Consider the following 54050-nt stretch of genomic DNA (forward strand, 5'->3'; position numbering starts at 1 on the left):
GACGGTCGCGGAGGTCGCCGGCACCGCGACGCTGGAGGAGCGCTTCCTCGAGCTCGCGGGCGGCAAGCAGATCGCCGAGGGGCTGCAGTGGCTGCACGACTTCTCCGGCTGAGGGTCGACGTCCTCCTGGGCGCGTTCCGCTCCGGGCCCGCGCGCTCGGCCGGCGCCGTCCTGGGCGTGCTCGTGGTCGTCGCGGTGACGGCCCTGCTGATCGCGGCGATCGGCGCTCTGCGCTCCTCGGACGCGGCGGCGGGCGCTCTCGTGACCGCCGGCGGCCTCGTCTCCGTCGGCTTCCTGGTGCTGCCCTTCCTGCTCGGCCCGCTCGACCCGATGGATCCGCGCGCGTTCCGCCTCTTCGGCCTTCCGCCGCTCCGCCTCGCCGGGGCGCTCGCCCTGGCCGGCCTCGTCTCGGTCCCCACGCTCGCCCTGCTGGTGGTCGGGCTCGCGAGCGCGCCGCTCGTCCCGGGCGCAGGCGCCTTCGCCGTGGTCGGCCCGCTCCTCGCGGTGGCGACGGCCTCGCTGTTCGCGCGGATCGGCCTCGCCGCCTCCGCCGCCCTCGTCCCCTCCCGGACCGCCCGCGAGCTGCTGGCCGTCCTCGGCCTGGTGCTGATGCTCGGCGGTCCCGCAGCCCTCGGCGCCGCCGCGCTGGTCGACACGGGGGACACCCCGGTGCTCGAGCGCTGGGGCGCGGCGATGGGGGCCACTCCGTTCGGCGCGGCGTGGATGATCGCCCCGGCCGCCCGGACCGGCGACGCGCTCGGGCCGCTCCTGCTGGCCCTGGCGACGCTCGTCGCGGCGGGCGCGCTCTGGTGGCTCGTCGTCCGCCTGCTGACCGGGCGCCCCGAGCGCACGCACCGGCCGCCGCGCGGCCTCCGGCTGGGCTGGTTCGACGTCCTCGGCTCGACCCGGACCGGCGCGATCGCGGCGCGCAGCATCACCTACTGGCTCCGGGATCCGCGCTACCAGGCGTCGCTCGTCGCCGTGCCGGTGCTGCCGGTCGCGGCCCTGCTGCTGCTCGCGGTCGTCGGCGTCCCCTTCCCGCTGCTCTCGCTGCTCCCGGTCCCGCTGATCGCGCTGTTCCTCGGCTGGTTCCTCCACAACGACGTCGCCTACGACGGATCGGCGTTCTGGCTCCACGTGGCCGCGGGCGTCCGCGGCTGGTCGGACCGGCTCGGCCGCGCCTTCCCGACCCTCCTGCTCGGCGTGCCGGTCGTCGTGCTCGGCTCGCTGATCAGCAGCGCGACCTCGGGTCTCCCCGGTGCGCTGCCCGTCGTGCTCGCGGTGAACACCTGCCTCCTGCTCGTCCCCGCCGGCGTCGCCAGCGCCGTCTCGGCACGGCTCGCCTATCCGGCTCCGCGCCCGGGCGACAGCGCGTTCACGCAGCCCCAGGCCCCCGGAGCCAGTGGCGCCGGTCCGCAGTCCCTCGCGTTCGGCCTGGGGCTGCTCCTCTCGGCTCCGGCCGTGGTGCTCGGCGTCCGGGCCCTGTTCGTCGACCCGGAGGCGGCGGGCGACGCCGTGCTCGTCGGCTTCGGCAGCGCCGTGGTCGTCTTCGCCCTCGGCGTGCTCCTCGGCGGCCGGCTGTTCGAGCGCCGCGCGACCGAGCTGGTCGCGTTCACCAGCCGCTACTAGCGCCGCCCGATCCGGAGCGCACGGCCGCGGGCCCGGGCTCCGCGCGTAGGATCGTCGGCATGATTCCGCGCGTCCAGAACAGCAGCACCGACCCCCTCGAGGGAGGCGGAGGAACCGCCACGCTCGACCGCGAGCTCGAGGAGCTCCTCAACCAGGAGTCCATCGAGCCGGGCGACCACGAGCGCTTCTCCCACTACGTGCCGAAGGACAAGATCCTCGAGAGCGCCATCACCGGCAAGCCGGTCCGCGCGCTCTGCGGCAAGAAGTGGCTCCCGGGCCGCGACCCGGAGAAGTTCCCGGTGTGCCCGGCCTGCAAGGAGATCTACGCGAAGATGAAGTGAGCTCCTGCCCCGCTCACTCGTAGCGGGTCGGGAGGACGGGCTCGCCGCGGCCGAGCCGGAGCGCGTCGATCGGCAGCTCGAGGACCGCGTTCGCGTGGTGCGCGCGGGCTGCCGCCACTCCCTCGATGCCGAGGTGCTCGGGACGGATCGTCCCGTCCTCGATCAGGGGGACGAGCAGCGCCCGCTCGCCCTCGCCGACGGCGCCCTCGGGGCCGGCGCCCACGTGCACGACCTCGGCCTCGGCGATCCCGTCGTCGGAGAGCAGACGGCCGGCGGCCTTCCGTCCGCCGATCGACGCCTTCGAGACCGACTTCTTCGCCACCGCGACCCACTCGCCCGCGTCGTCCTCGTGCGCGACCAGCTTGTAGACCATGCCCGCCGTCGGGTGGCCCGAGCCCGTCGCCACCGAGGTGCCGACGCCGTAGGAGTCGACCGGTGAGGCCGCGAGCGCGGCGATCCCGTACTCGTCGAGGTCGTTGGTGACGGTGATGCGCGTGCCGGTCGCGCCGAGCGCGTCCAGCTGCTGCCGGACGGCGGCCACCTGCTGGGGGAGGTCGCCGGAGTCGATGCGCACAGCGCCGAGGCCGGTGCCGGCGACGCGGACCGCCAGGTCGACGGCGGCTGTCACGTCGTAGGTGTCCACCAGGAGGGTCGTGCCGGGGCCGAGCGCGGCGACCTGCGCGCGGAACGCCTCCTCCTCCGAGTCGTGGAGGAGGGTGAAGGAGTGCGCGGAGGTGCCCATCGTGGGCACGCCGAAGCTGCGGCCCGCCTCCAGGTTCGAGGAGGCGCCGAATCCGGCGATGTAGGCGGCGCGAGCCGCGGCGACGGCGGACCGCTCGCCGGCGCGGCGCGAGCCCATCTCGGCGAGCGGTCGCCCGTCGGCGGCCGAGACCATCCGCGCGGCGGCGCTCGCCACGGCGCTGTCGTGGTTGAGGACGCTGAGCACCAGGGTCTCCAGCAGCACGCCGTCGGCGAAGGGCGCCTCGACGATGAGCACGGGGGAGCCCGGGAGGTAGACCTCGCCCTCGCGGTAGCCCCAGACGTCGCCCCGGAAGCGGTAGTCGGCGAGCCAGTCCAGCGTGCGGGAGTCGACGACGCGGTTCTCGCGGAGCCAGGACAGCTCGTCGTCGCCGAAGCGGAAGCGCGAGATCAGCTCGAGGAGCCGGCCGGTGCCCGCGAGCACGCCGTAGCGGCGTCCGGGCGGGAGGCTCCGGGCGAACACCTCGAACATGCAACGGCGGTCGGCGGTGCCGCTGCCGAGGGCGCCCTCGACCATCGTGAGCTCGTACCGGTCGGTGAGGAAGGCCGTGGAGTCCATCCGCTCAGTGTTCCACGGCCGCCGCCGCGCGGCCCAGGCGCGGGTGCCGGGGCTTGCGCACGCCGCCGGGCCCGGGAGCGGCGTGCGGCCGGGACCGGGCCGCAGGGCGCGGGTAGGCTGTTCCTCCGTGACGGACGCACCGCTGGGCATCTTCGACTCCGGAGTCGGCGGGCTCACCGTCGCCCGCTCCGTGATCGATCAGCTGCAGAACGAGTCGATCGTCTACCTCGGCGACACCGCGCACTCGCCCTACGGCCCCAAGCCGCTCGCCGACGTCCGCGCCTACGCCCTCGACACCCTCGACACCCTGGTCGACCAGGGCGCCAAGCTGCTCGTCATCGCCTGCAACACCGCCTCGGCCGCGATGATGCGCGACGCCCGCGAGCGCTACACGCTCGGCCGCGGCATCCCGGTGATCGAGGTCATCCAGCCCGCCGTCCGCAGCGCTGTCCGCGACACCCGCAACCGCCGCGTCGGGGTGATCGGCACGGTCGGGACGATCCGCTCCCGCGCCTACGACGACGCCTTCGTCGCCGCGCCGGACCTGCAGCTGTTCACCGCCGCCTGCCCGCGCTTCGTCGAGTTCGTCGAGGCGGGCGTCACCTGGAGCGACGAGCTGCTCGCGGTGGCGGAGGAGTACCTCGCGCCGCTCAAGGCCGCGGGGGTCGACACGCTCGTCCTCGGCTGCACCCACTACCCGCTGCTGCGCGGTGCCATCGCGTACGTGATGGGGCCGGACGTCCGCCTCGTCTCGAGCGCCGAGGAGACCGCGCTCGACGTCTACCGGACCCTCGTGGCGCACGGCCTGCAGCGCACCTCCGCCGCCCCTCCGACCTACCGGTGGGAGGAGACGGGCTCGAGCGACTTTGTCCGCCTCGCCCGCCGCTTCCTCGGTCCGGAGGTCTCGAGCGTCGACCTCGTCGAGACCGGCACCATCAACCTGCGCGAGCTCGACCGGGCCGCGCTCCCGCACGATCGAGGGAGACCCGAGTGACCGACAGCACCGCATCGAAGGCCGCGCGCAAGGACGGGCGGGCGCCCGACGAGCTGCGCACCGTGACGATCGAGCGCGGCTGGAGCACCCAGGCGGAGGGCTCCGCGCTCGTCTCGTTCGGGAACACCAGGGTGCTCTGCACCGCCTCCTTCACGAACGGCGTGCCGCGCTGGCTGCAGGGCAAGGGCAAGGGCTGGGTCACCGCCGAGTACGCGATGCTGCCCCGCTCCACCAACTCCCGCATGGACCGCGAGTCGGTCAAGGGGAAGGTCGGCGGGCGCACGCACGAGATCTCGCGGCTGATCGGCCGGAGCCTCCGCGCGGTGGTCGACACGAAGGCGCTCGGCGAGAACACCCTCGTGATCGACTGCGACGTCCTCCAGGCCGACGGCGGCACCCGCACCGCGGCGATCACCGGCGCCTACGTGGCGATGGCCGACGCGATCGAGTGGGCGCGCGGCAAGAAGTACGTGGGGCAGAAGGCGCAGCCGCTGATCGACAGCCTCTCGGCCGTGTCCGTCGGCATCATCGACGGCGTGCCGATGCTCGACCTGGCCTACGTCGAGGACGTGCGCGCCGAGACTGACATGAACGTCGTCGTCACCGGACGAGGCCTGTTCGTCGAGGTGCAGGGAACCGCCGAGGGGGCCCCGTTCGACCGCCGCGAGCTCGACGCCCTGCTCGACCTCGCGGTCGCCGGTGCCTCCGACCTCGCCCGCATCCAGGCCGAAGCGCTCGCCGCGGAGCCCGGCGCGTGAGCCTGGATCTCGTCCTCGCCACGCACAACGCGGGCAAGGTGGAGGAGTTCCGCGCCATGCTGGCCGGCGCGCTCCCCGGAGTCGGCGTCCGCGCCTACGATGGACCCGAGCCCGTCGAGGACGGCGTGAGCTTCGCCGAGAACGCGCTGATCAAGGCGCGCGCGGCGGCGGCGCACACCGGCCTCGTGGCGCTCGCGGACGACTCCGGGATCTGCGTCGACGTCCTCGGCGGCGCGCCGGGCATCTTCTCGGCCCGCTGGTCGGGACGCGCGCACGACGCGACGGCCAACCTCGAGCTCCTCCTGGCCCAGCTGCACGACGTGAAGGCGGAGCACCGCGGTGCGCACTTCAGCTGCACCATCGCCCTCGTGGTGCCGGACTCCGTGCTCCCCGGCGGTCAGGAGACGGCGGTCGAGGGCCGCTGGGACGGCGCGATCGCGACGGCCCCGCGCGGTGCGAACGGCCACGGCTACGACCCGGTGTTCGTCCCCGAGGCCGGGGCGCTCACGGCGGCCGAGCTCGCTCCCGAGCAGAAGAACGCCCGGAGCCACCGCGCCCGCGCCTTCACCGCGCTGCGCGCCGAGCTCGCCGCCCTGTCCGCCCGGCTCTGACCCCGGCGGGTTCCCACCGCGGGATGTCACTCCGGTGCACGCCTGTCGGCGTGCCGCGTGCCGGAGTGGCGTCTCGCGGAGGCGGAGGTCAGGACTTCGGGTGCTTGTCGTCCAGGATGTCGGCGTCGAGCACGTAGGCGGCCGACTCGGTCGAGTCGGTCTCGGGGTCGGCGGCGAGCTTCGCCTTGCGCTGCTGCTGGAAGAAGTGGAACAGCGTCGGCACCAGCGCGAGCACGACCGCGCCGATCAGGATCACGTCGATGTAGTGCGAGACGAAGTCGGCGACCGGCGGGATGAAGGCGAGCAGCCACCCGATCAGGGTGACCCCGCTGCCCCAGATCAGGGCGCCGATGAGGTTGTAGAGGCTGTACTTGCGGTAGTTCATGTGGGCCACGCCGGCCGCGATCGGCGCGAAGGTGCGGACGATCGGCACGAAGCGCGCGAGGATCACGGCGAGGCCGCCGAAGCGCTCGAAGAACGCGTTGGTCCGCTTCACGTTCTCGATGCTGAAGAAGCCGGACTCCTTGCGCTCGAAGATGCGCGGGCCGGCCTTGTGCCCGATCAGGTAGCCGACCTCGCCGCCGACGAAGGCCGAGAACCCGACGGCCAGGCAGATGACCCAGATCGGGACGCCGAGGCCGCCGTTCGACGCGTTCTCGTGCGCCAGCAGGCCCGTGATGATCAGCAGCGTGTCGCCCGGGAAGAGGAAGCCGATCAGCAGTCCGGTCTCGGCGAACACGATGAGGCAGACCACGAGCACACCCCAGGGGCCGAACGAGGTCAGGATCGTCTCCGGATCGAGCCAGGGGACGAGGGCGGCGTGATTCAACGGATCTCCAGTCGACGGGGGCCGGTGGCCGTTCGGCGGTCACGCGAGCGCGCTCAGCGTACCGGCCGATCCCGTGCGGAAGGAGGGACTCGAACCCTCACGCCTCTCGGCACAGGAACCTAAATCCTGCGTGTCTGCCATTCCACCACTCCCGCGTGCGGGCTCCAGTGTAGGAGGAGGGCCCCGCGCCTCAGCCGCGGGAGGCCGCCCGGGGGAGGTACCGCGGGATCCAGCGGGCGAGCGCCCCCGCTCCGCCCAGACCGAGCACCCCCATCACGACGGCGGCGAAGGGGAGGGAGACCAGGGCGGTGAGCGCCGACACGACGATCGGGGCGGCGGCGTTGCCCGCGTCGCCGGTGAAGCGGAACGCGCCGAGGAACGGGGCCGGATCGGCGGGGGGCGCGAGATCGGCGCCGATGGTCATCAGGATCCCGGAGCCGATGCCGTTCGCGGCCGCGAGCACGCAGGCCACGGCGACGAACCAGGGCACCGGATCGAGGGCGAGCACCGAGGCGGCGAGGGCGAGGTGGCCGAGCCCGAGGCCGATCATCGAGGGGATCGCGGTGGCGCCCCGGCCGAAGCGGTCCATCAGCTGGCCGCCGGCGTAGAAGAGGGCGAAGTCGAGCGCGCCGGCGATGCCGATGATGATCGCGGTGTCGGTCTCGGCGAGCCCGATGCTCACCGCCCAGAGGGGGAGGATCAGCGTCCGGCTCGCCCGCAGCGCCCCGATCACGGCGGCGCCGGTCCCCATCCGAGCGAGGACCCCGCGGTGCTCGCGCAGCGTCCCGAGCAGCGACTGCGGCGACTCCGGGACGGTCGCCGACGCCTCCGCGGCGACCACGTCCTCCGGAGCGGCGCGGTCGGCCGCGGCCTGCGCCCGCCGCAGCACCGTCGCGGGGTCGGGCACGAGCAGCAGGACCACGACCGCCGCCACGCAGCAGACGATGTGCACCCAGAAGACGGACTCGACGGAGCCGGTGAGGTGCACCACCCCGGCCGCCAGGAACGGGCCGATCAGCCAGCCGGCGCGGAACGCCCCGGCGAGGGCGCTGAGCGCGCGGGCGCGGTGCGTGATCGGGACGAACGACGTCATGAACGCGTGCCGCGCCAGCGCGAAGACCGCGGTCGCGAGGCCGATCACGAAGACGCCGATCGTCAGCCCGACCCACGACGTCGAGAGCAGGCACACCACGAGCCCGAGGATCGACGCGGCCGAGGCTCCGAGCATCGCGCCGCGCTCGCCGATCCGGGAGACGATCCAGCCGCTGGGGATGTCGCCCGCTAGCTCGCCGATCATGATCATCCCCGCCACGAGGCCCGCCAGGGCCAGCGTCGCGCCGAGGTCGCCGGCCGCGGCCGGCAGGAGGGGGATGATCGCCCCCTCGCCGATGGAGAAGAGGAGGGTGGGGAGGAAGGTCGACAGCAGCAGCGGCCCGACGGGGAAGGGGCGCGGAGCGGTGCTGGTCACCGTCCCCAGGGTACGCCCGGGCCGGAGGGCGGCCCCCGCCCCCCGGTAGTCTGGACGCACCATGCTGGACAACGACTTCACCGAGCAGATCACTGCTCTCCGCTCCACCTTCGCCGACATCCGCGCCGTCATCGACGTGGAAGGTCTCCGCTCGAAGATCGCCGAGCTCAGCGAGCAGGCCGGCGCCCCCGACCTGTGGGACGACACGGCCAACGCGCAGAAGGTGACCAGCGCCCTCAGCCACCGCCAGTCCGAGCTCGCGCGGATCACCGCGATCGACCGGCGCCTGGACGACCTCGAGGTGCTCGTCGAGATGGCGAACGAGGCCGAGGACGCCGAGTCCGAGCAGGAGGCGATCGCCGAGCTCTCCTCCCTCCAGAAGGTCATGGGCGAGCTCGAGGTGCAGACCCTGCTCGACGGCGAGTACGACGACCGCCCCGCCGTGGTCACCATCCGCGCGGGCGCGGGCGGCGTCGACGCCTCCGACTTCGCCGAGATGCTCATGCGGATGTACCTCCGCTGGGCCGAGAAGCACAAGTACGCGGCGACCGTCATGGACGCCAGCTACGCGGAGGAGGCGGGCATCAAGTCGGCCACCTTCCAGATCGACGCCCCCTACGCCTTCGGCACGCTCTCGGTCGAGGCCGGCACCCACCGCCTCGTGCGGATGAGCCCCTTCGGCGCCGCGGGCAAGCGCCAGACCTCCTTCGCCGCGGTCGAGGTCATCCCGCTGATGGAGGAGGCCGGGGCGATCGAGATCCCGGACAACGACATCCGCGTCGACGTCTTCCGCTCCTCCGGCCCCGGCGGCCAGTCGGTGAACACCACCGACTCCGCGGTGCGCCTCACCCACCTGCCCACCGGCACCGTCGTGTCGATGCAGAACGAGAAGAGCCAGATCCAGAACCGCGCAGCGGCGATGCGCGTGCTCCAGTCGCGGCTCCTGCTGCTGCAGAAGGAGCAGGAGGCGGCCACCAAGAAGGAGCTCGCCGGCACCATCACCGCGAGCTGGGGCGACCAGATGCGCAGCTACGTCCTCGCTCCGTACCAGATGGTGAAGGACCTGCGCACCGACCACGAGGTCGGCAACCCCTCGCACGTGTTCGACGGCGATCTGGACGGCTTCATCGCCGCCGGGATCCGCTGGCGGAAGTCCTCCTAGCGCGGCTCGGGCGCGTCCCCACCGACGCGCCGCGCGCCCCCTCGGCGGACTCTTCGGGATCGTCGCTTACCCTCGTACCGACATGATTCGCTTCGACAACGTCTCCAAGCAGTATCGGGGCGGCACGAGACCCGCCCTCAACGCCATCGATCTCGAGATCCTCCGGGGCGAGTTCGTCTTCCTCGTCGGCGCCTCCGGCTCCGGCAAGTCGAGCTGCCTCCGCCTGATCCTCAAGGAGGAGCGTCCCTCCTCCGGGTCGATCCACGTGCTCGGGCAGAACCTCGGCAAGATCTCGAGCCGCAAGGTCCCGTACTTCCGCCGCAACATGGGCGTCGTGTTCCAGGACTTCCGGCTGCTGCCGAACAAGTCGGTCTTCGACAACGTCGCGTTCAGCCTCCAGGTGATCGGCAAGTCGAAGGGCTACATCCAGGAGGCCGTCCCGGACACGCTCAAGATGGTGGGCCTCGCGGGCAAGGCGTCGCGCCTGCCCCACGAGCTCTCCGGCGGCGAGCAGCAGCGCGTGGCGATCGCCCGCGCCGTCGTCAACAAGCCGGCCGTCCTGCTGGCCGACGAGCCCACGGGCAACCTCGACCCGACCACGAGCGCCGGCATCATGGCGCTGCTCGAGCGGATCAACGCGGGCGGCACGACCGTGATCATGGCGACCCACGAGGCCGGCATCGTCGACCAGATGAAGCGCCGCGTCATCGAGCTCTCGGCCGGCAGCATCGTCCGCGACGAGAGCCAGGGCGGCTACGGCCAGACCGAGAGCATCACCGTCGTCCACGACGGCGTCGTGGTCGTGGCGGCCGACGACCACGCGGTCGCCGAGCAGCCCGCGCCCCCGGCGATCATCGACAGCGAGCTCGCGCCCGCCGAGGTCCCCGAGATCGACCTGCGCCAGGAGGCCCCGGCCCCGCCGCCCGAGCCGGCCCGCCTCTCGCAGACCGCCGCCCAGCCCCGCGTCCCCGAGGGCCGCCGCTCCGCTGCCGTCGAGCCGGAGCGCGAGCCGGAGCCGGCCGCCGAGCCCGCCGCCGCCCCGCGCGTCGTCGAGCTGCAGAGCCAGACCGGTCCGATCTTCCTCCCCGCCGACACCGGCGCCCTGCCCGAGGAGTCGCTCGCCGCGCGCCTCGGCCTCCGCGCCCACGCGGGCGAGGGCGACGAGACCGGCGACGACCAGCAGAACGTAGGACCCGTCAAGTGAGATTCGCACTGATCTGGTCGGAGGTCGCCAGCGGCCTCCAGCGCAACGTCTCCATGGTCGTCTCGGTGATCCTGGTGACCTTCATCTCCCTCACCTTCGTCGGCACGGCGATCCTGCTCCAGATGCAGATCGGCCAGATGAAGAACTTCTGGTACGACAAGGCGCAGGTCGCGGTGTACATGTGCACCGCCACCTCCGGCGGCTCGAACTGCAGCGGCTCCGACGCCACCGCCGAGCAGATCGACGCGGTGCAGGGCCAGCTCGAGGGCGCCACGCTCGCGCCGTACATCGACCGCTCCTACTTCGAGGACCACGACCAGGCCTACGCGAACTTCCAGGAGCAGTTCGCGGGCAACCCGGTCGCCGAGTACGTCACTCCCGACCTGCTCAACCAGACCTTCTGGATCAATCTGAAGGACCCGACCCAGTCGGACGTCATCGTGGAGAGCCTGTCGAGCGTCTCGGGAGTCGAGAGCGTCACCGACCAGCGGCAGTACCTCGACCAGATCTTCTCGATCCTCAACGCGGCGAGCTACACGGCGATCGGCATCGCCGTCCTGATGCTCGTCGCGGCCGTGCTGCTCATCGCCACCACGATCCGCCTCTCGGCGTTCTCGCGGAGACGGGAGCTGGGCATCATGCGGCTCGTGGGGGCCTCGAACAGGTTCATCCAGACCCCGTTCATCCTCGAGGGGGTCTTCGCCGCGCTGGTCGGCTCGATCCTCGCGGGAGTCGCGGTGGTCGCCATCGTGCAGGTCTTCGTGCAGGGGTTCCTGGCGTACCGGATCCCGCTGACCTCCTTCGTGGGACTCGACGACGCTCTGATCGTCGTGCCGATCCTGATCGTGGTCGGCATCGTCCTGGCCGCCGTCTCGGCGAACGTCGCGATCGCGCGGTACCTGCGGGTCTGATCCCGGACCGGACGTATACTGGTGGGCTGTCCCGTTCGGGGCGGCCCACCGGTGCATCGCCCCGACGATGCCCGCCCCCTTCATCCGCTCGCGACCCGAGGAGCAGCCGTGCCCAGAGAACAGGGACAGAAGGTCGTCGCGACCAACCGCAAGGCGCGCCACGACTACCTCATCGAGGACACCTACGAGGCGGGCCTCGTGCTCACCGGCACCGAGGTGAAGTCCCTCCGGGCCGGCCGAGCCTCGCTGGTCGACGGCTACGCCTTCGTCGACGGGGGAGAGGCGTGGCTCGACGCCGTCCACATCAACGAGTGGGCGCAGGGCACCTGGACGAACCACCCGCCGCGCCGCAAGCGCAAGCTGCTGCTGCACAAGGCGCAGATCCTCAAGATCCACAACAAGGTGAAGGAGGGCGGGTACACGCTGATCCCGCTCTCGCTGTACTTCAGCGACGGCAAGGCCAAGGTCGAGCTGGCCGTGGCCAAGGGCAAGAAGGACTACGACAAGCGCCAGGTCCTCCGCGAGCGCCAGGACCGCCGCGAGGCGGACCGCGCGATGTCGACCCGCCGCCGCCTCGGCGAGTAGGCCCCGGCGGGCGATGTCCGACGGGTGCCGCGCAAGCCTCTTCTTCGCGCGCCGTGCTTTGGGAGACTGGGGCGCGTGACCTCCCCTGAGAACAGCGCCCCCGCCGCCCTGAGCGCGGCCGACGAGAAGACGCGGTGGCGCGCTTTCGCGGTGAGCGTCGGAGTCGCGGCCATCACGATCCTCGACCTCTCGAAGGTCAACGTCGGCCTGCCGTCGATCGAGCGCTCGCTCGGAGCGGACGCGAGCCAGCTGCAGCTGATCGTCGCGGGCTACGCGCTCGCCTTCGGACTGGCGCTCGTGCCGGCCGGTCGGCTGGGCGACATCCGCTCGCGCCGCCTGCTGTTCCTCATCGGGCTGACCGCGTTCACGGTGACGAGCCTGCTCTGCGCGCTCGCGCCGTCGATCGAGCTGCTCGTCGTCGCGCGCTTCCTGCAGGGCGTCGCCGCGGGCATCCAGATGCCCCAGGTCCTCGGGCTGGTGCAGCAGATGTTCACCGGCGCCGAGCGGGCCCGGGCCTTCGGGGTCTTCGGCGCGACCATCGGCCTGTCGACCGCCTTCGGCCCGACCCTCGGCGGCCTCCTGATCGCGATCGGCGGCGAGCAGGACGGCTGGCGCCTGCTGTTCTGGATGAACATCCCGCTGGGCGTCGCCGCGCTGGTCTTCGCCTGGAAGCTCATCCCGAAGAAGCGCTCGCGGCCCGAGGGAGACCGGTCCCTCGACCCGGTCGGCCTGCTCCTGCTAGCGGTCGCGATCTTCGCGTTCATGCTGCCGTTCCTGCTGACCACGGGCTCCTCCTCGGACTCGCCCTACCGCTGGTTCTGGCTGGTCCTCGCCGCGGCCGCCGCCGCCGTCTTCGTGCGCTGGGAGGCGCACTACGCCGCGTCGGGGCGGACGCCCGTCATCGACTTCCGCATCTTCCGGACCAGCTCCTACCGCAACGGCATCCTGGTCGCGACCTCCTACTTCGCCGCGATCCCGGCGACCTTCCTCCTCACCACGCTCTTCCTCCAGCAGGGGCTCGGCCTCGAGCCGGTGTTCGCCGGCATGGTGAGCATCCCGTTCGCGCTGACCTCGGCGGTGACAGCCTGGTACGGCGGCAAGCTCGTGCAGCGCTACGGCCGCGCACTGGTGGTGCTCGGCATCGTGCTCGTGGTCATCGGCTTCACGCTCGTGCTGCTCGCCGCCGAGCTCCTCCCGGCCGAGACCGCGGCCTACGGCATGGGTGCCGCGATGCTCGTCGCCGGGGCCGGCGGCGGCTTCGTCGTGTCGCCGAACCAGACGCTCACCCTCGCCGAGATCCCGCCGGCGCAGGGCGGCGTGGCGGGCTCCGTGGGCCAGCTCGGCCAGCGCGTGGGCACCGCGGTCGGCACCGCCTGCGCCTCCGCCGTCTTCTTCGCGACGCTGGCGAGCGAGCAGGGGATGGCGGAGGGGCTGGACCGCTACCACGACGCCTTCCGCAACGGCTACTTCGTCACCCTCGGGCTGATCGCGCTCGCGCTCGTGCTGGGTCTGCTCGATCTGCGCCGCCGCCGGGTGACCGCCCGCGGAGCTGAGGTAGACTAGGACTCGTAACTCCACAGTGTGCGACGAACGACCCACTCCAGCGGCCTCCGGGCCGTCGAGTGCTCGCGGGGATGATCGGTTTCGACATTGCCTGCGAAACTGCGAGAAGCGGGTCGAGGATCCAGGGTCATCTCGTCAACGATCCCTGGAAAACACAGGTGCCGAACAGAAGCGCACCGACTTCGCTCTCGCTGCCTAAGCCAGAGTAGATAGTCCGTCAGCCCGTGGGTGCGTCCTCGCCCCGGATCCTGGCGTCATCTAGAGGACTTGCTGCGTCGTTACGCCTGAGGGCGACGCGGGACTTGCACTCGGGCTGGGCCCGTCGACCGATGCGCCGATGGTAACGGTCGGGGCCGAGCAGAACGCTCTCATCGGCTACACCCGTAGAAGGCGCAGAATCACAGCGATGGACGGGGGTTCGATTCCCCCCATCTCCACCACCGGTCGTCGTCGCACACTGGGAGCTACGCTCCGCCGCCCTCACGACGGTCGCACGTCGAGCTGTCTGATCCGCCCGTAGAGGGTGAGCATCGCCAGCCGGTCGTCGTCGTCGTGCGCCGGGCCGGCGAGAGCCTGCGGCGGGGCCCAGTCCCGGTAGAGCACGCCCGGCGCCAGCACGGCGACGGCTGTGCCGGCCGGGTAGTGGGCGCTGCGGTCCACCGGCAGCTCGGCGAACGCGTCGGGCAGGAGCCGGTGCAGCACGTCCAGCAGAGGACGGAGCCGTGCTGCTCGCGCCTCGTGCACGGAGAGGGTCACGGCGTTCATCGCGGCGAGCGCGGCCACCAGGTGCTCGGCGGCGTCGTCGTCGTCGCACCGCTCGGTGACCAGCAGCGAGACCACACCGCGCGGCTTCAGCCAGCCGAGCGTGGCGGCCTCGTCGTCGCCGTCCACCGAGACGACGCGGTCGGAGGCGTGGGCGTAGTCGTGCAGGAGCCGCGACCAGACGTCGCCCGGGCCGGGCCCGTCGACCTGCGCGACCGCCTCCGCCGCGGCGAGCAGGGAGCTCTGCCGATGGAGCCTCGGGAACAGGCTGTCCGCCGGTCCCCAGTGCTGCTCGGCCGTGCGCGAGCGCTCGGGGGGTTCCTGGTCGTGCCGGTCCTGCATGTCGACTCCTGAGCCGCCGGTCTCCGCGCCCCCTCGCGCCTGCCGTTCGTCCCTTCACCCTGCGCTCCGACGGAGCGCGTGTCAATGAGCCGAACGGGGGTCGATCGGAGCCGTGGTCAGCGAGCGGAGCCGAAGAGGCTGCCGGTGGTGGAGTCGTCGGCCGGATCGAGGACCGCGCAGACGATCGTGCGGTCTCCGTGGCGCCAGCCGACCTCGGAGGGGACGAGCGAGCGGTACTCGAGGGCGGAGTCGCCGTAGGCGATCCCCATCACGGCGCCGAACTCCGGCTCGCAGCCCGCCTCGGCCTGGGCGAGCAGCGTGTTGCGGCTGGAGTAGCGGTCTCCGGGCTGCGCGAACGTGTGGAAGACCTCCAGTGCGTGCTCCTCGGCGCACGGGACGACGTCCACGTCGGCGATGCGGTCGTCGCCCGGGTCGGCCAGGCAGTCGCCGCGCCGCAGCGAGAACACGTCGGTGACGCCGGCGGTCGCCACCGTGCCGCCCTCGTCACGCGCGGCCTCCGGGCCGTCCGGCCCGACGACGGAGGAGCAGGCCGAGAGGAGCAGGAGGAGCGCCGCCGAGGCGAGCGCGGCCGTCCGGCTCCTCATCGCGGCGCCACGATCGCGAGCACCTCGTCGTGCAGCAGGCCGTTGGTGGCGACGGCGCTGCCGTGCCACGGCCCGTCCTCCCCGTCGGCGGAGGTGAAGCGGCCGCCCGCCTCCTGCACGATCGGCACCAGGGCGGCCAGGTCGTAGGGCTTCACGTCGAACTCGCCTGCACCGTCGAGGAGGCCCTCGGCGACGAGCATGTAGGGCCACGCGTCCCCGTACGCCCGGTCGCGCCAGACGGCGCCGGCGAGCTCGAGCAGCTGCGGGAGACGGCCCGCGCCCTCCCACTGCTGGATGCTGTTGTAGCTGAAGGTCGCCGAGGCGAGCGTGTCGATCCCCGAGACGCGCAGCGGTCGCGGCTCGGCCCCGGCCTCCAGCTCGACGGCCCAGGCGCCGGAGCCCTCGGCCGCCCACCAGCGCGTGCCGAGAGCGGGAGCGGAGACGACACCGACGACGGGGACGCCGTCGACCGCGAGCGCGATCAGGGTCGCCCAGATCGGGACGCCGCGGAGGAAGTGGGCGGTGCCGTCGATCGGGTCGAGGATCCACTGCCGCGAGGCCTCGCCCGAGGTGCCGAACTCCTCGCCGAGGATCGCGTCGTCCGGACGCTCGGCGGCGAGCAGCGCGCGGATCGCCTCCTCGACGGCGCGGTCGGCGTCGGTGACCGGGGTGCGGTCGAGCTTCGTGTCCACGACGAGGTCGAGCGCGCCGAACCGCTCCCGCGAGATCGCATCGGCCGCGTCCGCCAGGCGGAGGGCGAGTCGGAGGTCGTCGTCGAAGCTCTGGTCACTGCTCTGCGGGGTCACGCGACCACGATACCGGTGGGTCCCGCGGAGCCTCCGATCGCTGCCGCGGGCGGTCCGTCGCACTCGATTTGACGAGACGGGGGGAGACGCTGGTAATGTGATCCCTCGGTTCGGCACGCACGATCAGCCGGCCGGAATGCACCTCTAGCTCAATCGGCAGAGCAACTGACTCTTAATCAGTGGGTTCTCGGTTCAAGTCCGAGGGGGTGCACCACCCCGCCCTCGGGTCCGTCATCGGACTCGGGGGCGTTTCCCGTTTCCAGCCACTCCAGCGGCACGCCCGTGCGGATCGCCCAGAGCCGCAGCGTCATCCGCTTCGGGGCCTTGCGACCGTTGATCCACGCGCCGACGCTCGCCGTGCTCATGCCCAGGTACTCGGCCATCTCCGCATTCGAGACGTCAGCCACCCGCAGCGCCTTGCGCATGCGGTCGGCCTTGTCGAACTCCAGGATGCGCTCCCAGGCGCTCTGACCCTCAGTCATCGTCATGCGGCAATTATCGCACCGCGGGCGCAGTCCTGCGCAAGTTTCGTCATGGGGCTATACGACCCCTTCCCGGGGGACGGAATGACACGCCGGTAATTCGGATGCGCACAGAAAGCACGAATCGTGCTTTCATGTCGTCTCGTGACCCACCCCGAACCAACCTTCGATCCGCGCATGATCTGGCCTGGCCAGCTCATCGGCGCCAAGACCGTCGCCGACCTCCTCGGGTGCTCCGTCTCCACCGTGCAGCGCCGAGTGAAGGACGGCCGCATCCCGATCGTCGCCCAGCTCGACGGCCCCACGGGCGCCTACGTGTTCGACCGCGCCGACGTCCCGACGCGAGGTGACGCCGCGTGAGCATCGAGTCCCTGGCGATCGCGCTGCACCACTCCCGGGCCAAGGGCATGACCAAGCTCGTCCTCATCGGCATTGCCAACCACGACGGCGACGGCGGCGCCTGGCCGGCCGTCTCCACGCTGATGAAGTACTGCGGACCCGGCACGTCCCGCCGCACGGTGCAGGACGCCGTGAACCGCCTGGAGGAGCTGGGCGAGGTCAAGCGCATCGTGCAGCGCGGCGGCACCACCGACTCGCACTACTCCGACTGGCACCGCCCGAACCTCTACCGGTTCGTCCTGCGCTGCCCCATGGACTGCGACCACACGTCCTCCCACCGCACGAAGCGCGACACCTTCGTCCCCGAGTTCGTGGTCCCCGAGCTGCCGGGCGCAGAAATTGCGCCCGGGGGAGGGGGCGCAGAAATTGCGCCCCCTTCGTCGGAAAGTGCGCCCGGGGGGCTGCAAAATCTGCGCCCTAACCATCCCTCAACCCCTAACCACGTAGAAGAAGAACCTCACGTTGGTAACCGTGCGCGCGAGCGCGCGGAGAGTGAGCGGCAGAGCCGCACGCCTTCTGACGACGCCTTCGACGTCGTGGCGTCGCTGCGCTCCGTGCTCGGCCTGGACGACCTGTGCAGCGCGTTTGCCGCTCGCCGTCGCATCCAGCACCAGTACTCGCCCGCGAACGGACGATGCGTCCACTGCGGCGAACGCAACACCCGAGATGAGTTCGAGGGCGTTGCCTTCGACCAGCAGACAGGAGAAGTCCAGTGACCGACACGACCGAGCGTCCCGCACACAGCGGGGCCGACCGACCCGACTACGGCACCTTCACCCTCGCCTCCGACCTTCGCCTCACCGCCGAGGAGTACGAGAGCGAGGAGAAAGGCACCTCGACCTGGGAGGAGCGCGAGGTGTACCGCAAGACCGCCGCCAAGCTCCGCCTGGTCGCCCTCCTCGTCACCAACTGCACCTGGTCCTCCTCGGTCGGCGTCGCCTTCCTGGAGGCCGCACGTGACAACCTCCTGGCCGTGCACCTTGGCAGGGCGGTCGAGGCCAAAGCGCTGATGGATGACAGGCGGGTGGCCCGTGACTCCGCCAGCCTCCCCACGCAGGGGGTCACCCTCTGATGCTCACGCCAGCAGAGCACAACGCAGGCGTGGCCCAGACCAGCGCTATCGCCCACGGGGCTGACCCCGACCTGATCCCCTGCCCCGCGTGCGAGGGCGACCTCCGCGCAGAGGTGCGTACGGAGTGGTGGCCGCTCACCCACGTGGCGCGCCACTTCCACCGAACCGAGGAAGACCTGGCCGTGCACCCCGACGTGCAGCTCGACGCCTTCGGGCGAGTGCAGGTCGGCGTTCCCTGGGCGACGTGCATGCATTGCGGCGCGAGCTTCAACATGGCCGCGATTGATGACGTCGAGGGGATCGAACGATGAGCACCCCCGACACCATCCCCATCGCCGCCGTGCTGCCCATCGCGGCCGTGCTCTGGACCGTCGTCCTCTGGCCCCTCGTGCCCCGCTCGGTTCAGGAGCGGCTGACCCCGCACCGCTGGACCGGCAGCACCGAGCGCGTCTGCACGGCGCACGACCGGTGCCGAGGCGTGGTCCGGTACTACAACCCGCGAGGGGTCCGCCTGTGCGAGGCCTCGACCATCCGCTCGGGCCGCGGTATCGCACTCCCGCTCTACTGCGAGCTGCACCACGGCCATCGCGGCCGGCACTACAGCATCGACGCCGATCGGACGTGGACCCGATGAGCCCCGTTCTCGTCCACGCCCTCCGCCTCGCCCAGGCGCGCCGCGACCTCGCCCGCGCCGAGCTGGAGACGGACGAGGTGGACGCCCGCCGCGGGCCGGCCTGGCTCGCCCGCCTCATCCGCGCCGACCGCGCCGAGGTGCTCGCCCACCTCGACCGCCTCGAGGGGTACGCCCAGTGACAGCCCGCCCCGAGCCCGCGCGCATCGCCCGCACGATGACCGAGGACGACCTCGCCGAGTACCTCAAGGTCCCGGCGGCCAAGGTCGCCCGGATGCGACGAGACGGCCGCGGCCCCGACTTCGTGAAGGTCGGCCGCGAGGCCCGCTACCGCCTGTCCGACGTCGAGCGCTGGCTCCGCGACAACACCCACACCAGCACCGCTACGACCAGGAAGGCCAGCAAGTGAACCTCGCCGAGTGCAACGCCGCCGCCGAGCGCATTCGCGCGGCCGTCCCGATCGAGGCCGGGTCCGCGACCAACGACGAGGTGGTCCGCCGCCTGGTCCTCGTCGCCGCCGAGCTGGCCGAGCTGGGCGTCGAGCCCGAGCCCAAGATGCTCTGGCGCGAGACGAAGCACGCCGACGGCCGCACGCATGGGCAGTGGGCTCACTCGCTCGAGGCGGCGGCGCTGGGCTGCGCGATGTGGTGGGGCGTGCCCGTCCTCGACGTCCGCACCCTCGAGCCCGTTGCCCCGCCAGTCGTGCGTGAGGTGGCCCTGTGGTGAAGGGCCGGCGGGGCCGCGCCTCGAGCGCCACCACCGCCCTCGTGCTGCGCCACTACGGCGTGATCTGCCACCTGTGCGGCAGGGCTAACGCCACGACCAAGGACCACCTCATCCCGTGGTCGCTCGGCGGACGCGACGAGCTATCGAACCTCCGGCCAGCGTGCGACCCGTGCAACAAGCGCCGAGGCAACCGCGTGCTGAACGGGTACGGCTGCTCCATCACGGTCGTGATGGGTCCGCCCGCCGGCGGGAAGTCGACGTACGTGCACGAGCACGCCGGCCCCCGCGACGTCGTGGTCGACCTCGACGCGATCCTCCGCGCGTTCGTCCTGCCCGGTACCGACCCCGGCCACGACACCCCGGGCTGGCTCCGATACCCCGCGATCGTCGCCCGTCGAGCAGCGATCGACCGGCTGTCCCGCCAGCTCTACCCGCCCGACGTCCGCGTCTGGATCATCCACTCGATGCCCGACGCGAAGCGCCTCGAGGAGTACCGCTTCCTCCGCTACCACCTGGTCACCGTCGACCCCGGCCGCGAGGTGGTCACCGCCCGAGCGCTGGAGGAGCGAGGCGGGTACGCGCTCGACGGCATCCTCCGGTGGTACCGCGACTACGCCCAGCAGCCCGCCCTCGACGCTGCACCCGCCCGCCCCGAGCTGACAGCCGGCGCCCCCGACCCGTACTGGTGAGCACCACCACCCAAGCCCCGACGCCGAGCGGTACTCGGCACACACGACAGGAGGCACCATGACCGACACCACCACCCCCGACACCACCACCCCCGAGGCCCCGACCATCACCACACCTTCACTCACCTGGGAGCGAGCGCACGACCAGGTGCAGGAGCAGGTTCGTGCTGCGATCCGCTCGGCGTTCGGGGACGTGTCGATCGAGGACGGCGAGCTGCTCGCCAGCACGCGCATCGACGGCGAGGACGTCGACTTCACCCTCCGAGTCGAGCTGATCTAGCCCGCCTCGCGTTCAGCGGTCCCGCGTTTTTCTGACGCGGGGCCGCTGGTCACTCCACGTCCCCTTCGTCCGTCTCTCCCCCGGAACCAGGAAAGAAAAAATCCGTGAGCACAGAACCCCTGATCGAACCGCTATTCGGCGCGGAAACGCACGCATTCGGCGCGGGTCAGACCGAGAACGCCACGGTTTCCGCGATCAAGGAAATGCACGAGGCCAGGCCGTTCGATTTCCGGCAGAAGGCCCTGGCAGAGCTGGCGCGCGCGCTCGCTCAGAACATCGACCGGGGGAACGCGAAGGGGCGCAGCGTCGGCAACGAAGCCGCGCAGCTCGTCGTGGTCCTCGACAAGCTGGCCGGCGTCGAGGAAGGCGTCGATGAGTCTCAGATCCCCAAGGAAGTCCAGGAGTTCTCCTATGCCCTCGCCCAGCTCCCTCGCATTGCCCCCGGGCCTGGTCACGCCGAGGTACGCGACTCAGCGTGACTACGGCCGCGCGACCTACGGCGGGCACTACGCCGCCGTCTCGGCCGCGCTCGGCCAGCCCCTCGTGCCGTGGCAGCGCTACGTGGCCGACGTCCTCGGTGAGATTGACGAGCACGGCCGGCGGGTCTACTCCCTCGGCGTCGTCACGGTGCCTCGGCAGTCGGGCAAGACCACGCTGATGCAGTCGATCCAGCTCGCGCAGGCGCAGACCGGTACCGGCCGGCGCGGGTGGTTCACGGCGCAGACCGGGCAGGACGCGAACGACCGGTTCCGCGAGACGATCGAGGCGTTCAAGGCCGCGCCGATGCTCAGCCGGCTGGGCACCCCTCGACTGAGCAACGGGTCGATGTCGATCACGTTCGCCAACGGGTCGACCGTCCGGCCGCACCCGCCGACCGCGAAGGCGATGCACGGCAAGCAGACCGACGACCACGACTCCGACGAGGTGTGGGCGTGGTCGATGCTCCAGGGGACCGAGGTGCGCCAGGCCGTCACGCCGACGATGCAGAACCGGCTCATGCTCACCGGCCAGCGCCCGCAGCGCCGCTACTGGTCGACCGAGGGGACCGTCGAGTCCACGTTCTTCAGCCCGCTCCTCGACGGCCTCCGCGAGGACTGCCCGCCCAACGTCGCCCTGTTCGACTTCGGCATCGGCCCCGACGTCGACCCGTTCGACCTGGAGGCGGTCGCTCGCGTGCATCCCGGCTACGGCCACCTCTTCGGCATGTCCGACCTGGAGGCCGCGGCGGAGGAGTTCAAGGACTCACCCGGCGAAATGGCCCGCGCCTACGGCAACCGCCGCACCGGCGCCACCGAACGGCTCATCCCCGACGCGGCGATGCGCGACGCCGCCTGGACGGCCGACTTCCCAGCCGGCGCCGGCCGCGTGTGCCTCGGCGCCGCGGTCGGAGTCGACGGCGTGGACACCACCATCACAGTCTCGGTCCGGGTCAATCCCGAGCTGGTCGTCACCCGCGTGATCCGCGACGGGTACCGCGACGGCACGCACTGGGCGCTTCCGGTGCTGAAGGAGGCGACCGCGAAGGGCGACCCCGTGGTCGTGGACAAGCGCGGCCCCTCGGCGGCGCTGCACGATGCGTGCAAGCGCGCTGACATCCCGATGGTCGACATCGACGGCGGCGGTGTCGCGACGTCGCACCACAACCTCTACGAGGGCCTGACCGGGAAGCCGCCGCGCTGGCGCTACGTCCCGCACGCCGCGCTCGTCACCGCGGCCGAGCTGGCCACCAAGAAGTGGTGGAGCGACGGCGCCTGGATCATCGGCCGGCGCGCCTCGGTCGGCTCGGTGTCCGCGCTCGAGGCCGGCGCGCTCTCCTCGTGGGGCGTCGACCACCTCCCCGAGCAGTACGGCCGGCAGCTCTTCTAGCCCGCGCTGGGCGGCGCTGAGCGGCGCCGAAACGCGCTGAACGGCTCCGAGTGTCACCGAACCGCTGCGAGCGGCGCTGACCGGCGCTGAGCGGCCACGAGAGTTGGTACCGGGGGAGGACCGGCGGGCACTCTCTACCCCGTGAACACGATTGACTGGCGCAGCCTCGAAGCGCACCACGGGGTGACCCGCGACGACTCCGACGTCGCCCCCGCGCAGCTCCGCCTCACGGGCACCCTGCCGCCGGCCCGCACGGCGCCGGCCCGCACGGTCACCGCCGCCGACGCCGTGGCCATCTCCACCGTGTTCCGCGGCGCGCAGATCATCGACACCTCGGTCCAGCAGCTCTCGGTGGACCAGTACCGCGGCTCCACCCCGCTCGAGGTCCCGGCCGCGATCGTCGCGCAGCCCGACCCCGACCGCGCCGCCGAGGAGTTCTTCGGTGAGACGGCCATGTCGATGTTCACTTCCGGCAACGCCTACTGGCGCCTCATCTGGACCGACATCCCCACGCCCACCCTCATCGGCGCCAAGCTGCTCAACCCCGCCGAGGTCCACGTCGGCTCCGACGCCCGCACCGGCGACGCCGTGTACTGGTGGAACGGCCGGCGCCTGGCCAGCCGCGAGGTCAAGCACCTCCGCTTCCTGAAGCTCCCCGGCACCCCGCTGGGCCTCGGCCCGATCCAGGCCGCGCAGATCGAGCTGGGCGGCACGATCGCCGCCCGCGACTACGGCGCCAAGTTCCTCACCGACACCGACATCCCCTCCGGCATCCTGACCACCGACCAGCCCCTCACGCCCGACGAGGCGAAGGACTACAAGGCCGTCTGGCGCGGCGACGGCGAGCCCGCGAACGCCGGCCACCAGGTGAAGGTGCTGGGCAAGGGCCTGAGCTACGCGCCCATCCTCCTCAAGCCCTCGGACGTCCAGTTCCTCGAGACCCGCAAGTTCAACAAGACCGAGCTCGTCGCGCTGCTCGGCATCCCCTCGACCCTCGCCATGACCGTCGTGGAGGGCGGCTCGATGACCTACGCGAACGTCGAGCAGGAGTGGACCGCGTTCGCGCGCTTCACCCTCATGGCCTACCTCCGCCCGATCGAGCTGGCCCTGTCCTCGCTCACCCCCCGCGGCAACCGCGTCCGGTTCAACCTCGACGCGCTGCTCCGCCCCGACACCACCGCCCGGTACGCCGCGCACAAGGTCGGCCTGGACGCGCAGTTCCTCACCGTCGAGGAAGTGCGCGTGATGGAAGGCCGCAAGCCCCTGACCACTCCGCCCGCCCTGGAGGCCCCGAATGCCTGACACCCTCACCCTTCCCGAGCAGCTCCGCGGCGAGCAGGAACGGACCTGGCAGTCCCGTGCCGAGACCGACTCCAGCGACGCCCGCGAGGTGTCCGGCATCGCCGTCCCGTTCGATACCGAGATCGGCCTCCCGGCGTTCGGGTTCTCCGAGCAGTTCTCCCGAGACTGCGTGTTCGAGGACGCAGACCGGGCGCTGCTCGCGTACCGGCACGACGCGATCGTCGGCCGGCTCACCTCGACCCGGTCTACCGACGCGGGACTCGAGGTCACCGGCACCATCTCGCGCACCGCGACCGGCGACGAGGTGTACACCCTCGCGCAGGACGGCGTGCTCGACCGGTTCTCCGTCCGCTTCATCCCGCTCGAGGCGACCGAGACGCGCGACGAGGCGACCGGCCAGCCGGCCTACACCTACACCCGCGTCCAGCTGCGCGAGGTGTCCCTCGTCCCCTTCCCCGCCTACGACGGCGCCACCATCACCTCCGTTCGCTCCGCACCTCCCGCTCCCGAAAGGACCACCCCGACCATGACCGACACCCTCTCCCGCGCCGACCTCGAATCGGCCCTCCAGCAGCAGGAGCAGGAGCTCTCCCGCTCGCTCGAAACCCGCTTCGACGCGCTCCGCCAGGGCTCGGCCGGCGGCGCCACGCTCGGCGAGCAGTGGCGCTCCCAGGGCGAGTTCCTCCGCGCCGTCGCTGACGAGACCCCCGCCGCGCTCGAGTTCTACCGCGCCTACGTCGGCGGCACCTTCCCGGACTCCGCGACGCCGGCCACCTGGATCGCGTCCGCGATCCGCCTCGTGGAGGAGCGCCGCCGCGTCCTGAACACCTTCACCCGTTCGGCCCTGCCGGCCGAGGGGATGCGCCTGGACTACCACAAGCTGAACACCAACTCGATCGTCGTGCAGGAGCAGGTGGCCGAGGGCGACGACCTCGCCTACGGCAAGGTGTCGCTGACCACCGACAGCGTGCCGGTCAAGACCTACGGCGGCTACACCGCGATGACCCTCCAGGAGATTCAGCGCAGCTCCACCCCGATCCTCGACACCGCGATGACCGCCATGGACATCGCCTACGCCTACCGCACCGAGGCCGTCGTCAAGAGCTTCCTCGCGGCGCTCATCGCGCAGCAGCGCGTCGCCGGCAACAAGGTGACCCTCGCCGCGGACACCGACGCGATCGACTGGCTCGACATCATCGTCGACGCCTACGACCTCGCGGACACCCGCGGATTCTCGGTCGCCGGCCTCCTCGCGTCCAAGGACGTGTTCAAGAGCCTCTACCGCCTGACCGACACCACCGGCCGGCCGATGTTCACCGTGTCCGGCCAGGGCGTCAACTCCGTGGGCACCCTCGACGTCGCCAGCCTCACCGCCCAGGCCGGCCCCGTCACCGTCACCCTCCTGCCCAACGCCGCGCCCAAGACCGCCACCTTCTACGACCCGGTGGCCGTCACCACCTGGGAGCAGCCCGGAGCCCCGATCCAGCTCCAGCAGGACAACATCATCAACCTGTCCCGCGCGTTCTCGAAGTACGGCGCCATGGCGGTCGGCTCGCAGTTCCCCACCGCGCTGATCCCGGTCGAGTTCGCCGCCTGATGATCGGCCCCGTCATCATGCCGGCGCGGGAGGAGGTCGCTAAGGCGATCGCCTCCCAGGCCGGCGTGCCGCGCAGCGACGAGGTGGACGCGCTGGCCGACCGCGCGATCGACCGGTGCGCCGACCTCGCCGCCTCCGCTCGCCGGCCGATCCCCGCGGCCGAGCTGCTCGGCGGCGTGGTCGACGTCGGCTGCGAGCTGCTCTTCCGCAAGCGCGCGCGCAACGGCGTCGTGGTGCTGGGCGAGAGCGACTCCGGCGTCGAGACGACGAGGGTGGCCGGCGACCCGACGTCCCCCGCTCGCAAGAGCTGGGCCTACTGGCTCGGCCCGGGGATCGCATGAGCAGCCGCGTCGCTCGCGCACGCGAGCTGCTCGACACCCTCGCCCAGGCCGTGAACGACCCGGAGGTCCTGGTCGACGCGGACGGCCGCAAGGTCCGCACGCACGCGACCCTCGCGGCCGGCGCGATCGTCCTCGGCGTCGGACCCAAGGTCGAGTGGCCCACCCCCGGCGTCGAGCGGGTCACGTGGACCGTCACCGTCACCACGACCGACTCCCCGGACGACCCGTTCCGAGCGTGGGAGCAGCTCGACGCGCTGCTCGACGTCGTAGCCGACTGGGCGCCGTTCGGAGCCCTCGGAGAGGCCGAGTCCACCCGCGTCGCCTGGCACCCCGGAGACGACCCGCTCCCCGCCTACATCGTCACCCTCACCGAAGACACCATCACCTGACAAGGAGCGCCACCATGGCCGATCCCCGCACCGTCCGTAACATCTCCCTCCGCATCGGAGGAGAGGAGTACGCCGCCCACGCGAACGACGTGAACATCACCCCGCCCGCTCCCGTCACCTGGCAGGGCGGCACCGACTCCGCCACCTACAGCGACACCCCGTCCGGCGGGCACATCCTCAACATCGCCGGCGTGCAGAACTACGAGGACGCCGAGTCGCTCTCCTCGCTGCTGCTCGACAACGCGGGCGAGAAGGTGCTCGTCCTGTTCAGCCCGAACCGGGCGACCGGCGGCGCGTGGTTCTCGACCGAGGCCACCCTCGTCGCCCCGGCGATCGGTGGACCGGTCGGCCAGTTCGCCCCGTTCCAGGTCGCGTGCCCCGCGACCAAGCCCAAGCGCGCCGCCGCGCCGGCCGCCGCTTCCTGACGTGTTCGACGTCTCCCGGTCGCGTGAGCTGACGGCCGTCGTCCTGACGCTGAAGACCGCCGACCGGGAGACGCGGCGCGAGATGCAAGCCGCCGCCCGCAAGGCCACCAACTCCCTGTGGAAGCCCGCCCTGGACCAGCGGTCCACGACCCGCCTCGAGCGCAAGGTGCTCGTCACCGGCGCCCGATCCAAGACCAGCAGTGAAGGATTCTCCATGCTCGCCGCCACCTCTCGCCGGCCGCTGTCCGGCGGGCTCGTGCCCGTCGACTCGTGGGCCGGCGTCGAGTTCGGCATGACCCCGCGCAAGCAGCCCGTCACCATGAGCGGCCGCGAGTCCGACGACCGCGCCGCCGTCCTCTCCGGCACCACCTACACCGTGCAGCGCACCGTGGGCAAGCAGTTCAAGGCCCGCCGGCAGACCGGCTACGTCGTCTACCCCGCCCGCCGCGAGGTCGGCCCCAAGATCGTCGCCGCGTGGGCTCGCGCGATCATCGGCGTCGCCGTCAAGGCGGTGTCGCCTCGTGGGTAAGCCCATCGAAATCCCCTTCCTGGCCAACGTCTGGAACGCACTGAAGGGGTTCCGCTCGCTCAGCGACGGACTGGACGAGGTGGGCGACTCCCTCGATGACGTCGCCCGCGATGCGAGGCGCGCCGGCGACGAGGCGGGCGACGGGCTCGCGTCGGGCGTGAAGGCCGGCGCCCGCGAGGCCGACCGTGCAGCGTCCGCGCTGGACTTCAGCGACGTCGCCCGGGAGGGAGGAACCTCCGGCGACCAGGCCGGAGACGGGCTCGCATCGGGCGTGAAGGCGGGCGCCCGCGAGGCCGACCGTGCAGCGTCCGCGCTGGACTTCAGCGACGTCGCCCGAGAGGGCGAGACGTGGGGCACCCGTGCCGGCGACGGCCTCGCTGACGGCATCACCTCCGGCGTGCAGGACGCCGAGCGCGCCACCGAGCGGCTCGACTTCGACCAGCTCGGCCGCGACGCTCAGCTCGCCGGAGAGCGTGCCGGCGACGGCCTCGCTGACGGAATCCAGGAGGGCGTGCAGGACGCCGAGCGCGCCACCGAGCGGCTCGACTTCGACCAGCTCGGCAAGGACGCGGAGCGCGCCGGAGAGCGCGCGGGAGAGGGCCTGTCAGACGGGATCAAGGACGGCGCGAAGGATGCCGAGCGCTCCACCGAGCGCCTCGAGAAGAGCTTCCTGGAGCTGCGCCGAGAGGCCGGCCGCGCCGGCACGGAGGGCGGCAAGGACCTCGGCGACGGCATGAAGGCCGGCGCGGACCGGGCGTCGGACGGCGTGCGCGAGATTGGCGACGAGGCAGCATCGACCGCGAAGGAAGCCGCCGCATCGTTCGACGGGTCGGCCGCGTCGATCGGTGACGCCTTCCAGGAGGTCGCCGCGAACGCGTTCGCCGGGTTCGGTCCGGCTGGCCTGATCGCCGGTGTTGCCGCCGCGGCCGGCATCGGCGTCGTCATCACGAAGCTCCAGGAGGGCGGAGAGGACGCGGAGGCGTTCAAGGCCAAGGTCGGGGACCTGACCTCCGAGCTGATCGACGCCGGCAACCAGGGCGGGCCGAGCCTGGACTACCTCGTCTCCCGGTTGAAGGAGATGGCGGCAGCGACCGAGGACGGGGAAGACAGCCTCTCCGACCTCTACAAGCTCCAGGACGCCGCCGCCTCCAGCTTCGAGAGGATCGCTCAGGCGTACGCGGGAAACGCGGACGGGCTGGACGAGCTGATCGAGAAGGAGAAGGCGCACCAGCGGTCCCTGGAGGACGAGGCCGCGCAGATCGACACCACGAAGGAGACCTCTTACCGTGCCGCGCTCACGCGGGCGGAGGACTCCGCGAAGATCGTCGCGGGGCTGGAGCGAGCCAGAGATGTTGCCACCGAAGCCGCGGACAACGAGGCCGCTTACGCTGCCGCGAACGTTGCCGAGCTGGAGGCCAAGGCAGAGCGTACGCGGGAGTACGCCGACTCCATCCAGGGCGAGCTGTCCGAGGTCGGTGAGTCGTGGGAGAAGTACCAGAACGCCGAGACGGGAGCTATCGACCTGGCGGCGTACACCGCCGCGCTCGCTACTCGCATCCAGCAGATGGCCGACTACCGGACCAATATGGCGCTACTTCACGGCGACATCTCCACGGACGCCTACAACTACCTCGTGCAGATGGGCGCCGACGCCGCGCCTCTCATTGATGCCTACGTGAAGGCCCCGCTGGAGCAGAAGCAGGCGACCGCGGCCGTGTGGGACACCCTCGGCCGGACGGGTGGCTCCAGCTACAACACCGCGCTTCAGAACGAAATCCCCGACTCTGTGTCCGGCCCGAAGGTCATCATCCCGAGCCCCGACATGTCACCCGTTGAGCGCGCCATCCAGACGTTCGGAACGCGCCGCATCGTCGTGAACGTCGAGGGGCGCATTACCAAGATCGGACAGCAGGTTTACGACTGATGGTCACCCTTAGCCACTCCGCCGGCCTGACCGCGCCCGTGCGCGTCCTGGAGGTCTCGTCCGTCTCGCAGACGTCCAACCTCCGCACGATCATCCACGAGCTGATCGGCAACCCCGTCCCCGATATCACCGTCCGCCCTGCCGGCCCCCGCACCGGCACCCTGACCTACGTGCTGGCCGACAAGGCGGCAGGGCAAGCCGCCGAGCTGCTGCACCGGACCCCCGGCATCATCCGGGTGGACGACCCGGGCATCCTCACCATGACCTACTACGCGACCGGTGCGCTCCGCCTGTTCCTCGACCCCCGCGCTCGCCACTCATGGGTGCTCACGGTCGACTTCATCGAGGTGATCCGGTGATCTCGCAGCACCTCGCCTCGCTCAGCCTCTACGACGACACCGACCTCCTGATCGGCACGTTCGCGATCAAGTCGGGCAGCCTCTCCCTCGACGACAACCGCGCCCCGTTCGTGACCGCCTCCGTCGTCCTGACCCTCCCGAAAACCTCCGCCGAGCGCTTCGCGATAGACCCCCGCGCGCGCCTCATTCGCGCCGTCCTGGAGCTCCAGAAGGTCTACAGCGGCTCGCTCCCTATCGCGGCGCTCACCAACCGGTACCGCGAGCGCGGCCTCGCCGGAGCGACCGAGGACATGACGCGCCCCGTGGGCAGCAACCCCTCCACCATCGCGGACCTCGCAGCGAGCTTCGAGAACCATTGGAACGGGTACCCCTCGCCTCCCCGCGAGCGTCTGCTCGTGGAGATGTACCTCGTGGAGTCGGTGGCCGACTACGCCGCCGACGAGCTGTCGATGACGCTGGCCGGCGCTGAGTTCCTGATGCAGCAGGACGTGTCCTCCGGGCAGGCCCCCTACGCCCCGGGCGCGGTCGCGCTCCTGGACGTGGTGCGCTACGTCATCGAGTCGCTCGGCATCGGGTACGTCCTCGAGTCGGACGCCGCGTCCCACGCCCTGATCGAGGCGGATGCGAGCGAGTGGAAGACCGGAGTGAGCGGGTGGGATTACCTGCGCCCCCTCGTGGAGGCGGCGGGCCTGCGCCTCTGGGCGGACGTGGCCGGCTTCTGGCACCTCCTCAAGCGCATCCCCTCCGACAGCATCTCCGCGTGGTCCACCGCGAACACGAAGGCCCTGACGGACAAGGTGTCCCGCTCCGGCTCGTGGGGTGACGCGGTGGTTGTCATCTACGAGTGGGAGGACGCGGACGGCAACCAGCGCCAGCAGGTCGACTACGCCAAGCTCCTCGCGAATCCGAACAAGCCGCGCGTGTTCCGCCGATCCTCGCCCTACCCCGGCCCGGGAGCCGCCGCCTACCTCCTCCGGTTCGTGCAGACGCGCGGCCGTGACGTTGACCTGACGGCCGTGTCCGACTACACCATCGCCCCCGGTGGCCGCGCCTACGTGCAGCTCCCCACCGGGACGAGGCTGACCAAGACCATAGCCGCCGTGCAGTACGCGCTCGGCAATGACGATATGACCGTGACACTCCGCGACCAGCTCGCAGAAGGCGAAGAGGACTGATGGGCTACTACGACGCCGAAGGGCTGTACGTCTACGAGGAGACCGACCTCGTAATCCCGAACCACTCCTTCTCGGAGCTGCTGAACATCGGGCTGCGCAGCATCAAGAACTTCGCGCCCGGATCAGTGAAGCTGGCCGACCTCCTGGCGCGCGTCAAGAAGGGCGACCTGTTTTTCAACCCGTACGACTACGGCGCGGTCGGGAAGGGCAACTCGGCCGACGCCGCCGCGGACACGGCCGGGTGGAAGGCAGCCCTCGCCGCCGCCGCCGCCTTCGGACCGGCATTCGGCACGGCCACCGTCCGCGCCCCGGGCGGCATCTTCTACGTCAACGACACGCTGACGTGGAACCTGCGCGTGAGCATCCAGGGGCCGGCCGAAATCCGCTCCACCATCACCGACCCCTCGAAGTATCTGTGGGTCGCGTACACCGACGCGGCGGGCGACGCGACCAACCCGGGCGGCTCCCCGGTCGATCAGCACGCCACCGCCATGTCGCAGATCATCAACGTCGGCGCGGGCAACGCGGGCGGCAACGGCCTGCGCATCGGTCGCCTCGACGGCACCGCCCCGACCGAGAAGCCCTCGCACATCAGCCTCGACAAGAGCGTTTTCCGCAACTTCAATGAGGGCGTCCGCTTCGGCGCCAACACCTACATGGTGAAGTTCGATCACGTCGCGATCCAGGCGTGCAAGGTCGGTATCCGGCACCTCGCCGCCGCCAACTCCGGCGAGCGGCTCGTGTTCCAGGACTGCTCGATCACCGGTAACAACCTGGCGATCGACGCGCAGACAGATCAGGCGATGGACTTCAACGTCTGCTCCTTCTCGTACAACCACCGTCAGATCCTCCGGTCGAAATCGGCTCGCGTGTTCTTCAACGGTGGTCACGTCGAGATGAACTCGCCGTACGCTCCGTGGTTCGACCTCCTCGACGTGTCCGCTTTCGTTCAGTTCACGGGCGTGCGGTTCCTGCTCGGCCAGCAAGACAACTACACGAGCGTCGTGAACGTCACCCCCGATGGCCTCCAGTTCCCGTCCCGCCGCGCCTACGAGGCAGGCGACGCGCTGCTCATCAACTCGGAGAACGGGTCGGGCCTGGCAGCCGGGTCCACCTACTACGTGCTCTCCAACAGCGCGACAGGCCTCGTCGTCGTCTCGGCCACGCGAGGCGGAGCGCCGGTCGCGACCTCGAGCGGCACGATCACGTCGCTGAAGGCGACCATCCCGCCCGGCGGCTACGTCCCCGTCATCTCGACCACCCAGCCCACGCAGCGCGTGAACATCGTCGGCGGCTCCTTCGACGGGTCGGCGTCGGACGTGACCTACCTGTCCTCCGGCCCGGGAATCGTCACGACCACGGTCGGCACGGCCACGTTCAACAACAGCACCCTGAATATGCAGATCAACGATCAGCAGACGCTCTTGCGGGACGGGCACTTCCACGAGGCGTCCATCGTGGACGACCTCTTTCTCCAGACCATCGGCGGCCACGACACCGCCGTGCTGTCCTCGGAGCAGGCGTCCTCCGGCACCCAGTCACTCAAGCTCACCCACCTCGCCAAGGGCGAAACGGCCGACCTCTACGTCTACGTCCCCATCGCCCAGGGTGCTCGAGTCAATGCTCGTCTGCGAATGATGATCATGAACACCGACTCCACGGTCGTGATCAATGTTCGCTACGGAGCAGCCCACGTCGGGGCCAACCCGGGCGGCGGCACGAACCTCGGCGGCAGCGGCTTCGCCCTCGGCCCGATCCTCGGCACCTCGAACCGCAGCGGATCGGCCGTGCCCGCGTGGATCACGTTCCGGCAGCCGTTGCTCTCCTGGACGCCCGCGCCTCTCTGGGCCACTCACTTCGTCCTCCAGATCAAGACGACGGCCGTCGTCAACAACGGAGTCGTCTATCTGGACGACATCGAGATCAGCCAGTTCTAGAGAGGGAACCATGCAGATCATCCACGGCGCCCGCGGGCGCATCACCACCCACTTCCACGAGGACATCGGCCGCGGGTTCCTGCACCGCGGCATCGACATCGGCCACGGCGACGGCACACCCGACGACCTCGCCGTCTATGCGCCGGCGACCGGGATCGTCGTCGCCGCCGGCCGAGAGGGGACGTACGGCAACCGCCTCATCATCAACCACGGCAACGGCTGGACGAGCCTGCTCGCCCATCTCGCCGCCTACACGGTCCGCCCGGGATCGCAGGTTCACCGCGGCGACCTCATCGCCACCATGGGCAACACCGGCACGGTGTTCGTCCACCTTCACCAGGAGCTCCGGGAGCACGGCCAGTGGGTCGATCCGGAGCTGCACCTTCACCCAGAACAGGACGAAATCGACATGCTCTCCGACGACGACAAGAAGCTCCAGACCGAGCTGCGCGACGAGCTGCGCGGGTTCTCCCAGCGCATCGACGCCGCGGGCGGCATCGGCGAGCTGTTCCGCCTCCTCCAGGACGGCCTGGACGAGATCGAGAGCGCGGCCGACCGCCGTGCCGGGGACCTCGCCAAGGTCATCACCCGCGAGGGCAAGGGCGCCCGCGCCTACGTCCACGCCGACACGGGCGAGGTGCGCGTCATATCCGCGGTCGGGAAGTGGTGGCTCCCCGTCGCCGCGGACGGCGCCGAGGCGACCGTCACCCGCCTGTGCGACCGCGGCATCTGCCAGAGCTGGGGGGACCGGAAGACCCTCTCGCCCGAGGACTTCGACCAGTGGGGGCGCGAGTTCGACCGCCTCCAGTCCGGCCCGATCTTCGCCGCGGCGGTGGCCTCGTGACCGGCACGCGCTCGAACATGGAGGGCCTGTCCACCAAGGTCGCCGCGGGCTCCGTGTCCGCGGCCGTCGTCGCCATCGGCGTCTGGACCTTCTCGGAGACGACCGGCCTCGACGTGCCCGCCCTCGTGCAGTCCTCGGCCGTTGTCGTCGTCGGGTTCCTCGGCGGGGTCATCATGCCCGAGCTCCGCCGCTTCACGACCAAGGGGAAGCGCGAGGCGTGAACCGCACAGCCGTCTTCGTGACGTTCGCGTTCCTCGCGTGCGTCGGACTCGTCGGGGCCATCATCCTGTCAATCCACCGGCCCGACGCCCTGGGTGGCTTTGTCGTCCTCGTCGGCTCACTCCTGGGCTCCGTGGCCACGTTCGCCGGTACGGCGTACGGCCTCGGCCGCCTCAACGAAAAGGTCGATGCCGTCAAGCACCAGACCAACGGCACCTTGTCCGCGCGGGACGAGCGGATCGCCGTCCTGGAGGCCGAGAAGACTGCGCTCCTCCAGCAGCTCGCCCACCGCAACAAGCCGTGGTGGAGGCGCCTGCGCACGTGACGCCTCACGGCGCGACGAGGCCCCTGCCTGTTCGGGTTCGGCAGGGGCCTCGTCGTCGTGCTCACGCGCCTATGCGGCCGCGAACTCCACCCCGCGCCGGAGCGTGTCGCTTTCGACGTAGGTGTAAATCTGCGTGGTGGCCACTGAGGCGTGCCCCAGTAGCTCCTGGACCGCTCGAATGTCCTTGCCGGTGCCCGTGTAGGTCCGGCTCGCGAAGCGGTGCCGCAGCATGTGCGCAGTGACGCCCTCGGGCAGCGCACGAGAGATGAGCTTGGAGACGTAGGACGCCGAGAGGTGCCCGTCAATCTGGCCGGGGAATGCCCACCCCTCGGGCAGCGCACGCAGGTCGGCCGCGAGCCCGGCCGGGAGCGGCAGCAGGCGCACCTTGCGGCCCTTCCCGAGCACGCGGAGATAGGCGCCGTCGACGCCGCGCTGAACGTCTCGGGTGTGCACTCGGGCGATCTCGCAGCACCGGAGCCCGGCGTGGGCGCCGAGCTTGACCATGAGCCGGGTCCGAGCGTCGACGTCGTGTAGGCCGCAGGAGACGGCATCCTCGGCCGCGGGCCGGGGCGTGCCCCGCGGGGCCGACGCTGATCCCAGGTGCTCGGTCACGAGCGAGGGTGTCCGGCCGGTCGCGTGCGCCCATTCGTAGAAGCCTCGGAGGCTCCGCGCGTGAGAGCGCACGGTGCTCGCGCCCCATGTTGCGCGAGCTAGGTAGGCCTCGACGTCTTCGAGCGCCACCGCGAAGGGCTGGAGGCCCGTCGTGACGGCGAAGCGACGGAGGTGGTAGCTGGTCAGACGGATGGTCCCTTCCGAGCGCCTGAGGGAGGCCAGGCGCGCGAGGTAGGACGTCAGAGGCGGGGTCCAGGCCTCGGGCGTCACGAGTGTGGTGCGCATGGTTCTAGCGAACACGTGACGCATAAGGGGGTCAGTGAACGGGAGCAATACACCGAGACGAGACATTTTGGCCCTAACCGGTAGGCGTGTCGGTGGATGCGTGTGCTTGCTCCCACTGCCAGTGGAGCTTCAACGCGCACCCGCGTCGCGAGGGACTGCCCGAGTCGCCGTCGACGTCGCCCCGCGCGAACCAGTGCGCCTTGCGTCCTCGCCAGGCGTAGTCCTTGACGACCTCACCCACGAATGCGCCAGTCGCCCGGTCCCGCACGGTGCCGTTCCGCTGCACGAGGAACGGGTCAATGGTGCTCATGCGGCGACGTCCTCGTCCTCGACGGCCCATAACCAGTGGGTTCTCGGTTCAAGTCCGAGGGGGTGCACCACCAGCCCCGCACCTCCTCGTGAGGTGCGGGGCTTCGTCGTTCCCGGTCCGTGTCCGTTCCCGACCTCCTCGGAGCGCCCGCGGGGGGGAGCGCCGGCCCGTGCTCACTCGCTGGAGTCCGCGGAAGCCGACGCTCGTGGAGCCGATCCCGATGTCGAGCGCGTCCGAGGCCCGGGCCTGATCGGCGGCGGCGGCGGTCAGGCTCAGGGTGATGCCCGTCCGCGTGAAGGCCCGGGCGACGGTGCTCCAGGCGGGGTCGACGTCTCCGTCCGCCGACGCCAACAGGCGCCTGAGCATCCGCACGGTGTCCGGCGCAGGATGCGGACCGACCCCCGTTCGCGTGGCAGGATCTCCGTTCGCTTCCGTTTCCCCTCCAGAAAGGACCGATGTGCCCGAAGACGTCCTCCCCGTGATCGGCTCGATCGCGCTCGCCGTGGTGATCGCGGTCGTGATCGCCGTGGTCGCGACCGCCGTCGTCGCCCTCGTGCTGCGCTCGGTCGGCAAGCGCAAGACCTGGGCGCGCCTGCTGATCCGGCGTCTGCGCATTCCGTTCCGCGTGCTGCTGATGACCATCGCGGTCTGGGCCGCGCTCGCCGCCACCGTGTCGGGCGACCCCTGGCCGGGTCTCGTGCAGCGGGTGTTCCAGATCGCCACGATCGGCGCGGCGGCGTGGGTGATCGGATCCCTGTTCGTGTTCCTCGAGGACCTGGGCGCCGAGCGCTACCGGACCGACACTGCCGACAACCGCCGGGCACGCCGCCTCCGCACGCAGATGACGATCATCCGGAGGGTCGCCGTGGCGGCCGTCGTGGTCATCGCGATCGGCGCCTCGCTGCTGACCTTCCCCGAGGCCCGCACGGCCGGTGCGAGCCTCCTGGCCTCGGCCGGCGTGCTCTCGATCGTGGCGGGCCTGGCCGCGCAGTCGAGCCTCACGAACATCTTCGCCGGGATGCAGCTCGCCTTCAGCGACGCCATCCGCCTGGACGACGTGGTGATCGTCGAGACCGAGTGGGGGCGGATCGAGGAGATCACGCTGACCTACGTCGTCGTCCACCTCTGGGACGACCGCCGCCTGGTGCTGCCCACGAACTACTTCACGACCCAGCCGTTCCAGAACTGGACCCGCACCGGGTCCGAGCTGCTCGGCGCCGTCGAGCTCGACCTGGACTGGCGGGTCAGCCCCGAGCAGATGCGCGAGGAGCTGCACCGCATGCTCGAGGAGACCGATCTCTGGGACCGGCGCACCAGCGTGCTGCAGGTGACCGACGCGACGGGCGGCTTCGTCCGGATCCGGGTGCTCGTCACGGCGAAGGACGCGCCGACGCTCTTCGACCTGCGCTGCTACGTGCGCGAGCGGCTCGTCTCGTGGCTGCACGAGAACGACCCCGTCGCCCTCCCGCGTCAGCGCGTCGAGATGGAGCGGGAGCCCGCTCCCGCCGCGACCCCGCGCCGGCACGGCTCCTCCGCCCCGGACAACCTGTTCTCGGGCGACGAGCGCTCGAACGAGCGGGGGGCGATGTTCACAGGTCTCATCGACCTGCGGGACACCCCGAAGCGGGACACCCCGAAGCGGGACACCCCGAAGCGGGAGCTGCCGCCGCGGGACTGACTCCTGCGAGGACGCCGCTCCCACGGCCGCGCCCGGGGTGCGCGCGGCGAGCGGCGTCCCGCAGGGCGGTCAGCGGTTCACGGAGCTCATGTCGGCGTAGCGGTCGCCGACGGGGGCCTCGAGCGCGCCGAGGACGTCGAGCTGCTCCGCGGTCAGCACGAGGGCGTCCGCGGCCGCGTTCTCCTCGATGCGCGAGACGCGCTTGGTGCCCGGGATCGGAGCGATGTCCTCGCCCTGGGCGAGCAGCCAGGCGAGCGCCACCTGCGCGGCGGTCGCGTCCGCCTCTGCCGCCACACGGTCGACGGCCTCCACGATGCGGAGGTTCGCCTCCAGCGCTCCGTCGGCGAAGCGGGGGTTGTCGCGGCGGAAGTCGTCGCTGCCCAGCTCGGCGACCGAGCGGATGCTGCCCGTGAGGAAGCCGCGGCCCAGCGGCGAGTACGGGACGAAGCCGATGCCGAGCTCGCGGAGGACCGGCAGCACCTCCGCCTCGGGGTCGCGGGTCCACAGCGAGTACTCGGACTGCACAGCGGTGACCGGGTGCACGGCGTGAGCGCGCCGGATCGTCGCGGGCGCCGCCTCCGAGAGGCCGTAGCCGCGGAGCTTGCCCTCCTGGATCAGCTCCGCGAAGGCCCCGGCGGTCTCCTCGACCGGGACGCCCGGGTCCATGCGGTGCTGGTAGTAGAGGTCGATGCGGTCGGTGCCGAGGCGCGCGAGCGAGCCCTCGACGGCGAGCCGCAGGTTCTCCGGGGAGCCGTCGAGTCCGCGGCCCCCGTCGCCGCGGTGTCGGATCATGCCGAACTTGCTCGCCAGCACCACCTCGTCGCGGCGGCCTGCCAGCGCGCGGCCGAGCAGCTCCTCGTTGGTGTACGGGCCGTAGATCTCGGCGGTGTCGAGGAACGTGACGCCGAGCTCGAGGGCGCGGTGCACGGTGCGGATCGACTCCGCGTCGTCGGTGCCGGCGCCGGTGTAGAACGCCGACATGCCCATCGCGCCGAGACCGAGGCGCGAGACCTCGAGAGCGGCGACGTCGGATCCGAGGGTGATCGTCTTCATCAGTGGGTGGTCCTCTCCTGGTACGCCGCGATCTTGATGTCGATCGCGGCGAGGCTGGCGTGTGTCCGGGCGAGCTGCGCCTCGACCTCCTCGCGGTGCGTCCGGAGCAGCGCGAGGCGCTCCGGCTCCGTGGCGGGCCCGATCCGGAGGAGCCGGGCGTACTCGCGGATCCTCGCGATCGGCATCCCGGTCGCGCGGAGCTTGGTGAGGAAGTCGACCCAGCCGAGGTCGGCCGGCCGGTAGCGGCGGTGCTGCGACGAGGCGCGCTCGACCGGGTCGAGCATGAGCCCGGCGCGCTCGTAGTAGCGCAGGGTGTGCACGGTGAGACCGGTGACGGCGGCGACCTGCGAGATCGACAGCACCTCCGGCTCGGCCGGGGCGGCGGTGGCGGTGGACATGGCGTCAACCTACGACTTCGAGTGCGCTCGAGGTCAAGCGGGAGCGGGCGACTCAGCCGACCTCGCGGCTGAAGCCCAGGAGGGCCTCGGCGATGCGGGCGTTCGCCTCCTCGTGGCTGATGGTCGCCTCGCCGTCGCCCGCCTGCGGCCCGTACCAGCCGAAGTCGGCGTGGTTGGCGCCGTCGATCTCGACGAGGTCGGCGGAGGAGGGCAGCCGGACGCTCGCGTCGGCGACCTTCTCCGGCGTGCTGAGCCCGTCCTCCGATCCGCTGACACTGAGGACGGGGAGCCCGGAGCCCGAGAGGTCGTTCGCGCAGTAGCTGCCGAGCAGCACAAGGCCCGCCACCGCCGGGTCCTCGGCCCACTGGCAGGCCTTCACGCCGCCGAGGGAGTGGCCGCCGACGAGCCAGCGTTCGACGCCCTCGGCCTGGCTGGTGAAGGTCTCGAGCGAGCGGAGATCGAAGAAGGCCAGGTGCAGGATCGGCCGCGTGATCACGACGGTCGCCCCGGCCTCGACCAGCGGAGCCAGGGTCGCCTCGTAGGAGGAGGCGTCGACCTTCGCTCCGGGGATGAAGACCAGGCCCGTGCCGGCCAGCTCACCGGTCGAGGTCGGCGTCATCACGAGCGCGTCGTCCGTGCGCTCGACCGCGATCGCCGGATCGGCGCGCACGCGGGCGAGGGCGTCCTCGTCGGGGCCGCTGACGATCGAGCTCCAGGTGAGGAAGCCGAGGACCGCGACTCCGAGGACTCCGCCGATGCTCGCGAGAACGACGCGGCGGCGCCTCATCGGGCTGCCGCGATCGCGTCGGCCGCCTGCACCAGGGCGAGGTGGGAGAGGGCCTGGGGAGTGTTCCCCGCGTGCCGGCGGCCCTCGACGTCGTACTCCTCCGAGAGGAGGCCCACGTCGTTGCAGAGCCCGACGAGCCGGTCCATCAGGGTCCGCGCGTCGTCGATCCGGCCGGAGTCGGCGTACTGCCGGACGAGCCAGAAGGAGCAGGCGAGGAACGGGTGCTCGCCGCCGGCGAGGCCGTCGACCGAGGACTCGGTCCGGTAGCGGTGCAGCAGGCCGTCCTGCAGGAGCACGCGCTCCAGCTCGGCGACGGTGCCCAGCATCCGCGGGTCGTCGGCGGGGACGAAGCCGACCATCGGCAGCACGAGGAGCGACGCGTCGACCTCGGGCGAGCCGTAGGACTGCACGAAGTGGCCGCGCTCGGCGTCGAAGCCCTGGGCCTCGATCTCGGCGCGCACCTCGTCGCGGAGGCGCTCCCAGGTCTCGACCGGACCGGGCAGGCCGTTCTCGCGCACGGCGCGGACGCCCCGATCGAGCGCGGCCCAGATCATGACCCGCGAGTGCGTGAAGTGCCGCGGCTCGCCCCGGATCTCCCAGATGCCGTTGTCCGGCCGCTGCCAGTTGGTCTCGACGAAGCCCAGGAGCGCGCGCTGGAGCGGCCAGGAGAACTCCGTCTCGTCCACTCCGGCCACGCGGGCCTCGTGCAGAGCGACCATCACCTCGCCGATCACGTCCGCCTGGTACTGGTCGACGGCGGCGTTCCCGATCCGCACGGGGGAGGCGCCGTCGTAGCCGGGCAGGCTCGGCATCTCCCGCTCGGGCAGGTCGCGCTCGCCGGCGAGGCCGTACATGATCTGCACGTCCTCCGGCGCGCCCGCGACCGCGCGGAGCAGCCAGGCCCGCCACTTCTGCGCCTCCTGCTCGAACCCGTGCGCGAGCAGGGCCTGCAGGGTGAGCGAGGCGTCGCGGAGCCAGACGTAGCGGTAGTCCCAGTTGCGGGCGCCGCCGAACTGCTCCGGGAGCGAGGTGGTCGCCGCCGCGACGATGCCGCCGGTCTCGTCGTCGGTCAGGGCGCGGAGGGTCAGCAGCGAGCGGACGACGGCGTCGCGGTGCGGCCCGTCGTAGTCGATCGCCGACGCCCACTCGGACCACCAGGAGAGCGTGCGCTCCAGCGCGCGGTCGACGTCGAGGCGCTTCGGCGCCCGCTGGTGCGAGGGGAACCACGCCATCGAGAGGTCGACGACCGCGTCCGCGTCGACGTCGAACTCCGCCGCGTGGGCGTGGTCGACGGCCTTCAACCGCACTCCGCGCACCACGACCGCGTCCGGCCCGGCGACGGCGACGAGCAGCGGATCCTCGTCCGTCCCCTCCTGCCGCACCCACGGCATGGTGCGGGCGTAGTCGAAGCGGATGCGCAGCTCCTGCCGCATCCGGACGGTCCCCGACACTCCGCGCACCCGGCGCACCAGCTCGGCGCGCTCGTCGCGCAGCGGCATCACGTCGACCACCTCGACGACGCCGGTGGGCGTCGTCCACCGGGTGACCAGCGCGAGCGTGTCGCCGAGGTAGTGGCGCTCGCTCGTCGCCTCCCCGTCCACCGGCCGGAGCGACCAGCGCCCCTGGTCGTCGCCGCCGAGGAGGGCGCCGAAGACGGAGGCGGAGTCGAAGCGCGGCAGGCACAGCCAGTCGATCCCCCCGTCGCGGGAGACGAGAGCGGCCGTGCGGCAGTCGGAGAGGACGGCGTAGTCCTCGATCGGGGAGACCATGCGGCGATCCTCTCAGGTGCGGCTGTGGCCTCCCAGTCAAGGCGGAGCGGGGCTCTTCAGCGCCGCCGTAGGGTGAGCCGCATGGCACAGACCGTCTCGACCCTGCTCATCCTCGGAGCGACGGGGGACCTGTCCTCGCGGCTCCTCCTCCCCGCCGTCGGCCAGCTGCTGACCCGCGAGACCGACCGGCGGGTCCATCTCGTCGGCGCGGGACGCGAGGACTGGACCCAGGAGCACTGGCACGAGGTGCTGACCGCCTCCTTCGCCACCGTCGAGGCGCAGGGCGAGGGCGTGGACGCGCTCACCTCCGGCACGCGCTACCAGCAGGTCGACGTCACCGATCCGGAGGCGCTCGCCGCACTGCTCGCGAGCTGCGCCGGTCCGGTGGCGGTCTACTTCGCCCTCCCGCCGGCGATCGCGGCGAAGGCCTGCGAGGCGCTCGCCGCCCACGACCTGCCGGAGGGCACCGTGCTGGCGCTGGAGAAGCCGTTCGGGACCGACGAGGCGAGCGCGCACGCCCTCAACCAGCGCCTCGCCGCGCTGGTCCCCGAGGACCGCATCCACCGCGTCGACCACTTCCTCGGCCGCGCGACCGTGATGAACGTGCTCGGCCTGCGCTTCGCCAACCGGATCCTCGAGCCGCTGTGGTCGGCCGAGCACATCGAGAGCGTCGAGATCGTCTACGACGAGCAGCTGGCCCTCGAGGGGCGGGCGAGCTACTACGACGGCGCGGGCGCGCTGACCGACATGATCCAGAGCCACCTGCTGCAGGTCCTCGCGGTGATCGCGATGGAGCCGCCGTCCTCGCTCGACGCGGCCGACCTCCGGGACGCGAAGTCGATCGTCCTGCGCGCCACCCGCCTGCACGGCGACGACCCCGCCGCGAGCTCGCGCCGCGCCCGCTACACGGCGGGGACGATCGACGGACGCGAGCTGCCCGCCTACGCGGACGAGAAGGGCGTGGACCCCGCTCGCCGGACCGAGACGCTGGCCGAGCTGGTCGTCGAGATCGACACCTGGCGCTGGGCAGGCGTGCCGTTCACCCTCCGCTCCGGCAAGGCGCTCGGGGAGCGGCGGCGCGAAGTGGTCATCCGCTTCAAGCCGGTGCCGCACCTGCCCCGCGGCTTCGTCGGCACCGAGGCGCCGTCCGTGCTGCGGCTGTTCCTCGCGCCCGACCAGATGTCGCTCGAGCTGAACATCAACGGCCCCGGCGACCCGTACACGCTCGAGCGCGCCTCGCTGGAGGCGACCTTCGGCGCGGGCGAGCTGCTGGCGTACGGCGAGGTCATCTCGGGGATCCTCGACGACGACCCGTCGCTCTCGGTCCGCGGGGACGCCGCCGAGGAGTGCTGGCGCATCGTGCAGCCCGCGATCGACGCGTGGCACGCGGACCGGGTGCCGCTCGACGAGTACCCGGCGGGCAGCGAGGGCCCCGGGAGCTGGCCGACGCTCTGACGGGCGGCCGGGGGAGGGGCGGCCGCGGGGGATCTCGAGACGGCGGCCGCGCCGCCTCCTCGATCAGCGGGAAGGGCGACGTCGCTCGTCGGGTCGGCCGGAGGGCGAGCCCGCCGGCCGACCGCTCGGGTCAGGAGCGGGTCGGGACGGGGGCGTCGGCGGGGGCCGGCTCCGCCCAGACGGCGATCGGCTTCGGCTCCCAGGTGAGGGCGGCCGGCTCCACCGGGGGAGTCGAGGCGCGCATCACGGGGATCGCCTCGGTGACCGGGGACGACGTCCGCTCGGCGCCGGCGCGGAGCTGCTCCTCCTGGATGGCGGCGGAGAGCTCGTGGGCGAGGGAGCGAGAGAGCATCCCGTGGAAGATCGGGTCGCGGTCGTCGTGGCTGCGGCGCGTGACGACCCAGGCGCCCTCGGATCCGACGAAGGCCGCGAGCCGCTCGTGGACGACGGCGAAGAGCTCGTCCTGCGTGAGGACGGGGGCCGCCTCGACGACCTCGGGGGCCGCCTTGCGACGCCTCAGACGAAACCTCATGACGAACCCCGTTTCCCGTGCCGGCAGCGACTGGGAACAGTGTCGCCGCCACCGGGTCGGGAGACCGGCTGACACGCCGCCCCGCGGGGAGGCGGCGCGTCAGGAGGGCCTAGCGGTCGCGCTTCCTGCCGCGCTCCTCCTTGACGATCTCCTTCGAGTCGTAGGACACGGAGCCCAGGGCGACGGTGACCGAGATGGCCCAGCTGACCCACTGGAGGGCCAGGCGCCAGTCGCGCGGGCCCTTGCGCGTGGTCTGCAGGATCGACCAGCCGCCGACGATCGCGCTGATGACGCTGGAGTTGAGGATGAACTTGCGCATGCGTGTGCCTCCCGTGTTCACCCCGACGCTAGCGGGTGCGAAAGCTCTCAGAGGAACGCTTGACAGCACCGAGGGGTTGTCCCGCTACGGTGGATCGCCGCCGGGACCCGAATCCTCGAGCCGGGGCACGCCGAGGAGAACGGGAACGACATGCGCACGGCTGTGATCGGGGCGGTGCTGCTCGTCGTCGGGGCGGTGGCCGTCGTCACGGGGGTCCTCCCGATGGACGCGCTGGGCGAGCTGGTCGAGCGGACGGCGCCGATCCTCGGCTTCGTGGTCGCGGTGACCGTGGTCGCCGAGCTGGCCTCCGAGGCCGGCGTCTTCACCGTGGTCGCCGAGCGCTCCGCCGAGTGGGGCCGCGGGCGGACCGCGGTGCTCTGGCTGCTGGTGGTGGCGATGGCCGTCGTCAGCACGGTGTTCCTCTCGCTCGACACGACCGCCGTGCTCCTGACCCCGGTCGTGGTCCTGCTCGCGGCGCACGTGCGCGTCCCGCCCCTGCCGTTCGCGATGGCCACGGTCTGGCTGGCGAACTGCGCCTCCCTCCTCCTCCCCGTCTCGAACCTCACCAACCTGCTCGCGCAGCGGCGCCTGGGGGTCGAAGGCCCCTTCGCCTTCGCCGCGCTGACCGCGGTGCCCGCGCTCGTCGCGGCCGTCGTGCCCGTGCTGATCCTCGCGATCCGCTACCGGCGCGAGCTGGCCGGGCGCTACACCCCGGGGGAGCGGACGCCGGTGGAGGACCGGGTGCTGCTCGTCGGCGCGGGGATCGTCGTGGCGCTGCTCCTGCCGGCGCTCGTCTCGGGCCTCGAGGTGTGGATCCCGGCGACGGTCGCCGCGGTCGCGCTGATCGTCCTCTTCGCGGTGCGCCGGCCCGCGGCGCTCACGCCCGCCCTCCTGCCGTGGCAGCTCGTCGTCTTCGCGGCGGGCCTCTTCGTGGCGATGGAGGCGGCGCACCAGCTCGGGCTGGGCGCGGCGCTCGCCGTGGTCGCGGGGGAGGGGAGCGGGACGCTCGACCTGCTGCGCCTCGCCGGCTCCGGCGCGGTCGCCTCCAACCTGGTCGACAACCTGCCCGCCTACCTCGCCCTCGAGCCCGTCGCGGCGGATCCGCTCCGCCTGGTCGCCCTGCTGATCGGCGTGAACGCCGGACCGCTGATCACCCCGTGGGCCTCGCTCGCCACCCTGCTCTGGCACCAGAGGCTGACCGCGCTGGGCGTGCACGTCTCGTGGCGCCAGTACGCGCTCCTCGGACTCGTCGCGGTCGTCCCGACGGTGGGCGGAGCGACGCTCGCGCTCGCCCTCGTGCAGGGCTGACCCCCCGTCCCCCGTGCGGGGCCGGCTGATAGCCTCGACGGGCACGACGACGGCTCGACCGACGAAAAGGGACCACCATTCCTCCGCACTCCGCCTCCGCCTCCTCCGCCGCTGACAGGACCGACGCCGGGACCTCGGGAGGGACAGAGCGCAACGCGTTCGTGGTCGTCTCGAACCGCCTCCCGGTGGACCGCGTCGTGGCCGAGGACGGCACCGCGTCCTGGAAGACCTCGCCCGGCGGGCTGGTCACCGCGCTCGAGCCGGTGATGCGCGCGAACGAGGGCGCCTGGGTCGGCTGGCCCGGCGTGGCCGATGAGGAGGTCGCCCCGTTCGTCGACAACGGCGTGCAGATCGTCCCCGTCGCCCTCAGCGCGCAGGAGCTCGAGGACTACTACGAGGGCTTCTCGAACGACACGCTCTGGCCGCTGTACCACGACGTGATCGCGCCCCCGACCTACCACCGCGACTGGTGGGACGCCTACGTGCGGGTCAACCAGCGCTTCGCCGAGGCGGCCGCGGCCGTGACGGAGGAGGACGGCGTGGTCTGGGTCCAGGACTACCAGCTCCAGCTCGTGCCCAAGATGCTGCGGGAGCTCCGGCCCGACGTCACGATCGGCTTCTTCAACCACATCCCGTTCCCGCCCTACGGGATCTTCGCGCAGCTCCCGTGGCGCCGGCAGATCGTCGAGGGCCTGCTCGGCGCCGACGTGATCGGCTTCCAGCGCCAGGGAGACGCGGGCAGCTTCCTCCGCGCGGTCCGGCGCCTGCTGGGCTACGACACCCGCAGCACGGTCGTCGAGGTCCCGGTCGAGGAGGAGGCCGTCGGCGGCACCCGCCGCGTCAACCGCTCGCGGCGCGGGGCGAGCGTGCGCCCGGTCGTCGCCCGGCACTTCCCGATCTCGATCGACTCCGCGTCGTTCGAGGCGATGGCGCGCACCCCCGAGATCCAGGCCCGCGCCGCCGAGATCCGCGCCGAGCTGGGCAACCCCGCGACGATCATGCTCGGCGTCGACCGGCTCGACTACACCAAGGGGATCGGCCACCGCCTGAAGGCCTTCGGCGAGCTCCTGGCGGACGGCCGCCTAACCTCCGAGGACGCGGTGCTGGTCCAGGTCGCGAGCCCGAGCCGCGAGCGCGTGGACACCTACCGGCAGCTGCGCGACGACATCGAGCTGCAGGTCGGCCGGATCAACGGCGACTACAGCACGCTCGGGCACCCGGCGATCAGCTACCTCCATCACGGCTACCCGCGCGAGGAGATGGTGGCGCTCTACCTCGCCGCCGACGTCATGCTCGTGACGGCCCTGCGCGACGGGATGAACCTCGTCGCGAAGGAGTACGTCGCGTCCCGCTTCGACAACGACGGCGTGCTCGTGCTGAGCGAGTTCGCCGGAGCGGCCGACGAGCTCAAGCAGGCCGTGCAGGTGAACCCGCACGACATCTCGGGGCTGAAGGACGCGATGGAGGCCTCGGCGCGGATGCCGCGCGTCGAGCGCACCCGGCGCATGCGCGCGCTCCGTCGCCGCGTGCTCGAGAACGACGTGGCGCGCTGGTCCGAGTCGTTCCTCTCCGCTCTCGCGGAGCACGCGGCCGGCCAGCAGCTCGACGTGCGGCCCGCCGCCCGCGGGCAGGAGGCACCGCACGGCCAGGAGGCCGAGCACCGCGACGACGCGGCCCACGGACAGGCGGCCGAGCTCGAGCGGGAGGCCGCCGACGACCGCGAGCTCGACGGCGGCGCGCGATGAGCGAGGGAGTGCCCGAGCGGCTCGCGGCGGCGCTGCGGGAGCTCGCCGCGACCGAACGGCTCCTGGTGGCCCTCGACTTCGACGGCACCCTCGCGCCCGAGGTCGACGACCCCGCCCGCGCGCGGGCGCTCCCCGAGGCGCGCGAGGCCGTGCTGCGGCTCCTCGCCCTCCCCGGCACCCGGGTCGCGCTGGTCTCCGGCCGGGCGCTCGGGAGCCTGGAGGAGGTCTCACAGCTGCCGGACGAGGCGCTGCTGGTCGGCTCCCACGGCATCGAGATCCGCCTCGACCCTGAGGAGGACGCGGTCCGGCTCGACGACGACGAGCTCGAGAAGGTGGGAGTGCTCGAGGACGTCCTGAAGGGCATCGCCCGCGGGATCGACAACGTCTGGATCGAGGACAAGCCGGCCGGCTTCGCCCTGCACACCCGCCTCGCGACCGAGCGCCACAGCCGCGTCGCCCACGTCGTCGCCCTCTCCGAGGCGCGCGCCGAGGTGCAGGGGGTCACCGTCCGCGAGGGGAAGAACGTCCTGGAGTTCTCGGTCCGCTCGACCACCAAGGGCGAGGCCGTGCAGCACCTCCGCCGCTACACCGGCGCGACCGCCGTCCTCTACGCGGGCGACGACGTGACGGACGAGGACGCCTTCGCGGTCCTCGGCTCCGGCGACGTCGGCATCAAGAGCGGCGAGGGCACCACCGCGGCCTCCTACCGGGTCCGCGGTCCCGAGCAGGTCGCGCACGCACTCCTGCTGCTGGCCGACCTGCGCGCGGAGTAGCAGCCCCCTTCCGGCGGTCAGCGCCGGCGGGTCCCGGATCGCCGACTCGCCGAGGACGGCCGTCCGCCGACGCGGGGAGCGGCCGTTCGCGACGAGTCGGAGATCCGCGGGGACGTCCGCATCCGGTGCCGCTGCCGGAGGCCGGGGCAGGAACGGGTGCGCGGGCCGGTCCGGGTCCGCCCGGCGAGCAGGGGCACCGCGCGCGAGGCGGTAACCTCATCGCATGCCGGAAATCGATTGGAAGCCCCGCTCGCGCACCGTCACGGACGGCATCGAGGCCACGACGTCGCGCGGGATGCTGCGGGCGGTCGGGATGGGCGATGACGACTGGGAGAAGCCCCAGATCGGCATCGCGTCCTCGTGGAACGAGATCACCCCCTGCAACCTCTCGCTCGAGCGCCTCGCGCGCTCCGCGAAGGAGGGCGTGCACTCCGGCGGCGGCTACCCGCTCCAGTTCGGCACCATCTCCGTCTCGGACGGCATCTCGATGGGCCACGAGGGCATGCACTTCTCGCTCGTCTCCCGCGAGGTCATCGCCGACTCCGTCGAGACCGTGATGATGGCCGAGCGCCTGGACGGCACCGTCATGCTGGCCGGCTGCGACAAGTCGCTGCCCGGCATGCTGATGGCCGCGGCCCGCCTCGACCTCGCCGCCGTGTTCGTCTACGCCGGCTCGATCGCCCCGGGCTGGGTCAAGCTCTCGGACGGCACCGAGAAGGACATCACGATCATCGACTCCTTCGAGGCCGTCGGCGGCGTCAAGGCCGGGATCATGTCCGAGGAGGACGCCAAGCGCATCGAGTGCGCCTTCGCCCCGGGCGAGGGATCCTGCGGCGGCATGTACACCGCCAACACCATGGCCAGCGTGGCCGAGGCGCTCGGCATGAGCCTGCCCGGCTCCGCCTCGCCCGCCGCCGCCGACCGCCGCCGCGACTACTTCGCCCGCAAGTCCGGCGAGGCCGTCGTCGAGCTGCTGCGCAACGGCACCACGGCCCGCGACATCCTCACCAAGGAGGCGTTCGAGAACGCGATCGCGGTGGCGATGGCCTTCGGCGGGTCGACCAACGTCATCCTGCACCTGCTCGCGATCGCCAACGAGGCCGAGGTCGACCTCACGATCGACGACTTCAACCGCATCGGCGACACGATCCCGCACATCGGCGACCTCAAGCCCTTCGGCAAGTACGTCATGAACGACGTCGACCGCCACGGCGGCGTCCCGGCCGTGATGAAGGCGCTCCTGGACGCCGGGCTGCTCCACGGCGACTGCCTGACGGTCACCGGGAGGACGGTCGCCGAGAACCTCGCCGCGATGGACATCGCGCCGCTGGACGGCGAGGTCATCCGCACCCTCGACAACCCGATCCACGCGACCGGCGGGCTCACCATCCTCAAGGGCTCGCTCGCCCCCGAGGGCGCGGTCGTCAAGACCGCCGGCTTCGACGCCTCCGTCTTCGAGGGTCCGGCCCGCGTGTTCGAGCGCGAGCGTGCCGCGATGGACGCTCTGACCGAGGGCCGGATCGAGAAGGGCGACGTGGTGGTCATCCGCTACGAGGGCCCCAAGGGCGGCCCCGGCATGCGCGAGATGCTCGCCATCACCGCCGCCATCAAGGGGGCCGGGCTCGGAAAAGATGTACTACTGTTGACGGACGGACGATTCTCAGGCGGCACAACCGGCCTGTGCATCGGCCACATAGCTCCCGAATCGGTGGACGCAGGTCCCATCGCTTTCGTTCGCGACGGAGACCCGATTCGGGTCGACATCGCCGCTCGCTCGATCGACCTACTCGTCGACGAGTCTGAGCTCGCCGCCCGCCGAGAAGGCTGGGCCCCTCTCCCTCCGCGCTACACCCGCGGTGTCCTCGCCAAGTACGCCAAGCTCGTCCGCTCGGCAGCCGAGGGCGCCGTCACCGGGTGACCCGGCCCGCTCCGGCCGGCCGCGCACTCGCGTTCCCGGGCACTCGCCTCCGGCTCTGCCCGCCGCCGCACCACCTCCTGAAGGAATCGACACCCGCATGACTCCGGATCCGTCCGCCGTGCAGCCCGCACCGACGCCCCAGCCACCCCGACCCGCCCACGCTCCCGGGGCCGCCCCCGCGGCCGAGGTCCTCACCGGAGCGCAGGCGGTCGTCCGCTCGCTCGAGATGCTCGGGATCGAGGACGTCTTCGGCCTGCCCGGCGGCGCGATCCTCCCGGTCTACGACCCGCTGATGGACTCCTCGAAGATCCGGCACATCCTGGTCCGTCACGAGCAGGGCGCCGGCCACGCCGCCGAGGGCTACGCCTCGGCGACCGGCAGGCTCGGCGTCTGCATCGCGACCTCGGGCCCCGGAGCGACCAACCTGGTCACCGCGATCGCGGACGCCTACATGGACTCCGTCCCGATGCTCGCGATCACCGGCCAGGTGTTCTCGACGCTCATGGGGACCGACGCGTTCCAGGAGGCGGACATCGTCGGCATCACGATGCCGATCACGAAGCACTCCATCCTCGTGACGCGCCCCGAGGACATCCCCTCGGCCCTCGCCTCCGCCGCGCTGATCGCCACCACCGGCCGCCCCGGCCCCGTGCTGGTCGACATCACGAAGGACGCGCAGCAGGACCAGGCGCCGTTCCTCTGGCCGCCGAAGATCGACCTGCCCGGCTACCGTCCGGTCACGAAGGCCCACGGCAAGCAGATCCAGGCCGCGGCCCAGCTGCTGGTCGAGTCGCGGAAGCCGGTGCTCTACGTGGGCGGCGGCATCATCCGCGCCCGCGCGGCCGTCGAGCTGAAGGCGTTCGCCGAGGCCTGCGGCGCCCCCGTGGTGACCACGCTGATGGCGCGCGGAGCGTTCCCGGACTCGCACGAGCAGCACCTGGGCATGCCCGGCATGCACGGCACCGTCCCCGCGGTGCTCGCGCTGCAGGAGGCGGACCTGATCCTCGCGCTGGGCTCGCGCTTCGACGACCGCGTGACCGGCAAGGCGGCGCTCTTCGCGCCCCACGCCAAGGTCGTGCACGTCGACATCGACCCGGCCGAGATCTCCAAGATCCGCACCGCCGACGTGCCGATCGTGGGCGACCTGAAGGACGTCCTCCCGGACCTCACCGACGCGTTCGCCAAGGCCTCCGCCGACGGCCGTGCCGACACCTCCGAGTGGTGGAGCTACCTCAAGGGCCTGCAGACGGAGTTCCCGCTCGGCTACACCGAGCCGAACGACGGCCTGCTCTCGCCGCAGTACGTCATCAAGCGCATCGGCGAGATCACCGGCCCCGAGGGCGTCTTCGCCTCCGGCGTCGGCCAGCACCAGATGTGGGCGGCGCAGTTCATCAAGTACGAGCGCCCCAACTCGTGGCTGAACTCCGGCGGCGCCGGCACCATGGGCTACTCCGTGCCCGCGGCGATGGGCGCCAAGGTCGGCGAGCCCGAGCGCACCGTGTGGGCGATCGACGGCGACGGCTGCTTCCAGATGACCAATCAGGAGCTCGCCACCTGCACGATCAACGACATCCCGATCAAGGTCGCGGTGATCAACAACTCCTCGCTCGGCATGGTGCGCCAGTGGCAGACCCTGTTCTACGAGGGCCGCTACTCCAACACCGACCTCAACACGGGTCACGACACCGTCCGGGTGCCCGACTTCGTGAAGCTCGCCGACGCCTACGGCGCGCTCGGCATCCGCGTCACGAAGCCGGAGGAGATCGACGACGCCATCCGCCTCGCCATCGCCACCAACGACCGGCCCGTGGTGATCGACTTCGTCGTCAGCCGCGACTCCATGGTCTGGCCGATGGTTCCGCAGGGCGTCTCCAACAGCTACGTCCAGTACGCCCGAGACCACAGCCCGACCTGGGACGACGAGGAGTAGACCCGCATGACGCACCACGTTCTCTCCCTGCTCGTCGAGGACAAGCCGGGACTGCTCACCCGTGTCGCCGGGCTGTTCGCCCGCCGCGGCTTCAACATCGAGTCGCTGGCGGTCGGTCCGACCGAGCTGGCCGGGCTCTCGCGCATCACGGTCGCCGTGGACGTCGAGGACCTGCCGCTCGAGCAGGTCACGAAGCAGCTCAACAAGCTCGTCAACGTGATCAAGATCGTCGAGCTCGACACCGACCAGTCGGTCCAGCGCGAGCACCTGCTCGTCAAGGTCCGCGTCGACAACGTCACGCGCTCGCAGGTGCTCGAGGCCGTCACGCTCTTCCGCGCCCGCGTGGTCGACGTCGCGACGGACGCCCTGGTGATCGAGGTCACCGGCGACACCGGCAAGACCAACGCGTTCCTGCGGGTGATCGAGCCCTACGGCATCAAGGAGATCGCGCAGTCGGGCCTGCTCGCCATCGGGCGCGGCTCCAAGTCGATCACCGAGCGCGTCTTCAAGAACTGACCGCGAACTCTCCACTACAGAAAAGGACTCACCACGTGACCGAGCTCATCTACGACGCCGACGCCGACCTCTCCATCATCCAGTCCAAGAAGGTCGCGATCGTCGGCTACGGCTCGCAGGGCCACGCGCACGCGCAGAACCTCCGCGACTCCGGCGTCCAGGTCGTCATCGCGCTGAAGGAGGGGTCGAAGTCGACCGCCAAGGCCGAGGACGACGGCTTCGAGGTCAAGAGCGTCGCCGACGCCGCGGCCTGGGCCGACCTGATCATGATCCTCGCGCCGGACCAGCACCAGCGCGCGATCTACAGCGAGCAGATCGCCTCCGCGCTGACCGAGGGCAAGACCCTCGCCTTCGCGCACGGCTTCAACATCCGCTTCGGCTACATCGAGGCGCCCGCGGGCGTCGACGTCATCCTCATCGCGCCGAAGGCCCCCGGCCACACCGTGCGCCGCGAGTTCGTCGCCGGCCGCGGCATCCCGGACATCATCGCCGTCGAGAACGACGCGACCGGCACCGCCTGGGAGACCGCGAAGTCCTACGCGAAGGCCATCGGCGGCACCCGCGCCGGCGTCATCAAGACCACCTTCACCGAGGAGACCGAGACCGACCTGTTCGGCGAGCAGGCCGTGCTCTGCGGCGGCACCTCGCAGCTCGTCCAGTACGGCTTCGAGACCCTCGTCGAGGCCGGCTACCAGCCCGAGATCGCCTACTTCGAGGTGCTGCACGAGCTCAAGCTCATCGTCGACCTCATGTGGGAGGGCGGCATCGCCAAGCAGCGCTGGAGCGTCTCCGACACCGCCGAGTACGGCGACTACGTCTCCGGCCCGCGCGTCATCGACCCGCGCGTGAAGGAGAACATGAAGGCCGTCCTCGGCGACATCCAGAGCGGCGCCTTCGCGAAGCGCTTCATCGGCGACCAGGACGCGGGCGGACCCGAGTTCCAGGAGCTGCGCGCCAAGGGCGAGAAGCACCCGATCGAGGAGACCGGCCGCGAGCTGCGCAAGCTCTTCGCCTGGAAGCAGACCGACGAGGACTACACCGACGGCAGCGTCGCGCGCTAGTCGCACCGCGTCGACCGGGGGAGCCCCGGCCCGACGAGGGACCCGTCCACCGGGATCCCCTCGCCGGGCAGGGGCTCCTCCGCGTCCGGGGCGCGACTACCGCTCGAGCTCGCGGACGAGACGGCGGAGACCGCCCTTCGGCGGGACGAGGACGGGGTCCGGCCACCGGGGCGAGAGGTGGTCGCCGAGCGTCACCCGGCGCAGCTTGCGGCCGACGAGGGGGAGGACCCAGTCGGCCGCCCAGCGGCGCTGCTCGCGCAGCCGCGCGCGGAGGCGGAGCGGCTCGGGAGCGTCCCAGGGCCCGGTCGAGATCGTGTGCGGCACGCCGAGCGTGTCGAGCACGCGGCCGGCCAGGACGCGGTGGCCGCGCTTGGAGAGGTGCATCCGGTCGGGCGACCAGAGCACGGGGGAGTGGAACTCCCGCATCGCCCAGTAGTCGACGAGGATCGCGCCCCGCTCGCGGGCGATCCGGCGGACGGCGCTGTTGTAGAGGTGGTTGCGGCGCAGGAACATCCGCGGGGCGGGCAGTCCCGGGATGTCGACGCCGGTGAAGAGCACGAGGGAGGCGCCGGTGGTCGCGAGCGCGTCGACGAGCGCCTCGTAGCGGGTGATCAGATCGACGGTGTCGGTGCCGAGGTCGAGGATGTCGTTGCCGCCGGCGTACAGCGTGATCAGAGTGGGGCGGAGCGCGAGGGCGGGCGCGAGCTGGTCCTCGGTGATCTGGGCGAGGCGCTTCGAGCGGACGGCGAGGTTCGCATACTCCCAGCCCGGCTCGGCCTTCGCCAGGCGCTCGGCGACGCGGTCGGCCCAGCCGCGCACCCCGTTCGGCAGGCGCGGGTGCGGGTCGCCGACCCCCTCCGTGAAGGAGTCGCCGAGGGCGACGAAGCGGCGGCGGCGGTCGTCCATCCGCTCAGCCTCGCCCCCGGGGGAGGACGCGGGGTGTCCGCCGGGTGTCGGGGAGGCGGCGGCGGGCTCCGAGCCTCCTGCGAGGTGCGCGCGGCTAGGGTGTTGCGGTGATCGATGGTGGACCGGGCCGCTCCCCGGAGGACGACGACGCGGCGACCCCGCCGGTGGACCGCGGGCCGGACGCCGGCCCGGAGGACGACGCCGACGACGAGGCCCTGGAGTGGGCGGGTGAGGGCTCGGACCCGACGCTCGCCGCGGGGACCGCGCGCGTGCGCCGGACGCCCCGCACGGACGCGGGGGCGGACCCGGCGGACGACGGCTCGGACGACGACGACCCCGAGGTCGAGGACCCCGCCGACGAGGCCGCATCCTCGTCCGCTCTGCTGATCGCCGCGGGCATCGCGGCCGGCCTCTACCTCCTGTACGCCATCGCCTGGGCGATCACGGCGACGCGGCAGTCCCCGGTCGCCGCGGCCGGCTTCGCGGGCGATGCGCTCGGCGGCGCCCTCTACTCGCTCGGGCTCTGGCTGGCGGTCCTGGCGCCGCCGGTGTGGTTCGCCGTGGTGCTCCTCGCCACCCGCGACTCCCGGGTGCGCACCCGCGTGCTCTGGCTGGTCGCCGGACTAGTCCTCCTCGCTCCGCTGCCGTTCCTGAAGGGGGCCTGATGACCGACTCGACCCGGGCCACCCTCGGCGGGACCGGCCGGCGCGACCGGCCCGGCCGGCGCCTGGCCGCCTCCGTCCTCGCCGCCGTGGTGTTCGCGCTCTTCTTCGCCTGGGACGTCTGGGAGGCGGTCGGCAACCTGATCGGCCTGCGCAGCTACGCGGCCTCCCTCGGCACCGATCTGAATCCGACGGGCTGGGCGGTGCTCCTGCTCGGCCCGGTGCTGCCGGTCGCCTGCTTCGTCGCCGCCGTCCTGCTCGGGCGCCGCCGGGGGCTCCCGGCGCGCGTCGGACTGCTCGCGGCGGCCCTCTGCCTCTCGGCGGCGCTCTCGCTCGACGTGCAGCTCGTCCTCGGCGTCGAGAGCCTGGTCTCGCTGAGCTGACCGGCGGCGTCACACGGCGCGGGGCGCGCGCACCCCTCCGCTACAGTGTCGGGGGGCTGCCGACGCCCCCGCCTCGGTGCCCGCTCCGTCCCCTCTCCGAAGGAAGCGCCTCTCGTGACAAAGCCGGTCGTCCTGATCGCCGAAGAACTCTCGCCCGCCACCGTGGACGCGCTCGGTCCCGACTTCGAGATCCGCTCCGTGGACGGCACCGACCGCCCGGCGCTGCTCGAGGCCCTCGCCACGGCGCACGC

64 protein-coding genes, 2 tRNA genes and 1 other RNA gene (2 of these 67 running past the window's edge) are annotated in these 54050 nt (G+C 71.7%); 50 read left to right on the forward strand and 17 right to left on the reverse strand.

Features of this window, described 5'->3' with window-relative positions:
- The 3 genes in view from C5B95_RS06175 to C5B95_RS06185 are tightly spaced (at most 59 nt apart) and all read left to right on the forward strand, a layout consistent with a single transcriptional unit that may run on beyond the window.
- A protein-coding gene (locus C5B95_RS06175; RefSeq protein WP_104223570.1) for an ABC transporter ATP-binding protein crosses the window boundary here: on the forward strand, positions 1 to 112 show its 3' end. The gene continues 707 nt to the left of window position 1, outside the view; 112 of the gene's 819 nt are visible here — the last part of the coding sequence; its start codon lies off the left edge, out of view; its stop codon occupies positions 110 to 112.
- Positions 88 to 1629, forward strand: coding sequence for an ABC transporter permease (locus C5B95_RS06180; RefSeq protein ID WP_104267044.1), 1542 nt, complete (start codon positions 88 to 90; stop codon positions 1627 to 1629). The genes C5B95_RS06175 and C5B95_RS06180 overlap by 25 nt, the downstream gene beginning before the upstream one ends.
- Before the next feature lie 59 nt (positions 1630 to 1688).
- On the forward strand, positions 1689 to 1970 hold the full coding sequence (locus C5B95_RS06185) for a DUF3039 domain-containing protein (RefSeq protein WP_104223568.1): 282 nt from the start codon (positions 1689 to 1691) through the stop codon (positions 1968 to 1970).
- Positions 1971 to 1983: 13 nt separating this feature from the next.
- Here C5B95_RS06185 and C5B95_RS06190 read toward each other — a convergent pair whose 3' ends face one another.
- Positions 1984 to 3288, reverse strand: coding sequence for a nicotinate phosphoribosyltransferase (locus C5B95_RS06190; RefSeq protein WP_104348712.1), 1305 nt, complete (start codon positions 3286 to 3288; stop codon positions 1984 to 1986).
- Positions 3289 to 3415: 127 nt separating this feature from the next.
- On the opposite strand from C5B95_RS06190, the gene murI reads away from it, so the two are divergent.
- From murI to rdgB, 3 genes are read left to right on the forward strand one after another with little or no spacing between them, the layout of a single operon-like run.
- Positions 3416 to 4282: a glutamate racemase gene (murI, locus tag C5B95_RS06195; protein WP_104223566.1), complete on the forward strand. Its 867-nt coding sequence runs from the start codon at positions 3416 to 3418 to the stop codon at positions 4280 to 4282.
- The gene (rph, locus tag C5B95_RS06200) at positions 4279 to 5040 is read left to right on the forward strand and encodes a ribonuclease PH (protein WP_104233199.1); all 762 of its coding nucleotides are present in this window, start codon (positions 4279 to 4281) and stop codon (positions 5038 to 5040) included. The genes murI and rph overlap by 4 nt, the downstream gene beginning before the upstream one ends.
- Positions 5037 to 5651 carry an RdgB/HAM1 family non-canonical purine NTP pyrophosphatase gene (rdgB, locus tag C5B95_RS06205; RefSeq protein ID WP_104348713.1) on the forward strand — a complete coding sequence of 205 codons (615 nt, stop codon included), beginning with the start codon at positions 5037 to 5039 and terminating at the stop codon, positions 5649 to 5651. The genes rph and rdgB overlap by 4 nt, the downstream gene beginning before the upstream one ends.
- An 88-nt stretch (positions 5652 to 5739) precedes the next feature.
- On the opposite strand, the gene C5B95_RS06210 is transcribed toward rdgB, so the two are convergent.
- From C5B95_RS06210 to C5B95_RS06220, 3 genes are all read right to left on the reverse strand, one after another.
- Positions 5740 to 6480, reverse strand: coding sequence for a DedA family protein (locus tag C5B95_RS06210; protein WP_104348714.1), 741 nt, complete (start codon positions 6478 to 6480; stop codon positions 5740 to 5742).
- A 74-nt stretch (positions 6481 to 6554) separates the two neighbouring features.
- Positions 6555 to 6635, reverse strand: a tRNA-Leu gene (locus C5B95_RS06215).
- A gap of 35 nt (positions 6636 to 6670) precedes the next feature.
- Positions 6671 to 7948, reverse strand: a complete 1278-nt coding sequence (locus tag C5B95_RS06220; protein ID WP_244230655.1) for an MFS transporter — start codon at positions 7946 to 7948, stop codon at positions 6671 to 6673.
- Positions 7949 to 8009: 61 nt separating this feature from the next.
- On the opposite strand from C5B95_RS06220, the gene prfB reads away from it, so the two are divergent.
- From prfB to ssrA, 6 genes are all read left to right on the forward strand, one after another.
- Positions 8010 to 9110, forward strand: a complete 1101-nt coding sequence (prfB, locus tag C5B95_RS06225; RefSeq protein ID WP_104223561.1) for a peptide chain release factor 2 — start codon at positions 8010 to 8012, stop codon at positions 9108 to 9110.
- A gap of 82 nt (positions 9111 to 9192) precedes the next feature.
- The gene (gene ftsE, locus C5B95_RS06230; protein ID WP_104233202.1) at positions 9193 to 10314 is read left to right on the forward strand and encodes a cell division ATP-binding protein FtsE; all 1122 of its coding nucleotides are present in this window, start codon (positions 9193 to 9195) and stop codon (positions 10312 to 10314) included.
- On the forward strand, positions 10311 to 11225 hold the full coding sequence (gene ftsX / locus C5B95_RS06235; RefSeq protein ID WP_104348715.1) for a permease-like cell division protein FtsX: 915 nt from the start codon (positions 10311 to 10313) through the stop codon (positions 11223 to 11225). Before ftsE ends, ftsX begins: the two co-directional genes overlap by 4 nt.
- A 108-nt stretch (positions 11226 to 11333) precedes the next feature.
- Positions 11334 to 11810 carry an SsrA-binding protein SmpB gene (gene smpB, locus C5B95_RS06240; RefSeq protein ID WP_104223558.1) on the forward strand — a complete coding sequence of 159 codons (477 nt, stop codon included), beginning with the start codon at positions 11334 to 11336 and terminating at the stop codon, positions 11808 to 11810.
- 75 nt (positions 11811 to 11885) lie between these two features.
- Entirely contained in the window at positions 11886 to 13373 is a 1488-nt protein-coding gene (locus C5B95_RS06245) for an MFS transporter (protein ID WP_104223557.1), read from the forward strand.
- Between the two features lie 67 nt (positions 13374 to 13440).
- Positions 13441 to 13813, forward strand: a transfer-messenger RNA (tmRNA) gene (gene ssrA / locus C5B95_RS06250).
- 40 nt (positions 13814 to 13853) lie between these two features.
- On the opposite strand, the gene C5B95_RS06255 is transcribed toward ssrA, so the two are convergent.
- The 3 genes from C5B95_RS06255 to C5B95_RS06265 all read right to left on the reverse strand — a co-directional run bounded on the left by C5B95_RS06255 (position 13854) and on the right by C5B95_RS06265 (position 15888).
- The gene (locus C5B95_RS06255) at positions 13854 to 14477 is read right to left on the reverse strand and encodes a hypothetical protein (protein WP_104226969.1); all 624 of its coding nucleotides are present in this window, start codon (positions 14475 to 14477) and stop codon (positions 13854 to 13856) included.
- A 116-nt stretch (positions 14478 to 14593) separates the two neighbouring features.
- Positions 14594 to 15082, reverse strand: coding sequence for a septum formation family protein (locus tag C5B95_RS06260; RefSeq protein ID WP_104348716.1), 489 nt, complete (start codon positions 15080 to 15082; stop codon positions 14594 to 14596).
- Positions 15079 to 15888, reverse strand: coding sequence for an inositol monophosphatase family protein (locus C5B95_RS06265; RefSeq protein ID WP_104223554.1), 810 nt, complete (start codon positions 15886 to 15888; stop codon positions 15079 to 15081). Before C5B95_RS06265 ends, C5B95_RS06260 begins: the two co-directional genes overlap by 4 nt.
- Before the next feature lie 138 nt (positions 15889 to 16026).
- Between C5B95_RS06265 and C5B95_RS06270 the strand changes: the two genes are divergently transcribed.
- Positions 16027 to 16102: transfer RNA gene (locus C5B95_RS06270), tRNA-Lys, on the forward strand.
- Here the strand turns inward: C5B95_RS06270 and C5B95_RS18055 are convergent.
- Entirely contained in the window at positions 16065 to 16376 is a 312-nt protein-coding gene (locus tag C5B95_RS18055; RefSeq protein ID WP_219813828.1) for a helix-turn-helix transcriptional regulator, read from the reverse strand. The genes C5B95_RS06270 and C5B95_RS18055 overlap by 38 nt on opposite strands.
- Positions 16377 to 16547: 171 nt before the next feature.
- Here C5B95_RS18055 and C5B95_RS06280 point away from each other — a divergent pair, with 171 nt between their 5' ends.
- From C5B95_RS06280 to C5B95_RS06395, 25 genes are all read left to right on the forward strand, one after another.
- A complete protein-coding gene (locus C5B95_RS06280) occupies positions 16548 to 16730 on the forward strand; it encodes a helix-turn-helix domain-containing protein (RefSeq protein ID WP_104348717.1) in 183 nt (60 codons plus the stop codon).
- Positions 16727 to 17485 carry a helix-turn-helix domain-containing protein gene (locus C5B95_RS06285; protein WP_104348718.1) on the forward strand — a complete coding sequence of 253 codons (759 nt, stop codon included), beginning with the start codon at positions 16727 to 16729 and terminating at the stop codon, positions 17483 to 17485. The genes C5B95_RS06280 and C5B95_RS06285 overlap by 4 nt, the downstream gene beginning before the upstream one ends.
- Positions 17482 to 17841: a hypothetical protein gene (locus C5B95_RS06290; RefSeq protein ID WP_104348719.1), complete on the forward strand. Its 360-nt coding sequence runs from the start codon at positions 17482 to 17484 to the stop codon at positions 17839 to 17841. Before C5B95_RS06285 ends, C5B95_RS06290 begins: the two co-directional genes overlap by 4 nt.
- 29 nt (positions 17842 to 17870) lie before the next feature.
- Positions 17871 to 18152: a hypothetical protein gene (locus C5B95_RS06295; protein WP_104348720.1), complete on the forward strand. Its 282-nt coding sequence runs from the start codon at positions 17871 to 17873 to the stop codon at positions 18150 to 18152.
- Positions 18149 to 18475, forward strand: a complete 327-nt coding sequence (locus C5B95_RS06300) for a hypothetical protein (protein ID WP_104348721.1) — start codon at positions 18149 to 18151, stop codon at positions 18473 to 18475. Before C5B95_RS06295 ends, C5B95_RS06300 begins: the two co-directional genes overlap by 4 nt.
- A complete protein-coding gene (locus tag C5B95_RS06305) occupies positions 18472 to 18654 on the forward strand; it encodes a hypothetical protein (RefSeq protein WP_146076495.1) in 183 nt (60 codons plus the stop codon). Before C5B95_RS06300 ends, C5B95_RS06305 begins: the two co-directional genes overlap by 4 nt.
- Positions 18651 to 18881: a helix-turn-helix domain-containing protein gene (locus C5B95_RS06310; protein WP_258059842.1), complete on the forward strand. Its 231-nt coding sequence runs from the start codon at positions 18651 to 18653 to the stop codon at positions 18879 to 18881. The genes C5B95_RS06305 and C5B95_RS06310 overlap by 4 nt, the downstream gene beginning before the upstream one ends.
- Positions 18878 to 19198, forward strand: coding sequence for a hypothetical protein (locus C5B95_RS06315; RefSeq protein ID WP_104348723.1), 321 nt, complete (start codon positions 18878 to 18880; stop codon positions 19196 to 19198). Before C5B95_RS06310 ends, C5B95_RS06315 begins: the two co-directional genes overlap by 4 nt.
- Positions 19195 to 19887, forward strand: a complete 693-nt coding sequence (locus C5B95_RS17715; protein WP_219813826.1) for an HNH endonuclease — start codon at positions 19195 to 19197, stop codon at positions 19885 to 19887. Before C5B95_RS06315 ends, C5B95_RS17715 begins: the two co-directional genes overlap by 4 nt.
- A 58-nt stretch (positions 19888 to 19945) precedes the next feature.
- Positions 19946 to 20167, forward strand: a complete 222-nt coding sequence (locus tag C5B95_RS06325; RefSeq protein ID WP_104348724.1) for a hypothetical protein — start codon at positions 19946 to 19948, stop codon at positions 20165 to 20167.
- A 104-nt stretch (positions 20168 to 20271) separates the two neighbouring features.
- Entirely contained in the window at positions 20272 to 20646 is a 375-nt protein-coding gene (locus C5B95_RS06330; protein WP_104348725.1) for a hypothetical protein, read from the forward strand.
- Positions 20579 to 22033 carry a hypothetical protein gene (locus C5B95_RS06335; protein WP_146076496.1) on the forward strand — a complete coding sequence of 485 codons (1455 nt, stop codon included), beginning with the start codon at positions 20579 to 20581 and terminating at the stop codon, positions 22031 to 22033. Before C5B95_RS06330 ends, C5B95_RS06335 begins: the two co-directional genes overlap by 68 nt.
- Positions 22034 to 22174: 141 nt before the next feature.
- Positions 22175 to 23335, forward strand: a complete 1161-nt coding sequence (locus tag C5B95_RS06340) for a phage portal protein (protein ID WP_104348727.1) — start codon at positions 22175 to 22177, stop codon at positions 23333 to 23335.
- Entirely contained in the window at positions 23328 to 24932 is a 1605-nt protein-coding gene (locus C5B95_RS06345; protein WP_104348728.1) for an HK97 family phage prohead protease, read from the forward strand. Before C5B95_RS06340 ends, C5B95_RS06345 begins: the two co-directional genes overlap by 8 nt.
- Positions 24932 to 25273: a hypothetical protein gene (locus tag C5B95_RS06350; RefSeq protein WP_104348729.1), complete on the forward strand. Its 342-nt coding sequence runs from the start codon at positions 24932 to 24934 to the stop codon at positions 25271 to 25273. Before C5B95_RS06345 ends, C5B95_RS06350 begins: the two co-directional genes overlap by 1 nt.
- On the forward strand, positions 25270 to 25662 hold the full coding sequence (locus tag C5B95_RS06355) for a hypothetical protein (RefSeq protein ID WP_104348730.1): 393 nt from the start codon (positions 25270 to 25272) through the stop codon (positions 25660 to 25662). Before C5B95_RS06350 ends, C5B95_RS06355 begins: the two co-directional genes overlap by 4 nt.
- Before the next feature lie 14 nt (positions 25663 to 25676).
- Positions 25677 to 26087 (forward strand): hypothetical protein, encoded by a 411-nt coding sequence (locus C5B95_RS06360; RefSeq protein ID WP_104348731.1) that lies wholly within the window; start codon positions 25677 to 25679, stop codon positions 26085 to 26087.
- Position 26088: 1 nt separating this feature from the next.
- Positions 26089 to 26616, forward strand: coding sequence for a hypothetical protein (locus C5B95_RS06365; protein ID WP_104348732.1), 528 nt, complete (start codon positions 26089 to 26091; stop codon positions 26614 to 26616).
- Positions 26609 to 28540 carry a hypothetical protein gene (locus C5B95_RS06370; RefSeq protein WP_104348733.1) on the forward strand — a complete coding sequence of 644 codons (1932 nt, stop codon included), beginning with the start codon at positions 26609 to 26611 and terminating at the stop codon, positions 28538 to 28540. Before C5B95_RS06365 ends, C5B95_RS06370 begins: the two co-directional genes overlap by 8 nt.
- Complete coding sequence (locus C5B95_RS06375; protein ID WP_104348734.1) at positions 28540 to 28899, forward strand: hypothetical protein; 360 nt, start codon at positions 28540 to 28542, stop codon at positions 28897 to 28899. Before C5B95_RS06370 ends, C5B95_RS06375 begins: the two co-directional genes overlap by 1 nt.
- A complete protein-coding gene (locus C5B95_RS06380) occupies positions 28896 to 30074 on the forward strand; it encodes a hypothetical protein (protein WP_104348735.1) in 1179 nt (392 codons plus the stop codon). Before C5B95_RS06375 ends, C5B95_RS06380 begins: the two co-directional genes overlap by 4 nt.
- Positions 30074 to 32011: a hypothetical protein gene (locus C5B95_RS17405; protein WP_181068008.1), complete on the forward strand. Its 1938-nt coding sequence runs from the start codon at positions 30074 to 30076 to the stop codon at positions 32009 to 32011. Before C5B95_RS06380 ends, C5B95_RS17405 begins: the two co-directional genes overlap by 1 nt.
- Before the next feature lie 10 nt (positions 32012 to 32021).
- A complete protein-coding gene (locus C5B95_RS06385; protein WP_181068009.1) occupies positions 32022 to 32855 on the forward strand; it encodes a M23 family metallopeptidase in 834 nt (277 codons plus the stop codon).
- Positions 32852 to 33076, forward strand: coding sequence for a hypothetical protein (locus tag C5B95_RS06390; RefSeq protein ID WP_104348737.1), 225 nt, complete (start codon positions 32852 to 32854; stop codon positions 33074 to 33076). Before C5B95_RS06385 ends, C5B95_RS06390 begins: the two co-directional genes overlap by 4 nt.
- Positions 33073 to 33399 (forward strand): hypothetical protein, encoded by a 327-nt coding sequence (locus tag C5B95_RS06395; protein ID WP_104348738.1) that lies wholly within the window; start codon positions 33073 to 33075, stop codon positions 33397 to 33399. Before C5B95_RS06390 ends, C5B95_RS06395 begins: the two co-directional genes overlap by 4 nt.
- Before the next feature lie 69 nt (positions 33400 to 33468).
- Here C5B95_RS06395 and C5B95_RS06400 read toward each other — a convergent pair whose 3' ends face one another.
- Both C5B95_RS06400 and C5B95_RS06405 read right to left on the reverse strand, forming a co-directional pair.
- Positions 33469 to 34296 carry a tyrosine-type recombinase/integrase gene (locus tag C5B95_RS06400; protein WP_181068010.1) on the reverse strand — a complete coding sequence of 276 codons (828 nt, stop codon included), beginning with the start codon at positions 34294 to 34296 and terminating at the stop codon, positions 33469 to 33471.
- 73 nt (positions 34297 to 34369) lie between these two features.
- Positions 34370 to 34606, reverse strand: a complete 237-nt coding sequence (locus tag C5B95_RS06405; protein ID WP_104348740.1) for a hypothetical protein — start codon at positions 34604 to 34606, stop codon at positions 34370 to 34372.
- 457 nt (positions 34607 to 35063) lie between these two features.
- Between C5B95_RS06405 and C5B95_RS06410 the strand changes: the two genes are divergently transcribed.
- A complete protein-coding gene (locus C5B95_RS06410) occupies positions 35064 to 36284 on the forward strand; it encodes a mechanosensitive ion channel family protein (RefSeq protein WP_258059843.1) in 1221 nt (406 codons plus the stop codon).
- 69 nt (positions 36285 to 36353) lie between these two features.
- Here the strand turns inward: C5B95_RS06410 and C5B95_RS06415 are convergent, their stop codons facing one another.
- Genes C5B95_RS06415 through C5B95_RS06430 form a run of 4 tightly spaced genes read right to left on the reverse strand, consistent with a single transcriptional unit; the run spans position 36354 to position 40291 of the window.
- A complete protein-coding gene (locus tag C5B95_RS06415; protein ID WP_104226238.1) occupies positions 36354 to 37337 on the reverse strand; it encodes an aldo/keto reductase in 984 nt (327 codons plus the stop codon).
- Positions 37337 to 37735, reverse strand: coding sequence for a MerR family transcriptional regulator (locus C5B95_RS06420; protein ID WP_104226239.1), 399 nt, complete (start codon positions 37733 to 37735; stop codon positions 37337 to 37339). The genes C5B95_RS06415 and C5B95_RS06420 overlap by 1 nt, the downstream gene beginning before the upstream one ends.
- 52 nt (positions 37736 to 37787) lie before the next feature.
- Complete coding sequence (locus tag C5B95_RS06425) at positions 37788 to 38522, reverse strand: alpha/beta hydrolase (protein WP_104348742.1); 735 nt, start codon at positions 38520 to 38522, stop codon at positions 37788 to 37790.
- Positions 38519 to 40291: a glycoside hydrolase family 15 protein gene (locus tag C5B95_RS06430; RefSeq protein WP_104223549.1), complete on the reverse strand. Its 1773-nt coding sequence runs from the start codon at positions 40289 to 40291 to the stop codon at positions 38519 to 38521. The genes C5B95_RS06425 and C5B95_RS06430 overlap by 4 nt, the downstream gene beginning before the upstream one ends.
- A gap of 81 nt (positions 40292 to 40372) precedes the next feature.
- Here C5B95_RS06430 and C5B95_RS06435 point away from each other — a divergent pair, with 81 nt between their 5' ends.
- Positions 40373 to 41746 (forward strand): glucose-6-phosphate dehydrogenase, encoded by a 1374-nt coding sequence (locus C5B95_RS06435; RefSeq protein ID WP_181065465.1) that lies wholly within the window; start codon positions 40373 to 40375, stop codon positions 41744 to 41746.
- A 130-nt stretch (positions 41747 to 41876) separates the two neighbouring features.
- Here C5B95_RS06435 and C5B95_RS06440 read toward each other — a convergent pair whose 3' ends face one another.
- Together C5B95_RS06440 and C5B95_RS06445 are read right to left on the reverse strand one after the other, a co-directional pair.
- Positions 41877 to 42278: a hypothetical protein gene (locus tag C5B95_RS06440; RefSeq protein WP_104348743.1), complete on the reverse strand. Its 402-nt coding sequence runs from the start codon at positions 42276 to 42278 to the stop codon at positions 41877 to 41879.
- Positions 42279 to 42387: 109 nt separating this feature from the next.
- Positions 42388 to 42597, reverse strand: a complete 210-nt coding sequence (locus tag C5B95_RS06445) for a hypothetical protein (protein ID WP_104226242.1) — start codon at positions 42595 to 42597, stop codon at positions 42388 to 42390.
- Positions 42598 to 42747: 150 nt separating this feature from the next.
- Here C5B95_RS06445 and C5B95_RS06450 point away from each other — a divergent pair, with 150 nt between their 5' ends.
- The 7 genes from C5B95_RS06450 (at position 42748) to ilvC (ending at position 51848) form a co-directional block, all read left to right on the forward strand.
- The gene (locus tag C5B95_RS06450; RefSeq protein ID WP_104226243.1) at positions 42748 to 43905 is read left to right on the forward strand and encodes an SLC13 family permease; all 1158 of its coding nucleotides are present in this window, start codon (positions 42748 to 42750) and stop codon (positions 43903 to 43905) included.
- 161 nt (positions 43906 to 44066) lie between these two features.
- Positions 44067 to 45650, forward strand: coding sequence for a trehalose-6-phosphate synthase (locus tag C5B95_RS06455; RefSeq protein WP_104250140.1), 1584 nt, complete (start codon positions 44067 to 44069; stop codon positions 45648 to 45650).
- Positions 45647 to 46423, forward strand: coding sequence for a trehalose-phosphatase (otsB, locus tag C5B95_RS06460; protein WP_104348744.1), 777 nt, complete (start codon positions 45647 to 45649; stop codon positions 46421 to 46423). The genes C5B95_RS06455 and otsB overlap by 4 nt, the downstream gene beginning before the upstream one ends.
- Before the next feature lie 223 nt (positions 46424 to 46646).
- Positions 46647 to 48341, forward strand: a complete 1695-nt coding sequence (gene ilvD / locus C5B95_RS06465; RefSeq protein ID WP_104233215.1) for a dihydroxy-acid dehydratase — start codon at positions 46647 to 46649, stop codon at positions 48339 to 48341.
- A gap of 97 nt (positions 48342 to 48438) precedes the next feature.
- Positions 48439 to 50271, forward strand: coding sequence for an acetolactate synthase large subunit (locus C5B95_RS06470; protein ID WP_104317111.1), 1833 nt, complete (start codon positions 48439 to 48441; stop codon positions 50269 to 50271).
- Between the two features lie 6 nt (positions 50272 to 50277).
- Entirely contained in the window at positions 50278 to 50787 is a 510-nt protein-coding gene (gene ilvN, locus C5B95_RS06475) for an acetolactate synthase small subunit (protein WP_104223540.1), read from the forward strand.
- A 35-nt stretch (positions 50788 to 50822) separates the two neighbouring features.
- Positions 50823 to 51848, forward strand: coding sequence for a ketol-acid reductoisomerase (gene ilvC, locus C5B95_RS06480; RefSeq protein WP_104223539.1), 1026 nt, complete (start codon positions 50823 to 50825; stop codon positions 51846 to 51848).
- Positions 51849 to 51944: 96 nt separating this feature from the next.
- On the opposite strand, the gene C5B95_RS06485 is transcribed toward ilvC, so the two are convergent.
- Positions 51945 to 52754: an SGNH/GDSL hydrolase family protein gene (locus tag C5B95_RS06485; RefSeq protein ID WP_104223538.1), complete on the reverse strand. Its 810-nt coding sequence runs from the start codon at positions 52752 to 52754 to the stop codon at positions 51945 to 51947.
- A gap of 107 nt (positions 52755 to 52861) precedes the next feature.
- Between C5B95_RS06485 and C5B95_RS06490 the strand changes: the two genes are divergently transcribed.
- From C5B95_RS06490 to serA, 3 genes are all read left to right on the forward strand, one after another.
- Complete coding sequence (locus C5B95_RS06490; protein WP_104348745.1) at positions 52862 to 53419, forward strand: hypothetical protein; 558 nt, start codon at positions 52862 to 52864, stop codon at positions 53417 to 53419.
- Entirely contained in the window at positions 53419 to 53799 is a 381-nt protein-coding gene (locus C5B95_RS17060) for a hypothetical protein (RefSeq protein WP_146076497.1), read from the forward strand. Before C5B95_RS06490 ends, C5B95_RS17060 begins: the two co-directional genes overlap by 1 nt.
- A gap of 114 nt (positions 53800 to 53913) precedes the next feature.
- A protein-coding gene (gene serA / locus C5B95_RS06500) for a phosphoglycerate dehydrogenase (protein WP_104223535.1) crosses the window boundary here: on the forward strand, positions 53914 to 54050 show its start. The gene runs 1456 nt beyond the window's last position; only the first 137 of its 1593 coding nucleotides appear in the window; the start codon lies at positions 53914 to 53916; its stop codon lies off the right edge, out of view.

The sequence above is a fragment of the Rathayibacter sp. AY1A7 genome (assembly GCF_002930845.1).
GTDB lineage: Bacteria > Actinomycetota > Actinomycetes > Actinomycetales > Microbacteriaceae > Rathayibacter.

Excerpts from the sequence above, each read along its gene's own strand:
- C5B95_RS06185 (WP_104223568.1), top strand. The coding sequence starts at position 1,689 with ATGATTCCGCGCGTCCAGAACAGCAGCACCGACCCCCTCGAGGGAGGC.
- C5B95_RS06190 (WP_104348712.1), bottom strand. The coding sequence starts at position 3,288 with ATGGACTCCACGGCCTTCCTCACCGACCGGTACGAGCTCACGATGGTC.
- prfB (WP_104223561.1), top strand. The coding sequence starts at position 8,010 with ATGCTGGACAACGACTTCACCGAGCAGATCACTGCTCTCCGCTCCACC.
- ftsE (WP_104233202.1), top strand. The coding sequence starts at position 9,193 with ATGATTCGCTTCGACAACGTCTCCAAGCAGTATCGGGGCGGCACGAGA.
- C5B95_RS06255 (WP_104226969.1), bottom strand. The coding sequence starts at position 14,477 with ATGCAGGACCGGCACGACCAGGAACCCCCCGAGCGCTCGCGCACGGCC.
- C5B95_RS06260 (WP_104348716.1), bottom strand. The coding sequence starts at position 15,082 with ATGAGGAGCCGGACGGCCGCGCTCGCCTCGGCGGCGCTCCTCCTGCTC.
- C5B95_RS18055 (WP_219813828.1), bottom strand. The coding sequence starts at position 16,376 with ATGACGATGACTGAGGGTCAGAGCGCCTGGGAGCGCATCCTGGAGTTC.
- C5B95_RS06280 (WP_104348717.1), top strand. The coding sequence starts at position 16,548 with ATGATCTGGCCTGGCCAGCTCATCGGCGCCAAGACCGTCGCCGACCTC.
- C5B95_RS06300 (WP_104348721.1), top strand. The coding sequence starts at position 18,149 with ATGAGCACCCCCGACACCATCCCCATCGCCGCCGTGCTGCCCATCGCG.
- C5B95_RS06305 (WP_146076495.1), top strand. The coding sequence starts at position 18,472 with ATGAGCCCCGTTCTCGTCCACGCCCTCCGCCTCGCCCAGGCGCGCCGC.
- C5B95_RS06325 (WP_104348724.1), top strand. The coding sequence starts at position 19,946 with ATGACCGACACCACCACCCCCGACACCACCACCCCCGAGGCCCCGACC.
- C5B95_RS06335 (WP_146076496.1), top strand. The coding sequence starts at position 20,579 with ATGCCCTCGCCCAGCTCCCTCGCATTGCCCCCGGGCCTGGTCACGCCG.
- C5B95_RS06345 (WP_104348728.1), top strand. The coding sequence starts at position 23,328 with ATGCCTGACACCCTCACCCTTCCCGAGCAGCTCCGCGGCGAGCAGGAA.
- C5B95_RS06350 (WP_104348729.1), top strand. The coding sequence starts at position 24,932 with ATGATCGGCCCCGTCATCATGCCGGCGCGGGAGGAGGTCGCTAAGGCG.
- C5B95_RS06355 (WP_104348730.1), top strand. The coding sequence starts at position 25,270 with ATGAGCAGCCGCGTCGCTCGCGCACGCGAGCTGCTCGACACCCTCGCC.
- C5B95_RS06360 (WP_104348731.1), top strand. The coding sequence starts at position 25,677 with ATGGCCGATCCCCGCACCGTCCGTAACATCTCCCTCCGCATCGGAGGA.
- C5B95_RS06375 (WP_104348734.1), top strand. The coding sequence starts at position 28,540 with ATGGTCACCCTTAGCCACTCCGCCGGCCTGACCGCGCCCGTGCGCGTC.
- C5B95_RS17405 (WP_181068008.1), top strand. The coding sequence starts at position 30,074 with ATGGGCTACTACGACGCCGAAGGGCTGTACGTCTACGAGGAGACCGAC.
- C5B95_RS06385 (WP_181068009.1), top strand. The coding sequence starts at position 32,022 with ATGCAGATCATCCACGGCGCCCGCGGGCGCATCACCACCCACTTCCAC.
- C5B95_RS06400 (WP_181068010.1), bottom strand. The coding sequence starts at position 34,296 with ATGCGCACCACACTCGTGACGCCCGAGGCCTGGACCCCGCCTCTGACG.
- C5B95_RS06405 (WP_104348740.1), bottom strand. The coding sequence starts at position 34,606 with ATGAGCACCATTGACCCGTTCCTCGTGCAGCGGAACGGCACCGTGCGG.
- C5B95_RS06415 (WP_104226238.1), bottom strand. The coding sequence starts at position 37,337 with ATGAAGACGATCACCCTCGGATCCGACGTCGCCGCTCTCGAGGTCTCG.
- C5B95_RS06420 (WP_104226239.1), bottom strand. The coding sequence starts at position 37,735 with ATGTCCACCGCCACCGCCGCCCCGGCCGAGCCGGAGGTGCTGTCGATC.
- C5B95_RS06425 (WP_104348742.1), bottom strand. The coding sequence starts at position 38,522 with ATGAGGCGCCGCCGCGTCGTTCTCGCGAGCATCGGCGGAGTCCTCGGA.
- C5B95_RS06430 (WP_104223549.1), bottom strand. The coding sequence starts at position 40,291 with ATGGTCTCCCCGATCGAGGACTACGCCGTCCTCTCCGACTGCCGCACG.
- C5B95_RS06435 (WP_181065465.1), top strand. The coding sequence starts at position 40,373 with ATGGCACAGACCGTCTCGACCCTGCTCATCCTCGGAGCGACGGGGGAC.
- C5B95_RS06440 (WP_104348743.1), bottom strand. The coding sequence starts at position 42,278 with ATGAGGTTTCGTCTGAGGCGTCGCAAGGCGGCCCCCGAGGTCGTCGAG.
- C5B95_RS06445 (WP_104226242.1), bottom strand. The coding sequence starts at position 42,597 with ATGCGCAAGTTCATCCTCAACTCCAGCGTCATCAGCGCGATCGTCGGC.
- C5B95_RS06450 (WP_104226243.1), top strand. The coding sequence starts at position 42,748 with ATGCGCACGGCTGTGATCGGGGCGGTGCTGCTCGTCGTCGGGGCGGTG.
- otsB (WP_104348744.1), top strand. The coding sequence starts at position 45,647 with ATGAGCGAGGGAGTGCCCGAGCGGCTCGCGGCGGCGCTGCGGGAGCTC.
- ilvD (WP_104233215.1), top strand. The coding sequence starts at position 46,647 with ATGCCGGAAATCGATTGGAAGCCCCGCTCGCGCACCGTCACGGACGGC.
- C5B95_RS06470 (WP_104317111.1), top strand. The coding sequence starts at position 48,439 with ATGACTCCGGATCCGTCCGCCGTGCAGCCCGCACCGACGCCCCAGCCA.
- ilvN (WP_104223540.1), top strand. The coding sequence starts at position 50,278 with ATGACGCACCACGTTCTCTCCCTGCTCGTCGAGGACAAGCCGGGACTG.
- C5B95_RS06485 (WP_104223538.1), bottom strand. The coding sequence starts at position 52,754 with ATGGACGACCGCCGCCGCCGCTTCGTCGCCCTCGGCGACTCCTTCACG.
- C5B95_RS17060 (WP_146076497.1), top strand. The coding sequence starts at position 53,419 with ATGACCGACTCGACCCGGGCCACCCTCGGCGGGACCGGCCGGCGCGAC.